This window comes from Mesorhizobium sp. M0047, from assembly GCF_040323315.1.
Lineage (GTDB): Bacteria > Pseudomonadota > Alphaproteobacteria > Rhizobiales > Rhizobiaceae > Mesorhizobium.
The window spans coordinates 57,672-114,360 of the sequence record NZ_JAMYUW010000014.1 but is presented as its reverse complement, the minus strand read 5'-3'; the positions used below and the strand labels follow the sequence as shown (position 1 = coordinate 114,360).

Genomic DNA, 56,689 nt, shown 5'->3' with positions numbered 1-56,689 from the left:
TTTTCTTTTCTCCCTGCCCTCCATAACTTGGCGGTGCGAACCGGCTGTCATGGCTTCGTGGCCGCACCGTTTCGAGTTGACATGGCCATGGCAAATCCCGGGCCGGCGATCTTCGCTTCTGCGCTGCGGTTGAGTGATCGGCGCCGTCAGGCGGATGCCGCGTCCTGCAGCATCGCGTTCCAGTCTTCGGCGAGCGGCTTCAGCCGCTCGAAGTCACAGGCCACGTCGCCGGCAAGCTCACGCAGCCTCGACACGAATGCCTCGCCCTGCGGGTTGGCGTCGGTGGCCGCTACAAGCCGCCTGTTCGGGCTCCCCGCCAACATGCGAAGCGCTGTGTCCGTCGCCGGGGACCAGCCGCCGCCGGTGCTGGCATACAGCGTATCGCGCCGGATCCGTTCGATCGCGGCCAGGCTCATGGCGTCAATCGCCGCTTCGCTAACGCAGATCCGGGTGGCCTTTACCGTTCCCAACCGGAACAACACCTTGCCGCCTCCGGCCGCAAAGCCACGCCATTGCGGTCCGCGCTCCTCCCAGCCGGTGACGAGACCGGCCGCGTCGCTGTGGGCGGCCCACATGCTGCCGCGCGGGCCTTCCCTCAGAACGTTCTGAGCGATCGCAGTCGCAATGACCTGTTCGGGAATGTGCCGGTCATCGCGCAGATAGCGCCAGGTCGCCGACCCGCGCCACGGCTTGCGTCGGGCCGCCCATCGCTTCGGAACTGACTGGTCGGGTTCGGTCTCCCGAGACTGTCGTTTCCATTCCGGCTCGCTCGGCACGAACCCCGCAAGCGAGGCTACCTGCAAGAGGGCTTCCAGGAAATCGCCGCCATCCAGATGCTGTACCAGCGAATAAACATCGCCCTTTCGATCCGACAACGGGTCGAACCATCCCTTGCCATCATGGATGACGATGATGATACCGTTTCCACGACGGTATTTAACCGCTTTGCGAGTGCTTTCCTTGAAGTCGACCGTGAAGCCGCCGGTCTCCAGCACCGCGGCACAGCCGACCCGGCCGCGCAGCGCTTCTATATCCGTCTTTTCCATTTTTCTCTCCCGAGAGCCCTTCCGGCCGGTTTTTCTTCAAGTCAACTTCTTCCACACAATTCGCGGAACACTCCGCAACCGCCGCGAAGAGCAAAGGGCGCAAGGGCGCGGCTTTCGCCGCGGCGCAGCCTCCCTTGCGGCCTGCCGCTCGCAAGCGGGACGCCGTGGCATAGAGGCCAGTTCAATGAACCGGCCGGCCGCCTGTGTATGGACAGTATTCGCAGATCGCCTCGACCTCGTCGCCGTCGAGGTCTTCGGCAGGGAGAACGCCGTACTCGTTGTCATTGACCTTGAACAGGATGACCGGCGTCATCAGGGTGCGAGCGAGGTTCCAGGCGTGGCTCTGAGCGAGGCTGAGTTCGTGCGACATTTGTTTGGCTCCTTGGTCGCGGAGACCATTCCCCGCTCGACAGGCGCCCGTCGGGTCCAGCCGGGACCGCGATCATCGCGATGGCGAAGCCGTGAGCGACGGCACGCTTTGCGTAGTCCGACCCCGCAGCGGGTTGATCGGCAGGTCCGGCTGGAACAAGGGAATTAGCCGAAAGAGCGGGAAATGGGCTCTGCACAGAGCCAAGTCACTCGCCACGAAACCTCGCGGATTCATGACGGCAGTACTTGCGGCTGACTTACGCCGGCTTCATCAAGCCGTCTCCTGTACCGACGGCGCCGCCACGATAGTGGCGTCCGCACAAAGAATTCCATCCGGGCACACCATCCTAAGGGAATACGAGAGGCAACATCGAGCCTGATCTGGCTGACCGCCGATGTCGTTGTCGCCGAGGCTCGGGAGGTGAAGGCGCTGCAGAAGTCGCCTTTCCACGTGCCTGTATCCCGATCAAGTCACGCCCCGCTCGGTAACTGTGCTTTGAGACGCGCGCCGGAGAGTTCGAGGAGCGCGTTGCCAATTCTGACCCGGTCACGTGACCGCCACCGGCGGGCCGCCCAACTTGTGCACGACGGCGGGAGGGGCAGCCCTATAGCGAAAGAAAATCGCGTCAAATGGCGTCTGCCAGCGGATTACCCTTTGGTTGCGCCGAATTACGCCGCTGCGCGCTCGGCGTTGGCCAAGACCATGGGGCTCGGCCGCAAACGTAAAGAGCCGAAACGCCGACGCCGGCGAAGCGGACCAGCAAGGAGGTCACAGCTTGATCTCAGAAATCGAGGTTCGATCTGGGGCGCGCAGCTGCCATCGGCATAATCTCATCTGCCCGGAGTATGAAAGGTGGGGGCAAAACCCTGCCTTCCCTTCAAAAAAGCTATTCACAAGGAATTCGCAACGCCTTGCAGCAATGTGCTTCCGGCTTTGCGGTTTGGCCTGCCAGGACGGAGCAGAAAGTCAGCCGGCAGAGATTGCCAGCAGAGGACTTGCCGGTGGGCGGTCCTGCCCGATCTTAAAATTGATCTTCTGGCCGTCAGCGAGGGTTCGAGAGGCGCCGCGCGTTCGACAGCGGAAATGTGGACGAAAACATCCTGACCGCCATTGTCGGGCTGGATATCCAAACCCCTTGGTGCTGTTGAACCGCTTCACCGTTCCAGTCGGCAAATTCGCTAGGGTCCAATTCAACGGACCCGTCCTCGTTGCTTGCCGTCCGGGTCCACCGTCGCCGTCAGCGTCATTGGAAAAGTCCTGATACGCCCGGGAGCCGACAGGCCTGTGCCATCCGACGTCACGATCACGGTGCCGAGATGTTTTGTCAGTTTCGTCACGTGGGCTCTCCTGTGGTCGCGCACGAAGGATGAAACCACGTCGTCCAATTGTCGTTCGTTGCCGCGGCTGGTTATATGGTTGCCGCCGACAGTCAGAAGGGAGCTTCCATGAATCCGATCAGACAGATTCTCGACGTCCTGCTCCCCATCCGCCCAATTTCCGGCAAGAGCCCGGTCCGCTACAGGACAACCGCCCAAGCTCTTTCGTCGGCAATCCGGATCGCACGCCGCCGCAAAGCTGTCGATCTTGCTGCATCATTCGCCACTGGATCTATAATCGAGAATATCGAAAACAGTTCTTTGCCGTGGGACTTCCTGAAGGTTAGATCCCATGATGCTGCCCCGGAACCGACGCCTGCCCTGGCCAAGAAAACTCTTGGAAATTCCGATGTTCGCCGAGTGGCATCGTCTGCTATCAAGATGAAAGCAGACCGCATTGCCTCAGGAAAAATTGTTGCCGGGTGGCGTCCGTTACCTCACCTCATCACCGTTGGCGTACGAGAAAAAACCAGACCATCGCCGGCAAAGTACGGGTCGTGCCGTTCATGTATTTAGCTGCTGACCAAACGGCTTCGCAGCAATGCAAAGAATGTCGTCTATCCGGACAGGTTTCCCGATTAAATAGCCTTGAGCTTCGTCACAACCGACGCGGCGAAGATAGTCGAGCTGTTCGGGGGTTTCGACGCCTTCGGCCGTTACCTCAATTCGAAGCTCGTGCGCCAATTCAATCAGTGATCTCACAATCGCGGCGCAGTCCGCATCGGTGAGCATATCCTGGACAAAAGATCGATCGATCTTGAGCCGCGAAAGAGGCAATTTACGAAGATACGTCAGCGATGAAAAGCCAGTGCCGAAGTCGTCAAGGGCAACTGTGACGGATAGAAAACTCAACGATTGCAACGATGAAATAGCGTCTTCAAAATCGGAAATCAGCACCGATTCCGTGATCTCGACCTCCAGTCTTCGCGGCTCCAAACCGGCTTCAGCCAAGGTCGCTACAATTCCATCCAGCAAGGCCTTGTCCTTAAGCTGCACTGCCGACAAATTGACGGAAACCCGCAAGTCGCGCGGCCATTGAGCCGCGGCCAAGCAAGCCGTCTTGGCGGCCCAATGTCCGATGCTGTGAATCAATCCGGTTTCTTCAGCGATAGGAATGAACTCCGATGGAGGGATCGCGCCGAGGGTCGGATGCTGCCACCGCAGCAGCGCTTCAAAACCTCGGATGCGATCACTCCCGAGGTCGAGAAAGGGTTGAAATGCGAGCCAGAGCTGGTCGTTGGCGAGCGCGGATGCCAGATCGCGTTCAAGGGCATGGCGCCTTGCAGCAGCCTCATTATCATTTGCGCTGAAAAACTGGATGGAGCTCGCCCCGCGCGTCTTGGCCCTGTGTAGCGCGGTATCGACGCACCGCAGGAGCTGGTTGGCATCCAAACCGTCAGTGGGCGCCAGAGCGATGCCGATAGAAGCCCTGCAATATATTTCGCGCCCTCCGATCAAGAACGGCGCGCGCATGACATCTATGATCTGTTTGGCCAAGAACCTGATTTGATCTGGCCTGATATCGCGTGCAGCGATTATTGCAAATTCGCCGCCCTCCAACCTGGCAATGTCATCGGTCTCCCGCGTTAATTTCCGAATTCTCGCAGCCACTTCGACCAAAAGGGCATCCGCCATTGCTCGACCAAAGTAAGCATTCACCTCGTCAAAATTGTTAATGTCGAATAAAAGCAAGGCAAAGTGTTGGTCAAACTGCTTTGCGTCCGCCAACGCGCTCTCCAGCCGCTCGTTGAAGCTGAACCGGTTTGGCAAACTGGTTAGAACATCCCTGCCGAATGGCATTTTCGCTTTCCGCTTGCAGAATGAAGCGTTGGGTAAATTCAGACGCGTGAGCAAGCACTGCCCGAAACAGCGTGGTGGCGTAGCTTAATATCAGGATTGCGACGGGCAGATTGACGGCGCCTTCCATCCACACAATCGCAACCGCCGAACCGACGAAGATCGGCAGCGTATACGCGATGGCCGCAATGGGAATCGTGTAAAACGAGGCGGCACCGCCTGCGATCATCCCCGCGCTCAGGCAGGTGATGACGACCTGGGCTGCACTTGTTGCCCCGCCGAAGAACAGAATGGGAAGTGCGCCCCACCAAGTGCCGAACAGCAGGGCGTTCCGCACTAGGTTTCGCGTTGTCCGGCGAGACACTGATCTAGGTTTGACTGACTGAAACGATGATCTCGCTCTTAGGCCTACGAAACCAGCGGCGCCGATGAGGACACTAGCCCAAAGGATGGCTCGTTTGGTCGGGCGAGCCCCAAACCGCCATAACGAGAGTGGCCGCATTGAGTATGTTGGCAACCATGCCAAGAGGCGTGTTGCGGAGCACGATACTGACCTGCTCCGCTCTAATGCGGCCGGCAAGTGGTTCAATCGTCGAGGGCCCGCCAAAAGCCCGCAGGTCGCCGGCCAGAACGTCCCCGAGCCTTGCGGGAGACAGACGCTGCATCCCTCTTTCACCCCCCCTCTAGAGTAGTCGCTGCGTGTTGATCCCCTACCGAACAATTCGGCGAAAGTAAATTTCAACCGCAAATTTTGACAACCAAGTTCGAAAGCCCCGAACGCCCGCCGAACCTTTCGCGCCGGCCCGTAATGCCAGCCCTTCCTTCGCCCGGATCCGGTCGGAAAAGGATCGGCACTCGCGAAATTTTGAATTGACGGACGCTATCGGCGTTAGAAGCTGGCACCCAGAAAGGAAGGCTCGGGCTTCAGGAAATCCCGAGGCTGGGAGAACAAAGCGCGCAGCTTGTCATTGGGGGTCACCACGGCAACCTTGGCGCCCGCGTCGTAGAAGGCCGCCGCTTCACCCCGGACGCGACAGAATTCCGCTGTGCTTTCTTGCGCATCAAGGCCGGAACAGATAGCGGCCTGCTTGTCTTGAGATTGGGCAACTGCCAGTTCTGTTCTGGCCCTAGTCAGAAATGTATAAATTCTCCGAACGTCATGATACGCGAAAATCATGTCATGGTCGGAACTGAGAGTGTAATTGCATGTCGAGCAGGTTCGCCCGGCCCGTGGTGGTGCAAGTTGGCCGGCATGACCGTGAGCGCGTCATATTCGATGTGAACGACGCAGCCTCGATCCTGCTGCGGAGTTTCCCTCATCAGACGAAGAAGCGAAATATGGCTATGGATGCATGTCTTCAGGTTCTGCGTGGAGAAGCCCGGACGCCGGTAGCGAGACGGGCTTTCGTTGCAGCGGCGTTAGAAGCGAAAATTCTACGCAGCGACTGAGGTCCAAATTGATCGTAGCCCTCGATGGCTTCCAAAGTGACTGGGGGAGGCAGAGCTTCAGCCATCGCAGGGGTGACCAGGATTTGTGCAGCTGGCAGCAAGCAACGAGTCCTGCCGCCCTGGGGAACACCCGCCGTTCATCTGCTTCGACTCGACAACGGTCAGGAGGAGAGTCGGCTTCTCGATGAGACCGAGGATCTCGCGCCTTGGCCGGTGCATGAACTGGCCAAATCGGATACGGCTGTGGTACCCGGCGGTGGGGCTTGGAAATTGTTTACGATTATCCCCTCCTCATCGAGCGGAGAGCAGCGGCCGCTCGATCAGGCCCTGAAGCGCCGTCTGTCGACCCAGCACGGGCTGACGCCGGATGAATATCGCGCCAAATGGGGTCTGCCGGCGGATTATCCCATGGTCGCGCCGAACTACGCCGCCACGCGCTCGGCGTTGGCAAGACGATGGGGCTCGGCCGCAAACCAAAAGAGCCGGAAGTGCCTGGCCGACGAAGCGGAGCCGCAAGAAGGTCTCAGCCTGATCGCCGATCGAGCTTCGCCGTCGACGTAAGTCTGTGCGTTTCGGACTCAAGACAGAGAGCAAGGCCAGATATTGGGGCCAACGCATGTCCAAAAGCCTGGGTTGCTAAGCCAACTCGCACCCCTTGGCAGCCATCTGTTGCCAAAGGGTAAGGTCAGCCATGTGCTATCGCTCGTATCGAACGGTCGGCCGGCCATCCCGGCCTGCCGCGTCCGTCCGGCTCTTAAGGGAGTCAGCTGAAATCAACCAGCTTTGCTGAGATTGCCCGCGGAGGACTTGCCAGTCCGGCGGTCCTGTTCAATCTCGTAGTTGATTTTCTGCCCATCAGCTAGGGTCGAGAGGCCCGCTCGTTCGACAGCGGAAATGTGGACGAAAACGTCCTGACCTCCGTTGTCGGGCTGGATGAATCCAAATCCCTTGGTGCTGTTGAACCACTTCACGGTGCCGGTCGCCATATCTACGTATTCCTTCGTAACAATTGCAGTGGGGCCCGGCCGTTCTGCCAGGCCGGTTCCTTGGAACTTAGACGCAGCAAAGAAAAAATTGCAAGACCCGGCATTTTCGGATGACGTCACGACCGATTTTTCAGCTTAAGATAAATATCGCACCCTGCGCAATTGCTGCGCCAGCCGTGCGCCGGGTGCGTCGGCCAATGAGCGGCTGTGAACCGAACCTACGATCAATCCGGCTTCCTGCGTGGCGGAGCTGGATTTAAAGCAGGGAGTGGCTGCCGATCGATGGTCATGGTTACCGATGAACTCGAGTTAAGCGATCTATCTCGCCGACAGGGTGCTGGGAGAAGGGCGGGCGCGGCGCGGCTCATCACCGTTGACTTGCCGCGGTCGCGTGCGCAGCGAAAGACTTGTGCGCTATCGCGGGGGGAGGGATTGCGCGAGTTCGGCCTGCATGAGCAAGCTGTCAACTCGCGAGCAATTGTCGGCTGGCAGGGGCCGGAAGCTCAAAGGCCATCAAAACGGCACTAATCTTCAGTCGGTGTTTACCATTCGCTACTATCTTTCGCGTAGCGGCAAGGTTCTGAGTACCGCGCACAGAAAGGCCTGCTCCAGACAATGGGGCGGGCTTTCTTGTGTCACTTGGGAGGTGGACTCCAATAATGCCGTCTACCGGAAAACAGTCCCCAAGGCTGTGCAACGCGGTTCTAATGTGGCTCGGGCTGTTCGCGCGGATGGGCAGGGCGGAAGGCAGGCCATCTCGGGCAATATTCTGCCCGCGTCAGGCTGGGCCTAAGTGTCCGTTCCAAAAAGAGTTGAGTGATTTCAGCAGGTTGTGATTCTGTCGGATTTGCGAGATTCGATGGAGATCACGATGGCCTGGACTGAAATCACCCGTGCGCATTATGAGCGGCGTTGCGCCCGCTACGCAAGCGATCTGACCGATGCAGAGTGGGTGCTGATTGCGCCAATGATGCCGTCGGCGAGCCGCATCGGCCGGCCGCGCAAGACAGACCTGCGCGAGGTCGTGAACGCACTTCTTTACCTCGCCTCGTCGGGCGGCGCGTGGCGATTGCTGCCGAAAGACTTCCCACCCTTTTCAACGGTGCAGAAGTACTTCTATCGCTGGCGTGAGGCGGGCTTGTTGCGGACCATCAGCAACAGCCTCGTCATGGCGGCGCGCGAGGCTGAGGGTCGGGAAGCGAGCCCGACGGCGGGCGTGATCGACAGCCAATCGGTCAAGACCACGGAAAGCGGCGGAATTCGTCGCTTCGACGCGGGAAAGAAGATCAACGGGCGCAAGCGTCACATCGTTGTCGACACCATCGGCCTGATGGTCGGTCTCGTCGTCCACGCCGCTGATATCCAGGACCGGGACGGCGCACCGGCTGCCCTCAAGACCATTCTCGAACGCTGGCCGTGGCTGCGACACGTCTTCGCCGACGGCGGATATGCCGGACCGAAGCTTAAGGGCGCGATGCAAAAGATCGGCACGTTCACCCTGGAGATCGTCAAGCGGACGGATAAAGCCAAAGGCTTTGAGGTCCTGCCGCGCCGCTGGGTCGTGGAGCGCACATTCGCATGGCTGGGGCGATGCCGCAGGCTGGCCAAGGACTGGGAGAAATCCCTCGCTTCCGCAGAAGCCTGGATATACGTCGCTCACATTCGCCTGCTCACCCGCAGGCTCGCAAAAAGTTGATATCAAAACACTCTTTTTGATTCAGGCTCTAAGCTGGGTTATGGCGTCACGGCCCGCAATTTGCCCGATTCATAGTCGAACGAAACACGATTTCGTCCACGCTGTTTCGCTTCAAAAAGGCATCGTCCGGCGGTGCGAAGGACGTCTTGAGCATCTGCATCGGGAGAGATTTCCGCGCCGCCGATGCTGACAGTCACTTTCACGCCGTCCTGTTGGCCTTTCGCCATCGGGCCCGCCTCGATAAGACGGCGCATGTTTTCCGCGATGGTAGCTGCCTGCTCTTTACGCGCGCTGCGTAACAACACCCCAAACTCTTCTCCGCCAAGACGACCGATCGAGTCTCCCGGGCGTGTCAGATAAACGAGCGCCTTTGCAATTCGAACCAAAGCCTCGTCACCTTTGGAATGGCCGTGTTGGTCGTTTATCATGGAAAAGTGATCCGGATCGATCAGGAGCAGTGTGTCGCATTCACCTTCGTCACGCTTTCTGTCCATCCTTGCGATAAATTCACCGCGACTGAGAAGGCCCGTCATCGGGTCGTGACTGGTCACGAAGGTCAGCCTATCATGTGCGTCCCTCAGGGCTGTGTATGATTTCTCCAACTTGTCACATGTTTCCTGGATCGTTTCCGCCTGGGTGAAAATAAAGGCGCTGACGGGCAGTCCGATGAGAATCGGGATGAAGGTGCATTCCACCCAACTCAGCCAGTCGATCGGCATCTGCAGGCCAAGTCTTGCCGTGAACGACAGCCCGAAAGTCGCGACGACTGCAATAATCGTCACGACTGTAGATTTGCCCAGAATACGTTTGCTGCGCGGCGTCATATTGTTGCTATAGACAGTCCGGCTGAATGAGATGTTACCAGCTTGATTAGGATTGTTCTGGACACACCGGCAAGGAGCCGAACCGGCAGGGTCCTCAAGGCCAGGTCGAGCAAATGCGCCCGCGTCCTGTCGACACTTCGCCTCGGTCGGTTCTTGGGCCCATTGTGCCGGCTGCGAGGGAAATGACATTTTGACCCGCGGTGAATTTCAGATTTCGGCTGGAAAAACGCGCCGCCTGCTGTAAACAGCGCGGGCCTGCTCACGGATAGGGGAAATCATGACGCTTGTTTCGCCCACGGAAGGTTCGACCGCAGATAGGGGAGCTGCCAGAAGCCGCCGCCTGTGGAGCCAAGCCGAAGCCCGGGCCCTCTACGAGTCTCCCCTCAACGAACTGCTGTTTCGCGCACATTGCGTCCATCGTGCGAACTTTGATCCCAACCGCGTTCAGCTCAGCCGGCTGCTGAGCATCAAGACCGGCGGCTGCCCCGAGGATTGTGGTTATTGCAGCCAGTCCGCGCACCACAATTCCGGACTGAAGGCCTCCAAGCTGATGGCGGTCGAACGCGTCATCGAGGAAGCCCGCAAGGCGCGCGATGCGGGTGCGACGCGCTATTGCATGGGCGCGGCGTGGCGCAGCCCCAAGGCGCGCGACATGGAGGTCGTGGTCGCCATGGTCGAAGGCGTCAAGGCGCTCGGCATGGAAACCTGCATGACATTAGGCATGCTCGATGTTGAGCAGGCGCAGCAGCTAAAGACAGCGGGCCTCGACTACTACAATCACAACATCGATACGTCCGAACGCTATTACGGCGAAGTCATCACGACGCGCTCGTTCGCCGACCGGCTCGAGACCTTGGCCAATGTTCGCGACAGCGGCATCAAAGTCTGCTGCGGCGGCATTGTCGGGATGGGCGAGGAACCGGTCGATCGCGTGGACATGCTGGTGACGCTCGCCAATCTCCCCGAGCCGCCCGACAGCGTCCCGATCAACATGCTGATCCCTATTGAAGGCACACCGCTTGGTCATGAGCGGCCAATAGAGCCGATCGAATTCGTCCGCACCATTGCGCTTGCCCGTATCCTGATGCCGCAATCTTATGTGCGCCTGTCGGCCGGCCGCACCGCAATGAGCGAGGAGATGCAGGCGCTATGCTTCTTTGCCGGCGCCAATTCCGTCTTTGTCGGCGATACGCTGCTGACGGCGGACAATCCGAGTGAGGACAAGGACACTGCGCTGTTTCGCAAGCTCGGTATTGAACCGATGGAGCTTTCCGCCCGGTGAGCGCAGGGGGCTTGCTCGACCGTTACGAGACGACGCTAAGTGGGCTCGCGCGCAAGAACCGTTTGCGCGCGCTATCACCGCGTGCCGGCCTCGATTTCGCCTCCAATGATTATCTGGGCCTGGCAGCCTCGCCGCGCCTGGCCAAAGCCGTCGCAGCAGCACTCGCAGCCGGCACGCCGATCGGCGCCACGGGGTCTCGCCTGTTGCGCGGCAATACACCGGAGCACGAGACGCTCGAAGCCGAGGCGGCGCGTTTCTTCGGTGCCGAGCGTGCGCTTTTCTTCGGCGGGGGCTATATCGCGAACTTCGCCGTCCTGACGACCCTTCCGCAAAAGGGCGACCTCGTCGTGCTTGACGCACTCATCCATGCCAGCGCCCATGAGGGCGCGCGGGCCGGGCGGGCGGCGATGGCGGAGGCCCCCCATAATGACGTCGGCGGCTTCGAAGACGCCATCTTGGCCTGGCGGCGTTCTGGTGGCATGGGCCGCCCCTGGATCGCGATCGAGAGCCTCTATTCCATGGACGGCGACCGCGCGCCCCTTGCCGATCTGGCGGCACTTGCCGACCGACACGACGCATTCCTGCTGATTGACGAGGCCCATGCCACAGGCGTGTATGGTTCCGACGGACGCGGCCTTGCGCACGATCTCGAAGGCCGCGACAACGTTGTCGTGTTGCACACTTGCGGCAAGGCGCTTGGCGCCTCCGGTGCGCTGGTGACCGGACCCAAGGTAATCGGCGACTATCTCATCAACCGTTGCCGACCCTTCATCTATGCGACCGCCCCCTCTCCGCTTATGGCGGTCGCTGCAACCGAGGCGCTCGCCATCCTGCGTGACGAGCCCGAGCGCCGCGAGCGGCTGACAGCCCTCGTCGCCTTCGCCGGCCGGGAGATCGAAGCCCGCTGCGGGGTCGCGCGGAGCGGCTCGCAGATCCTGCCGGTGATCGTCGACGACAACGCCCGCGCCATGACGCTCGCCAGCGCGCTGCAGGCGCGCGGCTTCGATGTGCGCGGTATCCGCCCGCCAACGGTGCCTGAGGGCACTGCCCGGCTCAGGATTTCACTGACGCTCAATGTCGAGCAGGCCGACGTCGCTGCGATGATCAAGGCATTGTCAGAGGAATGGGAGCGAATGGCGGAATGAGCCAAACCTTCGTCATCGCCGGTACGGACACCGGCATCGGCAAAACAGTTCTCGCGGCCGGTCTGGCCAGGCTGCTCAATGGCGCCTACTGGAAACCGGTGCAGTCGGGGCTAGACGGCGAAACCGATACCCAGACGGTAGTAAGACTCGCGGAGCTTCCCCCAGAGCGGATCGTCCCGGAAGCCTGGCGGCTGGTCCGACCGCTCTCGCCGCATCGTGCCGCCGAACTCGATGGCGTTTTGATCGATCCCGACCGCCTCGTTCTGCCCATAACGGCGCGCCCGCTGATCGTCGAGGCAGCCGGCGGTCTCATGGTGCCGCTCAACCGCAACGTCCTGTTCATCGATGTGTTCGCCCGCTGGCGCGCGCCGGTCGTGCTTTGTGCGCGCACCGCGCTCGGCACGATCAACCACACGCTTCTATCGATCGAGGCGCTGCGCCGCCGCGAGATTCCGCTTTTGGGCGTCGCATTCATCGGCGACCCTATGCCCGACACGGAATGCACCATCGCTGCGATCGGCAAGGTGCGTGTGCTTGGCCGCTTGCCTTTCCTCGATTTGCTGGGGCCCGACACTCTCCTGTCGGCCATGGCAGCGCATTTCGACATGGTGCCTTTTCAGCAGGCCAGCGCATGAGCCGCTCGGCCGTCTGGCATCCCTTTACCCAGCACGCCGTCGAACCGGCCCTGCCGAAGGTCGTACGGACCGAGGGGGCCTACCTGCAGAGGGATGACGGAAGGCGCATTCTCGACGCGATATCCTCATGGTGGGTGGTGACCCACGGCCATCGCCATCCGGCGATCGTCGAGGCAATCCGCTCAACTGCCGAAACGCTCGATCAGATCATATTCGCCGGTCTCACCCACGCGCCGGCCGAGGAACTGGCGAGCGCGCTCATCGGCCTGGCGCCGAAGGGTCTGGACTGGGTCTTCTATTCCGACAGCGGCTCAACCAGTGTCGAAGTGGCGCTCAAAATGGCGCTTGGCTATTTCCGCAACATCGGCGCGCCGCGCTCGCGTATCGTTGTGATGGAATCGAGTTATCACGGCGACACGATCGGGACGATGAGCGTCGGCGCCCGCGGCGTCTTCAACGCAGCCTATGAACCCCTGCTCTTTGACGTCGATACCATCCCCTTCCCTGCCAACGGGCGCGAGCAGGAAACGCTCGATGCCTTCGAGGCGTTCAGCCGTGATCGCAAGGCGGCGGCGCTGATCGTCGAACCGCTGGTCCTCGGGGCCGGCGGCATGCGGATGTATTCGCCAAGCATCCTGGCCGAATTGAAACGTATCGCCGAGGCCTCAGGGACGTTGTTCATCGCCGATGAGGTGATGACCGGCTGGGGGCGGACAGGCACCCTGTTTGCCTGCGAGCAGGCTGGCATTGCGCCTGACATATTGTGCACGTCGAAAGGGCTGACCGGCGGCGCGATCCCGCTTGCCGCCACGCTCGCCACTAACGCCATCTTTCTGGCCTTCTATTCGCCGGACCGCAGTCGCACCTTCTTTCATTCGAGCTCCTATACCGCCAATCCGATCGCCTGCGCGGCGGCGCTGGCCAACATCGCTATCTGGCGCGATGAGCCGGTCATCGAGCGCGTCACAACACTGACGCAACTGCAAGCCGAAGGGGCTCGCCGCTTTGCCGAAGATTCTCGCTTCGCCGATGTCCGGGTGACTGGCACGATTGCCGCCTTCGAACTGGCGGTGGCCAACTCCGGCTACCTGGCTGAAATCGGCCCGAAGCTGCGCGCTTTCTTCCTTGAGCGCGATCTCCTGGTACGCCCGCTCGGCAATGTGATTTATCTTCTGCCGCCCTATTGCGTAAGCGCCAGCGAGCTTGGTCGCCTGCATGATGCGATCGACCAGGCCGCCGACCTTGTTGGGCAAGCCCGATGATCCGAGGCGCGAAGATCACCGGTTTCGGCCACCACGCGCCGGCGCGGACCGTGCCGAATGCCGAGATCGAGGCCTCGCTTGGCCTGGAGGCCGGCTGGATCGAGAGGCGGACCGGCATCCGGTCACGCCGCTGGGCCGAGCCTTCCGACACCTTGTCGGGCCTGGCCGGGCAGGCGGGGGATATGGCGCTGGACGTGGCTGGCATCGACCGGGCTGCGGTTGGCCTGCTGCTGCTGGCAACATCGACGCCCGATCATCTGCTGCCGCCGAGCGCGCCGCTGGTTGCGCACCGTCTCGGCCTTGCTCATGCCGGAGCCGTCGACCTTGCCGGCGCCTGCGCCGGTTTCGTCTATGCGCTCACCTTCGCCGACGCCTTCGTGCGCACCCACGGCAAGCCGGCGCTGGTCATCGCCGCCAACATTCTGAGCCGCCGCATCAACCCGGCCGAACGCGCCAGCGCGGTGCTGTTCGCCGATGCCGCGGGCGCCCTCGTCCTGGTCCCCTCGTCCGACCCGCATCACGGTGTCCTCGGCGCCTCGCTGGAGTCCGACGGATCGGGTTATGGCCTGATTCAGATCCCGGCGGGCGGCAGCAGCCGGCCCTTTGCCGGAGATTTCGACATAGCCGAGACCCGCATGACAATCGCTGATGGACGCTCCGTGTTCGCCAAGGCGGTCGAGATGATGGTGAGGTGTTCGGCCGAGGCGCTGGAAATATCGAACGTTTCAGCTCAGGCCGTGGATCGGTTTGTTCCACACCAGGCCAACGCCCGCATTCTCGATGCCGTGGCCGACAAACTCGATATTGGCCCTGAGAAGGTGGTGAGAAGCATTGCAGAGTTCGGCAATTCCTCTGCCGCGACAATTGCGCTGTCGCTCTCCCTCTCCCATCAGGCCAACCCGCTTGCGCCGGGCGAAAGGCTTCTGCTCGCCGCGGCCGGCGCCGGGCTTACCGGCGGCGCACTCGTGATCGGCGTCTAGGGGCAATGACCAGTGCGCTTGCAAGGAGTGACGGCGAACGGCTCTCTGGGCGTTGATGTTTGCCTGGTAGGAAGAGAGCGGTCAGCTGTCATCCTGCACCATAAGGAATAGCGATTGTCGGTCGGAAGATACTCCTCGGCGCCTGGAACAGTCTGGCGCGGGCTCCCGGCATCTATCAATCGCCTCGCAAAATGTTTGCTTCGCGCGCGGCCGTCACAAACGCGCCTCGGGCGGCGGTGGAATGAGCTTCACCCCGCAGTACCTTCAGGCAAACGTCCATAGCTGCCCTGCGCTTAATCGTCTGAGTTCCAAAGTCTCGCATCAAGATGGAGGCTGCGTCAGTGACATCGACCACAATACGCTCTTTGCCATGGCGGCTAATTTGGATGATGACCGGCCTCGCAAATTTCACCAGGCCAGTCATGCGGCGCTTCCTTTTTCGACCATTGACGAGCCTGTGATCATAACCGCGAGAAGAAGCCCGTGGCTTGATCTCGCCTGCGGGCCGCCCCCGTCGGTCTCTCAATCGAAAGCTTGGCATGAGGCGGAGCACCGCCCATGTTCAATTCAAGCAGTTGCCGGTCCAACGCCTGGTCGGCAGTCGTGAGCCGGTGGTTTAGGCGCAAATAGTCCATCCACGTCGGCGTGCGGAAAGTCTCGGTCCAAAGCGATGGATCTTGAAGATCGCGCTGCAGATGCCAATGCCGGGCGCCGGCACGGCTTTGTACCCGTCGTCGTTCCTGCATCCAGCCCAAGAACGCCTCGACATTTGTCTCCGCTATTGCGTACTCGATCTTGACGACAATTGGCCCGCTTCTCGGTTTCAATTCGAGTGCGAGCTTCGGGGTTTCGAAGCCAAAGGGATCATGATCGGCGTCTTGCCATTGCCGGATCGGCAGCAGAAGGCCGGAAGCAGCGACCACCACCAAGGCAGCCGCGGATATTTCCAACGCTGTGGCCAGCGAATAATTCTCCGCTACCGTGCCCCACAGCCAGCTGCCGGCTGTCATGCCGCCTGACGACAAGGCATAGTAGATCGAGAGCGTGCGGCCAACGACCCACCTGGGGCTTGACAACTGAACGCTGACGTCAAGCCCTGTCCAGGTGACTACCCAACCTGCGCCCCCGAGTGCCAACGCGATGGCCGCGACGGTCACTGAAGAAGTGAAGGCGAGAGAGAGGCAACACGCCGCACAGGCAATCGATGCAAGAGTGGTCAGCCGTTCCTGGGACAGCGATCGTCTCAACATATTGTTACAGATGCCGACGCCTAAGGCGCCTGTTCCAAAGCCCGCCATCAGGACGCCATAAGCGATCGGCCCACCGCCTAGCTGGTCGCGAGCAACAAGAGGCAGCAGCGCGAGTATGGAAATGCTGGTCAGGCCGAAGAGCGTGCCACGCGCAATCGCCGCTTTGATCTCTGTGGAAAGGGCCGTGAAGCGCGCACCGTCATGGATGGCCGTGGTCAACGGCTCGCGCGGGAGCGGTGAGGCGCGAACATCCCACTTCCTGCGTCCGATGGTCCACAGCAGCGCCAAGTAGGTCAGAGTCGCCACAACAAAGGCGGTCAGAGGCCCAAATGTAGCGACGACGATGCCGCCAAATGCTGGGCCGACGCTTCTAACTGCGTTGTATCCAACTGAGATGAGCGTCACCGCCGCTGGGACCTCGCGCTTTCGCAAAATGTCACCGACCGAAGCATGCCATGCGGGATCGGTAAAAGCGGCGCCGACGCCGGCCAGGCAGCTGAATGCAAGAACCGTCCACGGGTCGAGAATTCCAAGACCTGCAAGAATGGCCAGCATCGCTGAGGACAAAGCTATTACCGACCAGCCGGCAAACATCAGGCTGCGGCGGCTGAAATTGTCCGCAAGGGCGCCAGCGAAGATCGACAGGATGAATATCGGAAACGTCGTCGACGCCTGCACCAAGGCGACCATCACGTCCGAGTTCGAGATCGTCGCCATCAGCCAACTGACGGCAACGGTTTGCATCAGCCATCCAAGGCTTGAGACCTGCGTGACTAGCCAGATCGACCGGAAGGTTGGGTTCTCGAGCGGCGCAAACGTCGGCGACGAAGTCGAAGTCGCATCTTCGCGCGCCACCCTGCTCATGAGGCTGAGCCTCCCTCAATCTGTCTTGTGTTAGTAACGCCTCGGCCCGGAAGGCCATTGGAGGACTGGCACCATAAGCGCATTCAAGTCATGCAGCGCAAGGCTATTTCTTGGGCATTCGGTGTGTGGCCGATGAGATCTTTTCATTTGGCAGAATGCTGTTCCAGACTCATGGAAATTGTTCCTCGACGGTCGTTTCGAACCAGCCGCACATTTGCCGGGAAGGTGGGGCGCGGCCGAGCCTGCTTAAGAACGCGCTAGACAATCTGCCGCCTCGTATGCCGAACACGCGCTTGCGATTAGCGTCAAGAAATCGCGGTGCTTCAAACCCTGCTTCAGGCGATTTTCGCGGGATGCCTGCAATCAAGTGTGAGTCTGGCTTGGGCGCACCCCGGCCGCGTTCGTTGCACCGTCGTCGGTGCAGGTGCAGCGGTGCCAGCAGCGACCGTTCCAACCGAAGATCGCTGAACTGGGTGCTCCAGTCCGGCTAATGTCGAATGACGATGATGCCGGCGAGTGCGATGAGACCTATGCCGAGCATGGAAGCGCCGTCCAGACGTTCCGAGAACAGCAGGACGCCCCACAACACCGCAAATGCCAGATAGGAAAAGTCGCAGGTTGAGATTATGGCCGACGGTGCCCACTGGTACGCGACAGCAGTGCCGACGCTGCCGATCAACATTGTGATACTTAGCAGCACCATCAGCCCCCATTGGCTCCAGCCCATCGGTACCCACTCGCCTATCATCAGACTCTGCCCGCCATCGCTGCCCGCAATTATTGCCGCCAGGCTTGCCCCACCTGCCACAATGATCGCGATCAGATTGAATGTGAGCGCCAGAACGAACGGGTTTTCAGCACGGGTCCTGGTCCGCGTCAGCACCATCGCCAGGGCATAGAGAATGGCAGCAGCCAGGGGCATGAGGGTGTGGATACTGATGTCGCCGGCCTGCGGCTTCAGCATGAGCAGTACCCCTACAAACCCGAGCGCAACTCCGAGCCAACCTTGCAGGCCGACAGGCTCGCGGACCCAGAGGGCCGAAAATAGGGCAATGAACAGCGGGATCGTATAGTAGACTGCGGCCGCTATCGAGAAATCGAGGCGCGAAAGCGAAGCGTAGTAGATCAGCAGACTGGACAGAAGCAGGCTGCTTCGAACCGTGGCCCAGCCAGGTCGAGCTGGGCTCAGCGATACCCGAGGCAACCTCCATTTCATCATAAAGATCAACAAGGGGACGGTGACGCAGGACCGCGAGAAGATGAATTGCGACAGTGGCATGTCCGAGATCGTGATCTTGATGATCGCATCTGCGATCGAAAGCGTCAGATCAGTCAAGATCATCGCCGCCACGGCCATGCCTACTCTGTCGGTCCCGATGGTCGTCTGACGGATCGACATGTCCACATTCCGTTTTCGCTACCACTTCCACGCTACCCAGCCGAGAGCGTTCCAACAATTCCGATCGTACGGACATACTGTCCGTGTCATTGTACAATCGCCAAGAACACCAACAGGGATGCGTCGCTTGGATAGCGTGGACGACATGATACTTCTGGCCGAAGTCGCTGAAACGGGCAGCTTTACGCGCGCCGGGGAGCGGATTGGGATGCCTAAGTCTACGGTCAGCCAGCGTATCGCCCAGCTGGAGGCACGTTTGGGACTGCGGCTCCTCAATCGTTCCACCCGGCACGTAAGCCTCACCGGCAGCGGTCAAGTCTATCTCGAATACTGCCGTCGCGTTCGTGCAGAGGTTTCGGCCGCGAATATGGCGATGACCAATCTGAGGGAACAGCCTGTCGGGAAGCTGAAGATCACCTGCCCGGAGGTGACCGCCACGTATTTCATGCCGAGCTTTCTACACGGATTTACTACCCAGTTTCCCGGCATCGCCATCGAGTTGATCGCCACAAACCGGCATCTCAACATCGTCCGCGAGCGGGTTGATTTCGCCTTTCGCGTTGGCACAACCACAGGTCAGGACATAATCATTCGGCGTATCTCCTCCATAAAACGGGTGCTTGTGGCCGCGCCAGCATTTCTGGCAAGTGGCGTTCCTCTTCGGGAACCGACCGATCTGCTCCGGCGGCGCTGTCTGGTGCATGATGCGCAACCCGAATGGGTATTCTCGTCGGACGACACACCGCTCGTTCTACGGCCACCGCCTGCCGCGACCTCGGATTCAATGGGATTCCTATTGCAATCCTGCATCGCCGGAAACGGGGTTGCACTCCTGCCCGCTTATGTGTGCCAGCCGTCCGTGGCCGTCGGCCGGCTCGTAGAATTATTCCCGGGCTGGGAAATCCCACCCTATGAAATGATGCTCATTTTCCCGCACCTGAAGAACCACTCCAAGGCGCAAGTGGCATTTCGCGATTATGTGAATGCCTTTGACTTTTCACGGCTCGCCGCTGGGACACCCTGATCGACTTGGCCGCGATCCCAAAAAACTCACGGGCAATTCGGATCAGGGAAGCCCCCCGCGGCGGTCACTGATTGCCGCATGTAGTCGGCTTTCTGGATTACACCAACCAATCAACGGTGCGGCCTGTTTTGCAGCGAGACGCTCTGGTGGTGGGTGCCTACTTCAAGGGCGCAGCTAGTCAGACCCCGCGTGGTGCGTAAGATCGTTCCGCCGGTGGCTGCTAGGGTATTCTGTTCGTGACCAGCTTGCAGGCGCTCCTATTGTGCCTCGAGCAAAAAAGGATGCTTACGCGGCGGCCGCGGCCTCCACGAAACCTTCGACCCTGCCTCGTGGCGACCACACCTCGACATTGTCGATCAGCCGCGTCTGGCCAAGCCAGGCGGCGACGAGCAGTCGCGCCGGTCGGTTGGGGATGGCGATGACAGCCAGGTCCTCGCCCGTGCGCAGCTCAAGATACTCGACCCGCGAAAAGCCTGCAGCAAGGATGGCCTGGCGTGCTTCATCGAGCACACGATCGATGCAGCGGTCGCGGTCCAGCCGTCGCGCTGTCTCGAACAGGATACCGGCCAGGCGGGGTGCTGCTTTTCGTTCGGCGGCAGACAGCCGCGCGTTGCGCGACGACATCGCCAAGCCATCGTCTTCGCGCATCGTCGGGCATGCGATGATGTCGATCGGGATGTCGAGATCGCACACAAGCCGGCGCACCACATGCAGTTGCTGGAAATCCTTTTCGCCAAAGAATGCCATATCGGCACCGGTCTGGAGAAAAAGCTTGGTGACGACGGTCGCCACCCCGTCGAAATGACCGGGCCGGAATGCGCCGCAAAGGCCTTCGCTCAGCACGCTCACCGAAACCGTCGTGGCAAAGCCTTGCGGATACACATCCGCCGCATCCGGCGCGTAAAGGATGTGGGCGCCGAGCGGCGCCAGTTTGACGGCATCGTCATATTCGGTGCGCGGATAAGCAATGAGATCCGCAGGACTGTTGAACTGCTTCGGATTGACAAAGAGCGTGACGATCACCCGGTCGGCCTTTGCGAGCGCGGCTCGCACAAGGCTGAGATGACCCTCGTGGAGAGCGCCCATGGTCGGTACGACCGCCACCTTAAAACCATCCCGGCGCCACACGGCTACTATGCTGCGCAGTTCAGCAACTGTCCGAAGAATGGGAATGCCCACGTTGGATCTCCTCTTTTTCAGGTCTTCGGCTCGTCCCCGAACACGTGTTCTGCCGCTGGAAAGCGGCGCTCACGAACGTCCTGGGAGTAGGCCGAGACTGCCGCGGAAGCCGCCTCGCCCAGTTCGGCGTATCGCTTGACGAATTTTGGAAGAAAGGCGCCGAAGAGGCCCAGCATATCGTCAACGACGAGGATCTGGCCGTCGCAGGCCGGCGAGGCGCCAATGCCGATGGTCGGGATTGCAATCTCCTGCGTGATCCGCAGCGCGAGGGCTTCAGGTGTCTTCTCCAGCACCACCGCGAAGGCGCCTGCTTCGGCGACCGCGACCGCGTCACGCTGGATGCGGTCAGCATCGTCGCCCCGCCCCTGGACGCGGTAGCCGCCGAGTGCATTCACCGCCTGCGGCGTCAGCCCCACATGAGCCATCACCGGCACGCCGCGCGCAGCAAGGAAGCGTATCGTCGCGGCCATGCTTTCGCCGCCTTCGAGCTTGACCGCCGCGCAGCCGGTTTGCGCCATCACGCGGGCGGCATTGTCAAAGGCCTGCCCAGGACTTTCCTCATAGGAGCCGAACGGCATGTCGACGACCATCAGCGCCCGTTCGAGGCCCCGCCGCACCGCCTGGCCGTGCAGGATCATCATTTCGAGCGTGACGCCGAGCGTCGAAGGCAGGCCGTGAAGCACCATGCCGACGCTGTCACCGACAAGCACGACATCGCAGTGAGCATCGACCAGTTGTGCAATGGGCGTTGTATAGGCAGTCAGACAGACCAGCGGCGTCCTACCCTTGCGTGCCGCAATGTCCGGTGGGGTCAAGGCCCTGATTGCTCGCGCTGCACTCACCGACTTCCCTCACCTAACGTCAACCCGGAGCCATCTGCCACAAATTTGTGCAGATGCGAAGAAGAAATTGCAGTGCACAATGATTTGCTGACTATTTATTCCGCAAGCTGCGACGCCGCTTCGAATGAGCACGGGTCTGAAAGCGGGGCTCTTAATCTCGCGCCCAGTCCACTCCCTTGCGTCACTGCCGAGCGGCTTCGCGTTTGCGACACTCTTCGTGTAGACCGAAGGTCTAGGCCTTTACGGAGAGTGTGGTGTTGACAGGCTAAAGCGGCTGCTACACGCTGGTTAAATCGATTGAGATGCTTCTCACGGAACTCTGCCCAACCCAGGCAACCATGGACGACCGCCCAAAAGCAACACGCAACGGTAGGGCCGCCGCAAAGGCCAAGCAAGTCGAAGCGGAGCTGATTGCCGTTGTCGTGTCCGTCAATGACGGTGAACCAGCGGTCCTCACCATCGGGGAGGGGGATTGCCTGCCCTCGGGGCCGTTCGCGCTGGAGCATCGATCGCTGCAGTCAGGTCTAAGGGCGTGGGTCGAGAGGCAGACTGGTCACCCCCTCGGCTATATTGAGCAGCTCTATACGTTCGCTGATGGCGACCGCGCCGACGGGCGTCAGCAGCGCGTCATTTCCATCAGCTATCTCGCTTTGACCCGGAAAGAACATGCCACCGGCGCATCCGCCTGCGCCTGGCGGAGCTGGTACAATTATTTTCCCTGGGAGGACCACCGCCTCGGAGTGCCGAAACTGATTGCGGATGTTCTGAAGCCGCGTCTGCTTGCCTGGGCGGCCGATGCCGAGCAAAATGCGACGCGCAGTGAGCGGCGGCGGCGGGCTGCCATTGCTTTCGCGTTCGAGGACCGGCCCTGGAATGAAGAGTTGGCGCTCCAGCGCTATGAGCTGCTTTACGAGGCGGGTCTGGTGGCAGAGGCCACTCGCGACGAACGGTCGATCGCATCCGACTCAACAGCCGGGACAACGATGGTTGCCGACCATCGCCGCATCCTGGCGACCGGCCTTGCGCGCTTGCGCTCGAAGATCAAATACCGGCCAGTTGTCTTCGAGCTGATGTCTCCTGTGTTCACGCTGCTGCAGCTGCAACGGACCGTGGAAGCCCTGGCAGGCCGGCTGATCAACAAGCCCAACTTTCGCCGATTGATCGAGCAGCAAGAGCTGGTCGAAGAGACTGGCGAGACGTCCCTGGATACCGGCGGGCGCCCGGCCAAGCTCTATCAGTTCCGCCATGCCGTGCTGGACGAAACAGCCGTGGCGGGGACAAAATTGCCGCTGGCCCGGGGTTGACACGCTTATAGTCGACGTAGATATATTCCCCTTATAGTCGAATGGATTATAAACGGGAGGCGCCGGTGAGTGGCACGCTACCTTCGGCCGCGTCCCTGTATCAGCGTGTCCAGCGCATCATCCCCCCAGTGGAATGGGTAGCTTTCAGCGACGACATCGAGGCTATTCTCGAGCTCAAGCGCGAGCGCAACGCCGTCATCCTGGCCCACAACTATCAAACACCGGAGATCTTCCACTGCGTCGCCGATATCGTCGGCGACAGCCTGGCGCTGGCCCGCAAGGCAATGACGGTCGATGCGGACATCATCGTGCTGGCCGGCGTGCATTTCATGGCTGAGACGGCGAAGCTCCTCAATCCGGACAAGACGGTGCTCATTCCGGATCTCGGCGCAGGCTGCTCGCTGGCTGACTCGATCGCGGCGAACGATGTGCGGCTGATGCGGCAACGCTATCCTGGCGTGCCGGTCGTGACCTACGTCAACACGTCCGCTGCCGTGAAGGCCGAGTCGGACATCTGCTGCACCTCCGGCAACGCTTTGGCTGTGGTGGAGTCGCTTGGCGTTGAGCGGGTGATCATGCTGCCCGACGAATACCTGGCCAGGAATATCGCGGCACAGACTTCGGTCGAGATCATCGCCTGGAACGGCCATTGCGAAGTGCATGAGCGCTTCACGCCAGCCGACATTCGCGAGCTGCGCGATGCCTATCCTGGCGTTACCGTGCTTGCCCATCCCGAATGCCCGCCGGAAGTTGTCGCGGTTGCGGATTTCGCTGGCTCTACGGCGGCGATGTCAGACTATGTCGGACGGCATAAGCCTGCGCGCGTCGTGTTGATGACCGAATGCTCAATGAGCGACAACGTCGCGATCGAGCACCCCGACGTCGAGTTCGTGCGGCCCTGCAATCTCTGTCCGCACATGAAGCGTATCACGCTCGCAAACATTCGCACGGCGCTGGAAGAAACCCGCCACGTCGTCACCATCGATCCTCCAGTCGTGGATCGGGCCCGGCGCGCTGTCGAGCGGATGCTTGCCGTATGACGCCAGAGGTCGGCGACATCAGGGGAGCGCCTGTGATCATCGGCGCTGGCGTTGCCGGGCTGATGACCGCGCTTCATCTGGCGCCGCATCCCGTTTACCTTCTGTCCCCGACGCGGCTCGGGACCGAAGCCTCCAGCACACTCGCGCAAGGCGGGCTGGCGGCAAGCCTCGGCGCTGACGACAGTCCAGACCTGCATCTTGCAGACACGCTTGCTGCAGGTGATGGCCTCTGCGACGAGAGTGTGGTCAGACGTATTTTGAATGCGGCGGACCGAGCCATTGAGAATTTGATGGACCTGGGCGTCGCCTTCGACTGCACGTCCGACGGGACACTGCGGCTCGGGCTCGAGGCAGCGCATTCCCGTCGCCGGATCGTCCATGCCGGGGGTGACTCTACGGGCCGCGAGCTTGTACGCGCGCTCGTCATTGCTGTGAGGCGAACGCCTTCGATCACAATTCTGGAAGGCATGGAAGCCCGCCGGCTCATTGTGGAAAATGGTGCGGTCAGCGGCGTGCTGGCGGCAAAAAGCGCACAGGCGATTGCCTTGCCGACGCGCCGGGTGGTGCTTGCGACCGGCGGTATCGGCGCCCTGTTCAGAGACACGACCAATCCGGCCGGCTCGTTCGGGCACGGCCTGGCGCTCGCCGCATACGCCGGTGCGGAACTCGGCAATCTGGAATTCATCCAGTTCCACCCGACCGCGCTCGACGTTTCGAACCGGCCCATGCCGTTGGTGAGCGAAGCGGTCCGCGGCGAAGGCGCAGTCCTGATCAATGAGCGTGGGCACCGCTTTCTGTCCAATACGCCTGGCGGCGAACTCGCATCCCGCGATGTGGTGGCGCGTGCCGTGTGGCAGCAGCTTGGCACCGGACATCGTGTCTACCTTGACGCCCGGCAGTCCCTTGGCCCCAGATTCGCCAAGCGCTTCCCGGCTGTTGCCCGGCTTTGCCGCGATGCCGGGATCGACCCTGCCCTTGAGCCGATCCCGGTACGTCCGGCGGCACACTATCACATGGGCGGGGTGACCGTGGATGCTGCGGGCCGCAGCACGGTGCCGGGTTTGTGGGCTTGCGGTGAGGTTGCCTGCACCGGTCTGCACGGGGCGAACCGGCTTGCCAGCAACTCGCTGACCGAGGCCGTGACGACCTCGTTATGGGTCGCCCAAAGCGTAGCTGCCGCTCCTGCAGGCTGGCAGTGGCCAAGGCTTGTCGCGACGGCACCCCCGCGGCCCGACCCCTCCTCCGTTCGCCACGTGGTCTCGAATGGGCTCGGTGTTATACGGGACGGGCAAGCTCTATCCGACACCGTGGAAACGCTGCTGCCGATCGCGGTTCGCAACACTGCCGCTTCCGATCCCGCCTTGATCGCGCTGATGATCGCTATTGCAGCGCTTCGGCGCGAGGAAAGCCGCGGTTCGCACTACAGGTCGGACTTCCCCGCACGCAGCGCCCAGGCCCGGTCTTCGCGCTTGACCCTCGCCTCAGCAATGACGGTTGGGGCCGAACTTAGTCTGCGGCCCGCGGAAAGGAGTGCCTGATGACGTCACCTCCACCTCTTCCGGGTATCGTAATCGAACCGATCGTGCGTAGCGCTCTTCTTGAGGATCTCGGCAAAGCCGGCGATCTTACCAGCGACGCGATTGTGCCTTTTGACTGCAGGGCCACCTTTGCGTTCAGAGCACGGCAGTGTGGCGTTCTCGCTGGGCTTGATCTGGTAGCCTACGCTTTCATGCTTGTTGATCCGTCGATCGACATAAATTTTGGACGCCTGGACGGCAGCAGGGTCGCGGCGGGTGAGACCATTGCAACGGTGAGTGGACCGGCGCGTGGCATGCTTGCGGCCGAGCGTACAGCGCTCAATTTTCTCTGTCATCTCAGCGGCATTGCGACGGCAACGGCCGAGATCGTCGAGGCGGTGCGTGGACAGAAAGCAAGGATCGTGTGCACGCGAAAGACAACGCCCGGACTGCGCGCGCTGGAAAAATACGCCGTGCGCGCCGGCGGCGGCGCCAACCACCGCTTCGGGCTCGATGATGCGGTACTCATCAAGGACAATCACATCGCCATTGCCGGCGACATCCGCACGGCCATTGAGCGCGCGCGCGCCGCCGTTGGGCATATGGTCAAAGTTGAAGTCGAGGTCGACACACTGGACCAGCTCGAGATCGCGCTAGCCGCCGGGGTCGACGCCATCTTGCTGGACAATATGTCGGTCAAGCAACTCACCCGGGCGGTCGCAATGGTCGACGGCCGCGCGACCACCGAGGCCTCGGGGCGCATAACGCCGGCAACGGCACCAGCCATAGCGGCAACGGGGGTCGACCTCATTTCTGTTGGCTGGCTTACGCACAGCGCGCCGATCCTCGACATCGGCATGGATATGCCGGTCGAAGCGTGCGTCGGAAAGCATCTGAATTGATGAGAGCAGGTTCAATCAAGGTGGGGTCAATTGTGGCAGCAGGGTTCGTGCTATGAAAAAGAAGGGACCGGTTACCAACCGTGGCGAGGCACTTGCCTTCATCAGTGCCAATCTCAAAGAACTGCATCTGGTGGCAGCCTCTCACAAACTGCACTTGCTGGGATACCTTCTTGGGATGGCCTACATCGAATCGTACGATATGGTCCGCAAGGAACGCTCTTATCGTCAAAGCAAGATCGTAGATCAGGGATAGCCCTGCGGTGCGAACTGAGCCCTGTGGCAGCTTCAGCTCACACAATCCAACCTTGAGCGGTTTGGCCGTAACGATCAGTTGGAGTATTTGACCGCGCGGCAGGCTCACTTTGTCTGCGTGGTTTCGATGCCTGTATAGAGTGGAATCGAGTGGGTCTAGTGGCACTTCACCGAGGCCCTATGCGAAGCTGAGGCGCGCGAATAAACCCAAATACGTCGCGTTAACCGCATCGAGGAGATACGCGTTGCCCCTGTACGAGCCACTGCTTCGCCACCTGAAGTCGCGCGAGCTGTTCGGAGCCATTGAACGGGTGCCGGCTCTTGGCACCCCAGCAAGTGAGCGGACCTTCGAGGTATCAAACCCTTCGACCGGCGAGGTGCTGGCGGAATTGCCCGACATGGGTGTTGAGGAGACGCGCACGGCGATTGACAAAGCTTACGTGGCGCAGCCTGAATGGGCTGCACTGACAGCGCGCGAACGAAGCGACATTCTCTGGCGCTGGCATCAACTGATCGTCGACCACACCGACGATCTCGCTGCGATTCTCACTGCGGAGATGGGCAAGCCGCTAGCCGAAGCGAAGTCTGAGGTGGCGCATGCGGCCGCGTATCTGCAATGGTACGCCGAAGAGGCTAACCGCATCTACGGTGAGACGATCTCGGCGCCCTCTACAGACCGTCGCATGCTGGTTATCAAACAGCCGATCGGCGTTGTTGGTACGATCACGCCCTGGAACTTTCCGGCTTCAATGGTTGCGCGCAAGATTTCGCCGGCTCTCGCCGCCGGCTGCACTATTGTGCTCAAACCTGCTGAACAGACGCCCCTGGTGGCAGGTGCAATGTTTGCTCTGGCCCATCTTGCCGGCTTTCCCGAAGGCGTCGTCAACCTCATCTACGCCGCTGAGGGCGATATGGTCGGCCGCGAACTCTGCTCCAACCCCAAGGTCCGCAAGATCAGTTTCACGGGCTCCACCGAGGTCGGCCGATTGCTCATGCGCCAGTGCTCGGACCAGATAAAGAAAGTCGGTCTCGAGTTGGGTGGCAATGCGCCTTTCATCGTCTTTGATGATGCCGACATCGATGCTGCCGTCGACGGCGCGATCCAGGCCAAGTTTCGCAATGCCGGCCAGACCTGCGTTTCCGCCAACCGGCTTTACGTCCAGTCGGGCGTCCATGACGAATTCGTCGACAAATTCGTGGATCGTGTCCGTGAGCTTCAGGTCGGCGACGGCTTCGATCCAGGTGTCGCCATCGGTCCGCTGATCGACAGGCACGCACTGGCCAAGATCGAACTTCACATTGCCGATGCCTTGGCCAAAGGTGGCGCGATCCGATGTGGCGGCGGCCGGATCGGCAGCGATGGCAACTTTTTCCAGCCTATGGTCCTCAGCGGCGTCACAAGGGAAATGATCGTGGCGCAAGAAGAGACCTTTGGACCCTTGGCGCCGATCATTCGCTTTGAGGATGCTGATCAGGCCGTGCGTGAGGCCAACGATACGATATACGGCCTCGCCGCTTCGAACCTGAAGCGTGTCTGGCGTGTGGCCGAGGCGCTGGAATACGGCATGGTGGGGATCAACACAGGACGCATGTCCTCAGAAGCCGCGCCTTTCGGTGGCATCAAACAGTCCGGCATCGGGCGGGAAGGTTCCCGCCACGGCCTCGAAGACTATCTTGAAATGAAGTACCTCTGCATGGGCGGCATCTGAGGCGGCGGCCGCGACTGCCGCGATGAAGGACAGCGGGCGGCCGGACGCCACGAAATGGATCCGCAGTTTCAGATTCGCGGAACAATCCACACCCAGTCTGCCTCATAAAGGGCCCCGGTTTTCCGCCTATTTTTTGGTGGTCGAACGTCGTCAATTGCCTTCGTCACTGTGGCGGAACGCGGCGCGATAGCCGGTTAGCAACAAGCTTTGGGCGTCATTTCTCTCTGGCGGAATAGACCCCTTCCGACAAAAGCCTGACCTTTGCCAGTCTTCTACGAGCCAGCGTTCGCGCCAAAAGTTCAAAGCCGCGTCCGTAACATTCAACAATGAAAGCCAGCGTTATCAGGTCGAGCAGAAAGTCGTCTATCGCATGCGTGAGCGCATCAGACCTTTGTTCGAATCGAAGTAGCAAGGCGCGCGCCTCTTCGATCGCGGCCCGGCAATCGTCTGCGCCTATCAGTGAATCGATCCTGTCGAAGATCTGCAAGCGTCCTCACTCTCCCTAAGCCACACGCAGCGCATCGAAGCCGCTGATGAATGAGTCTTCAACAAAGAACAGGGTCGCGTTTCGCGAAAAGGCATCGCTCGGCAAAGTGCGCGTTGATGAAGCCTGGTGCGTTAAGCGACAAGTGAATCCGACCTTAACAAGACATCTTCGAAGGCGAGTGAGCCGGCCCACGCCCGCGTGCCGCGACCCTCAATGCCGAGGAAACTGTGCTGCACTCGTCGGAGGCAAACAGTTCCTCTCTATTCTATCCGCCGCCATGGTTCAGCCTAGATTACATGGGAAACGACAATAACGGAAAGCAAAGGTTCGCAAAATGAGTAGGGTGGCTGGATCAAACGAAGATTTGGCTGCACCAACGACCTTTGGGCCACTTCTGCAGCCCACCTTTCGTTCGATCTGGCTCGCGACGCAGGTTTCAAGCCTCGGCTGGTTGATGCAGACTGTCGCCATCAGCTGGCTGATGGCAACGATTTCGACTTCCGATCTGATGGTTGCGCTGGTGCAGGCTTCATCGAACCTGCCCGCTTTCATTTTGTCCGTGTTCGCCGGAGTTCTCGCCGACAATTTCAGCCGGCGCCGGGTCATGTTCGCCGGTCGCTGCCTTATGGTGATTGCCTCTGCGATGCTGACCGCGTCCGTGGCGCTGGGCTTTGTCAGTCCGTGGATGATCCTCGGCTTCAGCTTCTTGATCGCAAGCGGCGGTGCTCTCAATGATCCGGCCTGGCAAGCGTCGGTTGGCGATATCGTGGATCGGCGCGATGTTCCGGCTGCCGTAACCCTGCTTTCTGTTGGCTTCAACACCGTCCGGACTGTGGGTCCAGCGCTCGGCGGCATTGTGGTTGCCTCTTTTGGCCTGATGGCGGCATTTGCGGTGACCACGCTCACCTATTTCGTACCCTTGGCTACTATTTGGCGCTGCAAGTGGAAGGTTCGCTCGTCCCCTCTTCCACGCGAGCCGATGAGGACGGCCATTTATGACGGGCTGCGCTTCACGGCGATGTCATCGGAGATCAAGGCTGCGATCGCACGCGGAACCCTCTTTGGCCTGGCGAGCATCGCCATACTCGCGCTGCTGCCGGTGGTTGTCCGCGACCAGCTGGGAGGAGGCCCGCTTGCCTATGGCGCGCTCATGGCTGGCTTCGGGACCGGTGCCGTCTTGGCTGGCCTCTCCAACAGCCTGTTCAGACGGAGCTTGTCGCAGGAGCGGCTGATGAGGCTCTCCTGCGTCGCCTGCGCGGCGTGTTCTCTCTCCCTGGCACTGACATCTTCGATTGCCGTGGCGGCAATTGCACTCGCCTTGGGCGGCGCGGGCTGGGTGACCGCCTGGTCCGGGGTTGGTGTGAGCGTGCAGCTGGCGAGCCCGCGCTGGGTCGTGGGGCGCACCATCTCGATCTACTATGCTTTGATAGACGGCGGCATCGCGCTCGGCAGCTGGGTGTGGGGCACGGTGGCCGAAAACCATTCGTTGACCTGGGCGCTAGAGGGTTCCGCTGGAGCCCTGCTGCTCGTCGCTGCAGCTGGCGTTCTGTTTCCTCTTCGCGAGCGCCGCGACTCCGAGCCCGATCCTCTGGAGGAATTCGATGCCCCAGCTGTCGCTCTCAATCTGAAGCCGAGAAGCGGACCGATCGTGGTCAAGGTCGAATATCTGATAGCCGAGACAAATCTCGAGGCCTTCCTCGACCTCATGCGGCAGCGGCGTCATGTACACAGCCGCGTCGGTGCTCGGAACTGGACGCTCCAGCGCAACCTGCAGAAGCCTATGCATTGGACAGAAACGTTCCGCACGCCGACCTGGACGGACTACCTTCGCCTCAATCATCGTCTGACGGAAGTGGACAAGGAACTGGACGAGCGTGTCTTTCAGCTGCACGCGGCCGAGACCCCACCTCAAATGACACTTTCCATCGAGCGGCCGACAAGCTCGGCCCGCAAGCCCGAGCACTCAGCTTTTCGCCATCCCCGTCATTGAAGCCTGGCCGGCATCTCTGCCATCAATCGATTGGCTACGAGCGCGACCGGTCAGCCCCCGACCCTCAAGACCATCGACATCGAAGCGGCCGCGAGTTGCCTATAATACTGCACTCTTATTGTTTGTGACGCATGCGGGTGGTGAGCGGTTTTCAAAGGCCCCGTTTCCTGCTGACCAAGTTAGCTTGGACCACTGAATTGCCGATCAAACGCTCTCGGATACTGGTGCGAGTATGAAATCAAAGACGGGCTCAGGCTGGGCAGGCTTTGGCTCCCGCAGAACAACCGGGTAAGCTACGATCGCTTGGGCATGTTCAGCGAGCGCGGCAGGTGTTATTCCCAGCGCTTTCTCAAACAGGCCGCCCGGACTCACCACCTGACGAAAAAGCCCTGCAGCTCTTGTCGCATGGCGCGCCGCGGCGGCCCGCTTTCCCTCACGGATCTTCACGCCGGCCGCCGCCAACAGGATCAGTCCCTTGAAGAGCAGGCGGTGCTGAGCGCTTTGTTTCGCAGCCTGCCAGAGAGGCTCCCAGGCTTCATGGGCTTCCCAGTAGTAGCCGTGATTGAAAAGGTCGATTCCCCATCGAAACACATCTGAGCCGAGCGCTTCGCCAACGGCGACGGTCACCGGATCTGATCGGTAACTGTGGCCCAAGGGATTACGCACCGGATGCGGATATTTGCCGGGCAGATACGCATAGCTCGGGAAACTTTTTTCGGGCAGCAGGCGAGGGCGAAACATAGGCCCAGCAAACATGAAAGTGCGTTAAGGGGCAATTCATGCTGACCGCGTCGTGACAGGCAAGCAGTCTTAACGGGCTTGTAAAGGGTGGCGAGATTGGCCAAAACGCGCTTTGCCAAATTCATGACGTTGGGTAAGCGGCTGACGCAGGGAGAAGATATGATTTTGCGACTGAAGGAGCGGCTCGGCAAAAGGTTTGAGGAAGAAGTCCAATTCTTCAAAGGCTGGCAAAAGGACAAGAAGGGCGTGGGAGCCCTTATTCCCACTTCGGTTTATGCGGCACGCCGGATGGCAAGCGTGGTGAACCCACGGTCAGGATTGCCGATTCTGGAGCTTGGCGCGGGAACCGGTGTCATCACAAAGGCGATCCTGGCTAGGGGAATCAAGCCGCGCCAGCTGGTTTCAGTCGAATATTCCAGGATTTTCTACGACGGCTTGGTGCAACGCTTCCCGAATGTGGACTTCAGATTGGGCGACGCATTTGCGCTGGACGCAGCTCTGGGTGAGCGCAAAGGTGAACAGTTCGATTGTGTTATAAGTGCAGTCCCGCTGTTGAGCTTTCCAATGCAACAGCGTGTCGCGCTGGTTGAGGATCTGCTCGCCCGTATTCCTGCGGGCCGGCCCCTAATTCAGATCACGTATGGACCTCTGTCGCCGGTGATCAAGATGCCAGACCGTTACGTGGTTTCCCACTATGACTTCGTCGTTCGCAACATACCGCCGGCACAGCTCTGGACTTATCGTCGAGCAGTCTAGCCAGATCTGGACGGTTTCCTTCTCTGAGGGTTCCGCTGGGTGGTGGCCTTCCACCCAAACAGGATGTGGACAGAGCAGGGGCAGATGCCAGATTGCCAATATGACGAAGCGGTCCTGGTTTGATTTGACAGACGAGCGGTGGGTGCAGTTCGGACCGCTGATGCCGAAGACGTCGCGGTCGTCCGCGCGAGGTTAATTCCGGGAGGTTGTCAGCGCAAGCGCCAGCGCTGGGTGAAGCATCTGTTCGCCAATGGTGCCTATGGCTCAAGCTCACTGGCACCTGCACTTGATGGTCGAGATCATCCGTCGATTGGACGGTCAGAATGGCTCCAAATCCTGCCGCGCCGCAGGGTGGTCGAGCGAACCTTCGGGCGGCTACGGTATCGATGTCTCTCACGCAATGATCTTTGTGCAATCGCAGATGCTCCTCCCTGAATTTCAAAAACGTCAGAAAGGCGTCCTTCTTGGCTAAACCGGTGACGTGGCGCCGTAAGCACGGCTATTTCTCGGACGGCGGCGCTAAGTTCGCGGGTCGCACGGGCGGGCCAAATGCGCTTGACAAAATAGCGCCGGCCCGTTCAACCTGAGGCATTCACCAGGGGAGTCCCGGCAAGGGGCTGAGATACTGCTGGCTTTCGCGGCGCAGTGACCCGTTGAACCTGATCCAGTTCATACTGGCGTAGGGACGGTGCAAGCGCTTTGCGGGAGTTTACGCCCGAGGTCCTATTTCGGCAGGTCGACAGAAGCGTCTTTTCATCCTTCCGGCACAGAACTGGGTCTCCAATGCATGAGCAAAGGAGCCTCAAGATGAATGCCCTCACCCCCGCCGTGTCGACAGGGCCGCTGCCTGCCTCACGGAAAATCCACAAGTCCGGCGTCCTCCATCCGCAGATCAGGGTGCCGATGCGCGAAATCTCCGTCCATCCGACGGCGGGCGAACCGCCCGTCACCGTCTACGATCCGTCCGGCCCCTATACCGACCCGGCCATCGAAACCAGCATCGAAAAAGGCCTTGCCCGGCGTCGCCGCGAATGGATTGCGGCACGCGCTGATGTCGAAGCCTATGACGGCCGCCATGTTCGGCCGGAAGACAACGGATTTGCGATTGGCGAGCGTCTGACGCCGGAATTTCCCATCCGCAACCGGCCGCTCAGGGCCAAGGCAGGCAAGGCGGTGACCCAGCTTGCCTATGCGCGCGCCGGCATCATCACACCCGAAATGGAGTTCGTCGCCATCCGCGAGAACCTCGGCCGCGAGATCCTGCGCGGCAAGCTGCAACGCGACGGCGAAGCCTTTGGCGCGGTGATCCCCGACTTCGTGACGCCGGAATTCGTGCGCGACGAGGTGGCGCGCGGGCGGGCAATCATTCCCGCCAACATCAATCATCCCGAGAGCGAGCCGATGATCATCGGCCGCAATTTCCTGGTCAAGATCAACGCCAATATCGGCAATTCGGCCGTCACGTCGTCGATGGCCGAAGAGGTCGAAAAGATGGTGTGGGCGATCCGCTGGGGCGCCGATACGGTGATGGACCTGTCGACCGGCCGCAACATCCACAACATCCGCGACTGGATCGTGCGCAACGCGCCGGTGCCGATCGGCACGGTGCCGCTCTACCAGGCGCTCGAAAAGGTCGGCGGCATTGCCGAGGATCTGACCTGGGAGGTCTACCGCGACACGCTGATCGAACAGGCCGAGCAAGGCGTCGACTATTTCACCATCCACGCCGGCGTGCGGCTGCATTACATCCCGCTGACCGTCGACCGGGTGACGGGTATCGTCTCGCGCGGCGGCTCGATCATGGCCAAATGGTGCCTGCACCATCACCGGGAAAGCTTCCTCTACGAGCACTTCGCCGAGATCTGCGACATCGCCAGAGCCTACGACGTCTCCTTCTCGCTCGGCGACGGCCTTCGTCCAGGCTCGATCGCCGATGCCAACGACGCGGCGCAGTTCGCCGAGCTGGAAACGCTCGGCGAGCTGACGCAGATCGCCTGGGCGAAGGATTGCCAGGTGATGATCGAAGGGCCCGGCCACGTGCCGATGCACAAAATCAAGGCGAACATGGACAAGCAACTCGCCGTCTGCGGCGAGGCGCCGTTCTATACGCTTGGACCGCTGACGACCGACATCGCGCCGGGCTACGACCACATCACCTCAGGCATCGGCGCCGCGATGATCGGCTGGTTCGGCACCGCCATGCTCTGCTACGTCACGCCCAAGGAGCATCTCGGCCTTCCCGATCGCAGCGACGTCAAGATCGGCGTGATCACCTACAAGATAGCAGCCCACGCCGCCGACCTGGCGAAGGGCCATCCGGCAGCGAAAGTCAGGGATGATGCGCTTTCCCGCGCGCGCTTCGAGTTCCGCTGGGAGGACCAGTTCAATCTGTCGCTCGACCCGGAAACCGCGCGGTCCTTCCACGACCAGACCTTGCCCAAGGAAGCGCACAAGGTGGCGCATTTCTGCTCGATGTGCGGACCGAAATTCTGCTCCATGCGTATCTCTCACGACATCCGCGCCGAGGCACAGAAAGAGGGCATGGCGGCGATGGCGGCGAAGTACCGCGAGGGCGGCGATCTCTACCTGCCGGCGGACGAGACCGGCGCACCGCTCATACCTCAGCCACGTGAGCCATCATGAAGGTCTTGGTCAAAGGGGCCGGCGTTGCCGGCCTCACCGCCGCCTTCGAATTCGCCGCACGCGGCGCGGCGGTTACCGTTGCCGAGACAAGGCCTGCCCTTGGGGGCAATGCGTCGTGGTTCGCCGGTGGCATGTTGGCGCCGTGGTGCGAGCGTGAAAGCGCCGAGCAGCCGGTGCTGGATCTCGGACGCGACGCCGCCGACTGGTGGAACGCCGCAACGCCCGGCTTGGTAACACGACGGGGAACGCTGGTCTTGGCCGCGCCGCGCGATGCGGGCGAGCTCGACCGGTTCGCCAGCCGCACGACAGGCTATCGGCGCGTCGAGGAAGATGAAATTGCCTTGCTGGAGCCCGACTTAGCCGGCCGCTTCCGCCGCGGATTGCTCTTCCCCGCTGAGGGCCATCTTGATCCGCGCCAGGCGATGGCAGCACTTCATGACAAGCTCGCGGCCACGGGTGTTGAATTCCACTTCGGCGCCGACGCCCAGCATGTTTTTGGTTGCGATCGTCAGATCGACTGTACGGGAATGGCGGCGCAAAATGACTGGCTGCGCGGCGTTCGCGGCGAAATGCTCACCCTGCGTACCCCTGATATCTCACTGTCGCGCCCCGTCAGGCTGCTGCATCCGCGCTTTCCACTCTATGCAGTGCCGCGCACCGATCACCGTTTCATGATTGGTGCGACGATGATTGAAAGCCGGTCCGTCGGACCGGTTACGGCGCGTTCGATGATGGAACTGCTGGGCACCGCCTATGCCCTCCACCCGGCCTTTGGCGAGGCCGAGATCGTTGAAACCGGTGTCGGCGTCCGCCCAGCCTTTCCCAACAATTTGCCGCGCGTCGAAACCAAGGGTGAAATCATTGCGATCAACGGGCTCTATCGTCACGGTTTTCTCCTGGCTCCCGCCATGGCGCGCCAGGCTGCCGACCTGGTTTTCACTCAAGACAGAACCAAGGAGCTTGCTCATGAAACTGATGGTCAACGGCGAAGCGCATGAGGTTGCCGCCACCACGCTGGAGGCGCTGCTTGCCGCGCTTGACTATGAGGGCGATTGGCTGGCGACGGCCGTCAACAATGACCTCGTGCACAAAGCCAACCGGGCGGAATTCCAGTTGAACGACGGCGACCGGATTGAAATCCTCTCGCCCATGCAGGGCGGCTAGGCCATGATCGAGCTTTACGGAGCCGAGCTTCCGTCGCGCCTGCTCCTTGGCACGGCTCAATATCCTTCGCCGGCCATCCTTGCCTATGCAGTCAGGGCATCGGGCACGGCGGTGGTGACCGTCTCGTTGCGCCGTGAAATGGCAGGCGGCAGAGCTGGCGAAGAATTCTGGTCGTTGATCCGCTCGCTTGGTGTCAGAATCCTGCCCAACACTGCTGGCTGCCACTCCGTCAAGGAAGCGGTCACGACCGCACAAATGGCGCGCGAAGTCTTCGGTACGAACTGGGTAAAGCTCGAAGTGATCGGCAACCATGACACGCTGCAGCCGGATGTTTTCGGTCTGGTCGAAGCCGCCCGCATCCTGTGCGAGGACGGTTTTGCTGTATTCCCCTATACCACCGACGACCTTGTCGTTGCCGAGCGGCTGCTTGCGGCGGGCTGCAAGGTCTTGATGCCGTGGTGCGCGCCGATCGGTTCCGCTCTCGGACCGATCAACATCACGGCGCTGCGCTCGATGCGCGGACATTTCCATGATGTTCCGCTGATCGTGGATGCGGGGCTCGGACGGCCGTCGCACGCGGCAACCGTCATGGAGCTCGGCTTTGACGCCGTACTCCTGAACACCGCAGTTGCCAAGGCGGCCGATCCGGTCGGCATGGCGCGTGCGTTCGGCAAGGCGGTCGAGGCCGGTCGTGAAGCTTTCAGCTCGGGAATGCTCGAACCGCGCGACGTCGCCGTGCCGTCGACGCCGACAATTGGCAGGGCAGTTTTTTCATGAAGCTCGATCCGTTCTACCTGATCGTCGACAGCGCCGCCTGGATCGAACGGCTGGTGCCGCTTGGCGTCAAGCTGGTTCAGTTGCGCATCAAGGATAGGGACGAGGCCACGCTGCGGACGGAAATCCGCCGCGCGAATGGCGTCTGCGTGGTCCATGGTTGCCAACTGATCGTCAACGACTATTGGCGCACGGCAATCGAGGAAGGGTGCGACTTCGTCCATCTCGGCCAAGAGGATTTGGCTGCGGCCGACCTGCTGGCGATCAAGTACGCCGGATTGAAGCTCGGGCTTTCCACGCACGATCATCTAGAACTGGAAACGGCCATCGCTGCCGAGCCCGACTATATCGCGCTCGGCCCCATCTATCCCACCATCCTGAAGCAGATGAAATGGGCGCCGCAAGGGCTCGAGCGGATCAGCGAGTGGAAGCATCGGGTGGTACCCATTCCCCTAGTCGCCATAGGCGGCCTCAACCCCGACCGGCTCGACGGTGTCTTCGAGGCTGGTGCGGACAGCGCGGCGGTGGTCACCGACATCACGTTGAATGCCGATCCCGAAGCGCGCACGCGAGAATGGATCGAAAAGACAAAGCCATGGCGCTGAGGCGAGAACCGCATGTGCTCGTGGTCGGCGGATCAGACTCCAGCGGCGGGGCTGGAATTGCACGCGATATCGAAACGATCTCTTCCATTGGCGTCCGCACCTGCCTGGCTGTCACAGCGCTGACGGTGCAGACGCACGACGCCGTGATGGAAATCCAGCCTTCGCAGCCCGATCTTGTTGCCGACCAGATGTGCGCCGCGCTGCAGGCCAACAAGGTGGCGGCAATCAAGATCGGCATGCTCGCAGCGGCCGAGATCGTCGTTGCCGTCGCGGCTGTGCTCCGCGAAAATCCACAGGTGCCGGCGGTACTCGACCCGGTGCTGGCCTCGACGTCAGGCCGGGCGCTGCTGGACGCAAGGGCCATCGCCGCCATGAAACGCGACCTGATGCCCCTTTGCCGTCTCGTCACACCCAATCTCATCGAGCTGGCGCTTCTTGTTGGCTTAGAGCCAGCGGTGGATGAAGGCGGCGCAGTGTGGCAAGGCCAGGAATTGCTGGCAGCCGGGATGCAGGCCCTGCTGATCAAGGGCGGCCACGCGGCGAGACCGCGATCGACCGATATTCTGTTGCGCTTGGATCAAGGACCAATCCGCTTTGACATGCCGCGCCTTGCCGTATCGATGCGCGGGACGGGCTGCATGCTGGCCAGCGCGATTGCGGCGTATATGGCCAATGCGAGCCCACTCGAAGAAAGCGTGCGCAAAGGCAAGCTGTTTGTGTTCGGGAAGCTTCAAAAGGCAGCCGAATGACAGCGACGCTGCCTCAGTCACTCTAATGCGACCGCGCAGCGATCAAGTCCATCCAGCGGTATGCAGATAGCGCCCTGCCGGCGGGGAGAAGACCGGCAGGTGCCCCCGCGCATAGCTCGAGACCATTTGGCAGCAGGATATTGGCGGCAGGCGGTGGTTTTACAGCAGCGCGGCGCGATCGCCCATTCGTTTTGCCACGCCGTCATGTCATTGGGGAGGGCGTCCGAGTCAGACTGGATCCGGCGCATCCTTCTGCAAGGCCTCGAGAATGGCGATATCGATCCTATCGAGCGGCATTTTTCGTGAATCCTGCGAAAATTTGGCTGTTTTGCGCAACAATTATCGAAACACGCGCGCTGGCGCAAGCGATTCGCAAACACCTGCGCACCGATTCGTGGTTCACTCCAGCAATACAGGGAGCCAGCCCAAAAGGGCCGGATCAGGAGAAGAAAAATGCGCATCGGCTGCCCCAAGGAAATCAAGAACCACGAATATCGCGTCGGCCTCACACCCGGCTCTGTCCGCGAGTATGTCGCCCATGGCCACGAAGTGCTGGTCGAGACCGGCGCCGGGGCCGGCATCGGGGCCGATGACAACGCCTATCGCGCCGCCGGCGCCACGATTGCCAAGACGGCTGCCGACGTGTTTGCCAAGTCGGACATGATCGTCAAGGTCAAGGAGCCGCAGCCCACCGAATGGGCGCAGCTTCGCGAAGGCCAGATCCTGTACACCTATCTTCATCTTGCTCCGGATCCGGAGCAGACCAAGGGCCTGCTCGCTTCCGGCGTGACCGCAATCGCCTATGAGACCGTGACCGACGATCGTGGCGGCCTGCCACTGCTGGCGCCCATGTCTGAAGTCGCCGGACGCCTGTCGATCCAGGCCGGCGCCACGGCGCTGCAGAAGGCCAATGGTGGCCGTGGCGTGCTGCTGGGCGGCGTGCCCGGCGTGCTGCCCGGCAAGGTCACCGTGCTCGGCGGCGGCGTCGTCGGCCTGCACGCTGCCAGGATGGCGGCGGGGCTTGGCGCCGATGTCACCATCATCGACCGCTCGATCCCGCGCCTGCGCCAACTTGATGACCTCTTCGCCGGCCGCGTCCACACCCGTTACTCGACCGTCGAAGCGCTCGAAGAAGAATGCTTTTCAGCCGATATCGTCGTCGGGGCGGTGCTGATTCCGGGTGCCGCGGCGCCCAAATTGGTTTCGCGCGAAATGCTGTCAGGCATGAAGAAGGGCTCGGTGCTGGTCGACGTCGCCATCGATCAGGGTGGCTGCTTCGAGACCTCGCACGCCACCACCCATGCCGAGCCGACCTATGAGGTTGACGGCGTCATCCATTATTGCGTCGCCAACATGCCGGGCGCCGTGCCGGTCACCTCGGCCCATGCGCTCAACAACGCGACGCTGCACTATGGCCTCCAGCTTGCAGACAAGGGCCTGAAGGCACTGGTCGACGACCACCATTTGCGCAACGGCCTCAATGTCCACAAGGGCAAGATCACCAACCGGGCGGTCGCCGAGGCGCTCGGCTATGAACTGGTCGAGCCGAAGGCCGTGCTCGCCGCCTGACGCGGACAACGAATTCCTCCTGTCTTGCCCGCCGGGTTCGTTCCGGCGGGCTTTTCTTGGCGACGATTGGCCAAAGGCTCTTGCCGTCCTCCTCCCATGAGCAAGCGCTTTGGCGCCTCCGGGTGCTCGGTGCATTCGTTGCTTGAGCTATACCGCAACCCACAATCGATCATTTTGGAACCGCAGGCTGATGGAAAGTCATGAAAGTCTTCTGTCAACCTGGACGTCGTCTATTCATTTGGCTCATTGATTTGGGTTAGATTTATGCCTACGAGGGGGCCCGGTTCTCTTTTAGACATGCCGGCCCGGGAGAATACGGCGGGCCGCGGGAGGCAGCATGGGCGTCAAAGAGAAACTATTGACCGTGGACGAACGCGAGGACGGCGGGCGAACGGCTTACGAACGTTTCGACTACCAGACGGCTTGGGGCATCTCGAAGCTTCTCGATCTACATGATGCTGGGCTGAACTATGCCGTTGGCTTCGAATTCCACGACGATGTCGTCTCGCTTGACGACGCCGACGACCCGACGAAGGTGATCTTTTATCAGGTCAAAACCAAGCAGACAGGCAACTGGTCATTCGCACGCATCGCGAACAGGACTACGGTCAAGGGGGTCAAGCAGGCGTCGTTTGCCGGCAAGATGTACGACAATTTCCTCCGCTTCGGCGCCGTTGTCGAACGCCTCGTTTTCGTCAGCAACCAACCGCTCCCGGAAGTCATCCTGGTGCACGGGGAGAACGGCTTCTCGTTGGCCGAAAAGGAAAAACTCAAGAAGTTTGTCGCAAAGCTTTCCGAGGAGGCGGGGGGCTTCAAGGATCCCGAGCATACGAGCTTGTTTTTCTTCGCATTCTCGGAGCTCAATCTGGCCGGCTACGAAAATGCCATACTCGGTCGGATCGCATCGTTCCTCGCGAATGGGGTTGGATCGCACATCCCGCCTAAGCCGTTCGCCCTGATGTTGAACGACTATTGCAGGCGGCGTTCGAAGAAACTCGCCGACTTCTCAAGTTTTGACGAGCTAAAGGCCTCAAAGTTCGTGACGCGTGCGGAGGTGACGCAGTGGCTCACTCATATCTGCGACCAACACGAGCGCCGCCCGGATTGGGGATCCGTATCCAACCAGCTCAACCTTCCCTTCATCGAAAAAACAAAGATTCAGCGGGAGTGGAGCGCTTACGAGGTAGCAATGCGCGCCAGGCCAAACGCGGCGACGGTTGCCATGAACGAGCGACTGCGAAAGCTGATCGACGACACGATCGACGGCGCCGACGCAGGGATGGAAGACCTGGTTGCTTTCGTCGACGCGGTGTTCGCTCTCGCCAAACCCGTCGTCCGCGCATGGAAGGCGGACGCCAGCGATCACTTCGTCAAGGCGGCCATACTTTACGAGTTCAGCCCATGACCTCCAACGACGACCGACGCTACCGACTTCTGATAAGAAACCTGCGAAAAAAGAACGATGAAAAAACTGCGCTTCGAAAGTCTGGAGTTGCTGTCCCTGAAGGAACGGAAAGCTCTGACGGTACAGTTTCACCCGCTTCTGACGGTGATTCAGGGGGAGAATGACGTTGGAAAGTCGTCGGTCATCAAGAGCCTGTATTGGGCTTTCGGCGCGACCCCGCCGAAAATCCATCCCCAATGGGCCAGGGCCAACGTAAAGGCGCTCGTCATCTTCACGGTCGATGGCATCCGCTATCGTATCCTCCGCAATCAGGAAAATTTCGGGGTCTTCGACTCGAGCGGCAAAATGCTTCTGTCGACCAGCCAAGTCACCAAGGAACTGGCCCCCTTCATCGCCAAGCTAATCGACTTCAAACTGGTTTTTACCAACCGCGAACAGACTTCGGAATCCCCGCCTCCAGCCTACGCCTTCCTGCCCTTCTACATTGATCAGGATGCCGGGTGGCGAAAGCCGCTGGACTCCTTCGCCTATCTCACTCAGTACGTCGATTTCCGAAAGGATCTTTTAGAATACCACACAGGCATCCTGCCTAATGAGTATTATGAACTCAGTGCGGAGCGACGCGGCCTCGAGTTCGAGCAGAAGACGTTCGAGGCAGATCGCGGTGTCGTCCGCAAGGCGATCGCCCGTTTCGACCTGCAGGCGTCGTTCGATGGATTAGAGCTTTCGACCGAGGGCCATGAGCAGGCCATCGAGCAATTGCTACAACGCCTCCAACAGGTCAAGCAGGTCCGGCAGGAACGCGCCGGTAAACTGGCCGACATTCTCGACCAACGCATGATCCTGGACCAACAGACCGCAGTCGTACGTTCCGCCATCGGCGAACTCGAGAAAGACGCCAAGTTTGCCGGCGAGCTGGACGGGGTCGAAGTTTTCTGCCCGACCTGCGGCACCGTCCACCGCAACGATTTCGCCAACAGGTTCAGCATCGTTCAGGACCGCGAGTCCTGCTTCGAATTCCTCACGGAAGCCCAGCAAAGAATCCGTGTACTTGCTGCCCAGGCCGGCAAGGCAGAAGCTGATGTAAGTGATGCTGATCAGACTTTACAGGAGATCCAGACTACGCTCGACACCAAGCGCGGCGAAGTCAGCCTGCTTGAGGTCATCGAAAGTCGTGGTCGTCGCATCGCCGCCAACATGTTCGACAGCCAACTGGAGGAGTTGGACGTTAAGATCGCGACCCTTTTCGGCGAAATCGGCAAGATCGAGGAACGCCTAAAGGAGTTAAAGGACAAGAAACGGCGGGAAGACATCGTCGCCTTCTATGCAAGGCACATAATCCCCTATCTCGACCGCCTTGACGTCACCAATTACACAGCGGACGACTACACCAAGATACCGGCGAGGGTGGCCGAGACGGGGAGCGATCTGCCTCGCGCCATCCTCGCTTATTTCCTCGCGATACTAAAGACGATCCACCAGCATTCGACGGCCTTGTTCGCGCCCATCGTGATCGACAGTCCGAACCAGCAAGATCCGAAGAACGTCGCCGCAATGATCGACCTGATCGTCGAATCCCGACCGGACGATGCCCAGACCATACTAGGTACCGTTTCTCTGCACGGGCACGATATCAAGGAAGGATCAGTGATTGAGTTTACCAGAAAGCTCTCGGTTCTCAGCGAGGACGAATACGAGGGTGTTCTCAGTTCGATGCAGCCATTGATGGATCAGATGACGACCATGTAGCGACGAAACGTAGGCGCCCTGATACGCCTGCGTCGATAGTACCAACCGAAGCCAGACTGTCTGCGCCCTTGTTCTTTCGCGTTGCCGTGCTTCAATCATGCGCGAACGCTGCTGTGGAAAGATCGGTCTGGGGATTGGGCCTCTACCAACCGAAAGCCGATGGGCCTCCCATCGGCCTGATTCTAGAACGGAATGTCATCCGAAGGCTGATCGGAGTCGACTTCGTGGACACCTCGGTCGTTCCACGCCGTAAGATGAATTGAGGCCCCGTCATATTGGCGAACTGATGCCTCCGGGCGATCTTGTTCGCCAGTTCCGGGAATGGGCGGTCATGGCCCTCGGGGTGCATCAAGCCGATCTCGATGTAGGTAGCTCGTCAACTTGGCCAAGGTGTTTCGACTAATCTTAAAGTAGTTTCAGGTGTCGTCGTCGGAGACCTCCTGGACCAGGGCCGAACCGACCGCAATGCAGCTTTCCTGCACATCGATCCAGTACAGCCCCTCAAAATTGTCGGCGCTCCATTCGAGGTTCTGGTGCACGGTAGGCGAACGTTAGGCAGCGGCCGTCGCCTGGCTTGATCGCTCCAACGACACCTTGCCACGGCGGCAACGGGAAGTGGACAATTCTGGCATAGTCTCAGGAAACAAGGCTATCCGCTCTGGTCTCTTGAGGTCCCGCACTCCACAATGCCTTTTTATGCGACTTTTCGAGCACAAACCGGGAACATCCGACCGTTTCCCATTGATCGCCCAAGGTCAGTTTAGCGCTGAAAAAAGCCAAAGTGCGGGAGTTTAGTTCAGAAGCGGCCGCTCGGGACTGAAAGCAGATTGGCAGCTTGCGGTATGATGATGTTTAGACCCGGTCGTTCCGCTGAGGGCCATGAGTGACGTCAAAAACTTTGCATTGCTCGGCTGAAACGACGGCGTCCGCGTTTCCGGTTCTCACGAGTTCGTTCTCCATCGCGCAGCGCCTTCTTCGAACCTGGCTAGCATTTCTTCGCTCCAGCGCTTGCGCGTGCCCAAGCCATTCTCCGCCTTAACTGGCGCCCACTGTGCGCGACCAATCACTTTATTTTGCTGGCGATATAGTCGGCACGTGCCCTGATTGCCTTTTCCCGCGCATCCGCCAAGGACTTGCGAACTTCATTGAGGTATCGACGTCCTCGCGCTGTCCTGGCCGCCTCGTCAATCAGGGATATTGACAAGGCGACGTCGTCAGTCAGGCGTCCGAACGTCTCAGGGTCGAGATTGCGGTCAATGAACTGTGCCACCACAGTCTCCTGCAAGCGCAAGCAGTTGTCCCAGCTTGACCAGATTCCCCAACTTAGACGCGAACTCGCCAGGCGACCTAAGTCGCCGTGCAAACGGCCATGTTCAAACGCCCGGTATAGCGTCGTGTACGATAGACGGATCAGGTCGGCCTGAGAGTGGGATCGGAATCCGAGGGCGCGCGTCATAAGAAAGGCCGCGAAGAAGGTCTCGTCCTGCTCGGAAAGCGCGCCGGGCGCGCTACGCGCTGCGATGAGCCACGGGTCCTCGCCGTAGTCGTTTGGGACGTCGTCCACACCCCCGGCATTTGCAATTCCGACAACAATCAACCGCTGCGATATCCGCCCCGACGCCAGTACCGCAGCGGCTTTATCAGGATTGCTAACTAGCGCCCGCACCCATTCGTTGAAGGCCGGTCCGCCTGCCGAGTCATTGAGTGCAGATGCAAGATCTTCGGCATCCGCCTTCTCGACGAGCCACCGAGCCGGTCCGGAGCGACCTGCATCTAAAAGGGCGGCCGCCACCTTTCCGGCAACCTTCGCGTTCACCGAGGTCACGAGTCCTTCATCAACATCCGAAATACCCCAAAAGTCCGGCCTTTCTAGAAGTTCCGGCCTCACCTCCACCACGCGGGAAGCGAGCGTTGCAGCGCTTTCTAGTCCTTCTACAAGATCGGCCGCCGGGATGGATGCCAACGCCTCTCTGGCAGCATCGCCGACGATCCCGCCGGTGTCTACGGAATCGAAGAAACGCTTAGGAGACCGGCTCCATAGTGCGAAGCCTATCCGCCCGGGTGGGATCGGCTTCTCGTTCGGCCGCACGTCGTGCGCGAGCGCGTCTAGCACAAAATCGAAGACGGCTTCATCGAGCCTATCGACGTTTTCTACAGCTGTGCGTGCAATCAAAGACCGGACCGACCGCGCTTGCTTAGGTCCCAGCGCATCAAGGTCGGCAAGCGCCTGGATGCCGGCTCCTAGATCCGGCTGGCCGCCTGCGAACAACGACGAATGCAGTCGGCAAAGCGGGAGCATCGCTCGCCTTCCGCCGTCGACATCACCGCCACTCCGACGGAGGAATTCACGAATCTGCGTCGTGTCGCTTCCTTCAATGTCGTCGATCAAAGTCTTCAACGCCAGTTCGGTCAATGTCTCGGACGGCGTGACAGAGTCTGGAAATTTCATGCGATGTTGGCGATCCGAAGACCGCACCAGTTGAAGATCGAGCGTCACTCCCTTCCCGGACCTATCCATGCCTGAAAGCGTGCAGAAGCCAAACGAGCGACGCAGCCTCGGCCATTGCTGCATCCAAATCGCCACCACTAATCGCTCATCGTCGTCTGCGAGTACGGTGTCGGCAAGGACGATCTTGTCTGGTTTGGTGTAAAGTGCCTCTACTATTCCCGGCGTACGACGATCGCGAAAGGCGACGGCTCGAACTGGCGAATCTGGGATGGCGATCGGTTCGGCATACTCGCTTCGTGACGGTGGGCCATTCGGTCGGCGGAAAGCCAAAATCAGTCCTTCCGCGGATGAGAGAGTAGCGAGATCCGCATTGTCGATTATGAGGGAATGGGTCCATACACAGCCTGGCCGCGGCATTTCCGGCGCCGCCCAAGTCCGCGCTAACACATACTTCCCCTCGCCTTCGAGAGGATATCCCGTCAGATATCCCGGCTCCGGCCTAATGCCCGGACCCGACAAGTCGCTCATCACCACCATCGTCCTCGCATGCGGGCCCGAGATAGACAACGAACCTGAGATGAGACGGTGACCGTCACTGTAGCCGTGCAGGGTTTGATGGACCGTCGCCACCATCATTCAATCAGCCATTCCAACGGCAGAGTGATGTCCGATCGTACGATCTCGCCGTCCACGACCTTAATACGGTCGGAAGGTCGATCCAGGTCGCGCAGCGCCTCAGTCTCTTTGAGGAACTCGTCTTTCTCCTGGTCTTCATAGACGCCACCCTGTGCGCTGATGCCCCAGACACGCCAGGTCCATGGATCGCGGCCATTGCGCAGATACTGGTCCAGAAACGGTAGTTTGACGGCGAGTATTTCCGCTGGGCTCATCCCGTCACCCTCAACCTGATCCCAAGCGGTGATCAAGACGGCAAGCCGACGTTGGCCGACGTTCAGCTCCCGCGACATAAGAAACTGCAGGAGCTCGACCACCTTCACTTGTGTGGGGGCCAGCTCGGCCCTCCAGTCGACCACCTCGGCCTCCTCAACTTGGAGGCCAGCACCCTTCACAATAGCCATTTGGTCGACGATCCAAGCCGGGAATCTTATCGTGTCGCCGTTGACGACTAGAACGATTGCCGGTGTCGTCAGACTCTTAAACGTTTCCTCGTCGAATTCACGCTTCTCCCACATACGGCTGAAATCTTCGCCCGGGATGTCGGGAAACGACACGCTCACCGTCCGGTCGTAGACGTCCTTGAGCCGCATGCTCACAAGCTTCATTCCACTGGTCTGCGTACGCTGCGGTTTCTTGCCTTTACGCCAGTCCACCGCGAGAGTGTTTAAGTGCTCATAATTCCCCCGGCTCAGCCCTTGAAATTTAAGTGCGGTATCCGACCCGCCTTCGCGCACCACATGCCAAATCGCCGCAAGAAGTGTCGTTTTTCCCGATTCCGGAAGGCCAATGATCGAAATATCGAGATCGCCCTCAATCATAGGGTCCCGTCCCTCCTTTCGAACAAATCAATCATTCGCTGGCCGTGCGACGCGCTCGCACGGGAGATCGATGGCGGCGGCGATGCGGACCGCAGCCAGAAAAGCAGCAGTTCGTCCACGCCATAGCCTCGCTTCACCTGTTCCGTATCAGCCGGCGATGCTGCGACCACGAACCTAGCGACGGCATCAAGATAATCTCGGTGGCGTTGTGCTATCCCGTCGACTAACCCGTTGAACTCTCGATCGACGCGATCAGCATGCGGAGATGCCAATACCGCATCCTGTTTAGTCAACACGACTGCAAGGCGACTGCCTTGCCGCAAAGCACCTGCTTCTGCCAAAGCGTCAACGATTTGCGGCGTGATTGCCTTCACCTCGTGACGATGTTGCGACGACGCAAGATGTTCGCCGTTGACAAGCAGCGTGACAATATCAGCCCGACGCAACTCGAAAAACTCGTCGGCCCGGGCAAGTTCATCGGTCGCCGTCAGATAGTCTTCACCTGACCTGTCGCTGATGAAGAGCGAGACGATCTCCTGGCCAGCGGGACGGAGGTCAAGGTGGAAGAAGGTCGCCTCGGCTCCGACACTAGTGCGCTCCATGTGCGGCACATCTCGTCGTGAGGCTGCGCGCGCGTCGTGGCAAACCTTTTCGAAGCCGATTAGCGTCGATGATCCCGCGAAGCCCACGCCAGCGACCGGACCCTCCTGCAGAAGGTCGTATAGGCTGGCCAGAAGGCTAGTCTTGCCCGCGTCATTTGGAGCCACGATGCCTATAGCTCGCGATATCCGGCGTTTCTGGAGGGTCGAAGCCTCAGCGCGGCTCAAGGGCTCGCCTAACGCCAGCGTCATCACGCGAGCCGGTTCGGCGACTACTTTGGATTCGGTACTCTCTTCTAGATCCTCAACGGAGATTCGCGTCACATGGGGACATTCATCCAGCTGGTATCCCTCAACGCATTTCCCTTCGGTCGCGAGATGACAGTCGCCGTTCGTACAGTTCCGCGGTTGCGGGGCCATTGATTTATTCGCCAACGTGGAGGAATAGGAACTCGCGGTAAAATAGTTCGGCCAGCGTGGCGGCTGGAAGCGACACGTCAGCAGCGAGGCCCGTTAAACTCGTCCAGCCGGCTTGCCAGGTTTCCGTGGATCCCAACTCGGACCGCTGTTCCAAGGCGAAATGGATTGGGGTAGTGGCGGGCGAAATCCGCTTCGAGCTGGACGCGCCCTTAGCCCAGTCGGGGTTTGCCGCGTTGATCACGTCTCGCAGGGCCAACTTGCCGGTGCCGACACCGGCGCGGGATAGCATCGCCCGGATCGAGGTCGGTCCTGGTAACACGCCCGTCATACCGGCCAACTCTTGCGCTAGTGCCAAGGGCCGCACCAACGGGTCAAGGTCAGGAAAGGGCTGCTCCAAAAGCTGGCTATGCCCCCCGACCAGCCACCAGAGCATCTGAAGTTCCTCTTCGTCGAGCATGAGGCGACGGTGCAGGAGAACATTGACGCGGTTCTGTTCTTCGACGACTAGTTCGATCGCTGTTGTTGCTGCCCCGTGGAACTTGTCAAACTGCGCCTTCCACTGATTGCCATCCATAGTGGTGATGGCCTCAGGCGCGACCTCAAAGGCGATGACCGGATCGGTTAGCTTCAGCTTGTCACCACCGACTCGCTCATGCTTTCGCCGCGAGAAGGAGACGAGGGCGTTTTCTGCGAGTCCAACCAAATCCATCGGAAGATCTGGCTTGCGCATTCCGCCGAATGAGGTTGTTGTCACAGCCAAGGCGGCATCCGGGAGCCTCAGGAAGAGTCTCGTCAGCGCTGCTGCCGCAAGGATTTGGAGTTCGCGAGCAGACTGCTCCTGGTCGAGCGACGAGCCGCCGATGAGGGTGGTGACGACAGTCTTGTACGTGTCACCCAGCTCCTCGCTCTTCCGCCCCGCTGCTGGAACCGTCGTCTGGAATGCAAGCCGTGCAAGCACTTCGGCGTCCACGTATCCACCTTTCGCGGCAATGTTCGTCACGCCCTTCCAACGCGCCTCGCGCGTCGCGCCCTCCTCCATGAAGGCGTCGGCGTACCAGCGGGCGAAATCCGGGCTCATATCGGGCGCCTTAGCCATCCTCAATTCTCCAACTTGGCGACCGCGGCCGCGACCTTATCCAATAGCTTTCGTTGTCCTGCTCGGATCAGCGCACGTCCGTACCTTTCTGGCTCGGGCAATTTCATCTCGCCTTCTTCTAGCAGGCCAAGCTCGTTCACGATGTCACGTCGCTGGCCGCTCTTCAGGCTCCAGAACCGATACAGCAGGTCACGCTTATCCTCATCACCCAAGGCCGCCTCCGCATCCTGAGCAGCGATCTCGTCGCCTGCTTTGTCCGCTTGGCCGGCCGCGGATGCCGCGGGCGGCTTGATCACGTCCAAACGGGGAATCTCCGCCTCTTCCGGTAGCTGGATAATCGATTCAAATACTGTTTTGCCATGACCTGCGAAGATCGGGACGAACATTTCGGGGTTCTCCTGCAAGCGTCGCTGGTGTACTTCAACCTTGACCCGCCGATCGTGACCATTTCCCTCCACCTCAAGACGGATGAGATTGTAGCCAGGATCGTACGGCTTGTCGTGCCGCGAAGGGTTCACCGCGCCCGCGCCGAGGCGGACATAGTTCGCCTCCATCACGGCACGTTGTCTGTGCTTGTGGCCGAAGAGGTGCAGGATTGCACGAGAGGTCAAAGCATCGTCCACGGCGTCTCCGTCAAAGAGCCAGTCGACTGGATGATGGACGAGCACAAGGTTGATTGTATTCGGCACCGGGTTAAGGACCGTTTGGAGGGGACTCAGATAGAGGTCGCCGGCCTTGTCGTCTTCGCCCTCCTGACCAGACAGGAGCGTGGAAGTTAGCCCATAGAGGCGGAGATTGACACCGCCGCCCAGCGGAACATCCTGATGCCAGAATGGCTTATCCGGCCAGATCTGGCAATTGAAAGGTGCCGCAAACTCGTTATAGGCGGCATGGGGTTCAAAGAGGTTCTGGCCGCTGGGTCTGTCCCTAAGCTGTTGGGACAATTTCCACTCCCGTTTCCCGGCCGGAGCCGATGCGATCGCGTGCTGAACATTCTGAATAGCCACGGCCTTCTTGATCATGCCACGGTCGACGTCATGATTACCAGGCACAACGAAGACGCGCTCCTTCGGGCATCCGGAGATCTGCGAAAGCTGCTGGATCCAACCACGTGCCGTGTCGTATTCTTCGGATGCTCCCTTGAAGGCCACGTCACCGCCAATGAGAATTGCACCGACCTCGCCGAGTTTGCCTACCTGCTCCCCGAGATCACGCATCATGCGCGTTCGAATAGACGCGTCAGGATCCATCCAGGGATCAAGGCAGTCAGGCGCTTTGAAGTGAATGTCAGATATATGCAGCATTAACATCTACGACCGCCCCCCACATTTCCGCGCCTGCCGAAAGGCTCTTCATTTGCCCCTTGCGGCTCATATATACTCGGCCGTTGGTAACTAGTTAGCTTCGTAGATGACGAAGTGATAAAAATCTAGAAGGCGCGCCTCCTCCAATTGACGCCATGGGCCTGAAACACGTTCTTCGCCAAGTGCAGTCAATCGTCGCGGATAAACTCCAACCCAAAATCCTGGACAGGATGCAAAGCTTACACCACGAGGGTAGGATCTGCGCCGTGAAAGAAACCGCCTCTCATGAACGATCTGGTCAGCGATTTCATAATTTCGTCGCCACTGTCACCATCGTCGGCCAATTCCACAACTTCACCGCAATCGAGCTTGCGTTGGCGTTGTGGAAAACGGGCGAAAGGTCACGAATCCGTCCGCGATCTATACGTCGGACGTGCCCTACACTGGCGAGGGTATTCATTCCCTCATCATGGACATCCAATAGCATCGTACCCATGCGAATATTTCCTGTAGGCCAGCCACTACGTATATAGGATTCAGACAAATGCATTGCCGGGAGGGAATATGAAAGAGCGGTTTGAAGGCGGCAACAGTTCGGCGCTTATCGCTAGTCTGAAACGGCAGTTTGACAGTGGCGACACAGCGGTCGCTGAGGCAATCGCGACGGCTGGCGAGCTCGTAGAATACAAGGCCGCGGATACGCTCATTGCCGAAGGCGGTGAGGACAACGACGTGTTCTTTCTTGTCGCCGGCGGCGTCTCTGTAGTGGTCAAAGGTCAAGAGGTGCGAACTCTAAAGGCCGGTGCGCACGTCGGCGAGATGGCCGCGATAGAGCCTTCCCAGCGGCGGTCCGCCTCAGTGTTCGCTGAAGATACGGTCGTAGCGATAAAGATGTCAGGGACAGAATTCTCGGCTTTGGCTGACAAGTTTCCGGGTTTGATCTGGAAATCCGTAGCCCAAGAGCTGTCGCGGCGGCTATTCGATCGCAATCGACTCATGACCACCCCCAACGAGAAGCCGAGGATGTTTATAATGTCGTCTGTGGAGGGGCTCGACGTTGCGAATGAAATCCAGACTGGTCTCCAGCACGACGTACTTGCAACCGTGTGGCCGAACGGCGTCTTCTGGGCGGGCGGCTATCCGCTCGAATCTCTGGAACTAGCTGTGGCCGAAAGCGATTTCGGCGTAGCAGTCGCACTATTCGAGGACATCGTCGAAACCAGCCGAGGCGCTCGCAATTCTGCCATCCGAGACAACGTGCTCTTTGAACTCGGCATGTTCATGGGACGCCTTGGTCGGCGTCGCAGTATCCTAGTATATCCGCGCCAAACGGGGATAAACCTTCCGTCAGACCTCCATGGCCTGACGCCAGCTTCTTTCGCAACAGGCGATCCCAGCACGCTGGCGTCACGCCTTGGACCGGTTTGCACGCAAATCCGGAAAATCGTGCGGCAACTCGGCGTTAAGACACCAAATTCCTGAGCCAATCCAGACTGGTTTCTATGAGGCTCCTCTTCCTTGTGGCGGTGGCAACATCGCCGACAACGATCATCGACTCAGGAGGAAGTAATTGGGAAAATGCGGTCGCCGATAGGGAGAGCCTCTTGGAGTCGGTCCGACGCACAATCAACAGGACAGCGAAATTCACGCCTACTTTCGGGTCACTTACAATCGATCGCATCGTCCTGACATCGTCGGCACTTGGGAGAGGGTCGAAGCTCGGATGCGAGTGCCATTCGCCCAGATAATTGTACCGCTCAAAATCTCCGCCTGTTCGCTCGAAAAATTCTCGCAGAAATTCCTCGTGCAACACAGGATCGCGTTCGAAATGTGTGCGAGTGCCGTGGCTCGTCTGGATTGAAATATCTACAATCCGAAACGTTTCGTCCATCACGTGCTCACCGACGATAAGACCACCGATCTCCTGGCGTCTAGCTTTCGCCAGCGCGATATTGAGCCGTGACGCTATATCATCCGGCAGGAGGAGTTTGACCAAATGATCTCCCAAGTATTTGGATAATACGTGCCCGCTCGGCAGCTACGTCGGCTTTGTCGAGAATGTTTTGCTCCGCAATAACCTGAGACGCCAGTCCGACGTCAACAGGTTCGGTATGGAACGGCTCACTGTACAGCCATCCTTCGGCGAGCCCGATGAAATATACTGAGTGTGGAAAAATGGATGGCGAGCGAGGGATCAACAGGTCGATCGCGAATCGCGAGGCGTGAGCTGCGATAACAGACACATCTGCATCATCTGCGACCCAAGGAATGCCTACATGTCGATCCTCATATGACCTTTCAGGGCGCTCAATCACGAGTCCCTTCTCAGCGCACCAATTTTCGATCACTCGCCGCATCAGCGCTGGGACGGGTTCGATGCCTGGTCGATGACGAGCGATCAGGCCGCCGATACCCCCGCCGTGAATTTCTGCCCATATCATTGGCTTTGCACCACTTTCGGCGGCGGCGCACAGATAGTTGAACGCCTCTGCGCTGGATGTCGCGTCAGCAATGAGGTCGCATTGCGAGATAACTTCGATGAGCCCTTCGAGATTACCGCTCGACTCCTGTCCGCCAAGCCGCTGTCGACGAATGTCAGTTTGGGCCATCGGATTCACTAACTGGACGCGACGTGCAACGCCGTCTGCTTTGTGTGTCACGATATCCCGCCAATCGAGATCATGCCGCACCAAGTTGCCAGGCATGAGAACGTCATCATCGACTAGAAGAAAATTCCCAACGCCAGATCTGGCAAGGCTCGCTGCAACCTTGCTACCGAGTGATCCGCAGCCGATGACAGCCACCTTGCTTTCTAAGAGAGAGCGATGGTCGTCGGCCAGGCGATCCACGACTAGGTCGGGACCAACGATGGTCACCTTGGAAACTGAGTCTCCATACGTCCGAAAGGCGTGAAGCGCTTTGCCCTGCATAAGCAGGACAACCCTTCTATTATCGTCCAGGGGGAACCCTTGGGCAGCCAAGTCAGCGCGAAAGTCTTTATCTGTCGCAATAGTTGGAAGGCTCGTTGCCGGCGGCCATGGAATTAGAACCCCGTCGATGTTGAAGGATTCCGCTCGGAGGGGCTTTGGGATTGACGCGTCGCGCCAGACTTCGGCACCATCGCGAGCAAAATGGGAAGCGTAATATATGATGGCTTCGTCGTGTACGATGCAGTCGACCTTCCCTTCCAGAGGCGCGTCTTGAGTGGCGGCAAACTCCAGCAAAGACGTCGTCGCTGCAAGCCGGCTCACGGTCGAACGAAGATCCTGGCCGAGGGTTGTCTGATGCCGAGATGGGATTTCGGAGCTTGGTATTCGCTCCACCTCCATTTCGAGCAGACTAAAGGCACTTCGAACCATATCTGCGCCTGTAAAATCCGAGTTCCAGTTGTCGGCGCCAATTTCAAGACATAACTCACCGCCAGCTCCCCACTGGTGGCTGGACCATCTAGACGTATCGCCTCGTGGCATCACGAGCGGCGGTGAATGAGGAAAATGATTGGGATATCGAAGATAAATCGGAAATATGCGTTCGCCGATCAAGATGTCGGCGTCCCAAACCAAACGAAGATGTTCATCGATTCGCCAATCGAGCGGGCGTAGCCATTGGACTTCCCCAACGAGCGCTTCGATGGCGAGCCGCTCATGCCGCGATCGATCCGCGTTCTGAAAATACCAGATCAAGAAAAGCCGTCTTTCTTGGCTGGTCCGGTTGGGCGATTCTGAAAACTGTAGGGACTTGCGGGAGCCGACGCTGGTTTTAGTAAGCCGGCGGTTGCAAAGGCCGCCGCTGCTTTGGCGACCTTGTCGCCCTTGGACGACAACTCGCTAACGGCTGCATCGTAGTCCAAATTGGCCCGCTTCCGCCTCGAACCAAAAATACCGCGAACTGCCTCATTGCCTTTGTCATAAGCATTCTGCCCGATTGCCGTTTCATGTTCTCCGCAACGATGCTGCTCCCGTTCCGCCTGTATGACTCCCCGGCTTACAGAACACCGGACAAGCGCCCCTTTTACCCCGAGTCTTGTGACTGTCATCGGTCCGAATTCGAACCCAACAGCAAGCCCAAGGTCTGTCGCATCAGTGCCGTCATCTTGCAGTTTCTCGATTGCCAAGTCGAAACTGCTTCGCATCCCACCGGCGCAGAGCACCATGTTGCTGATCGTCGTCTCATTATCGGTAGTCTGAGCAGTGCCCTCGACTAGAAGGCCATGCACACAATCGCCGATGAAACGAACCTTCCGGCCTGAAAAATCGTTGTGAAGAACGGCATCGAGTTCGCTGCGAATGACATGAAGTGCGCGCACGACATGCTTTGCACCACTGTCGTCGCCAATATTTGCGCTGACGTAGTTGGTGAAGTTGTCGATGTCGGCATAAACTGTGGCGGCGTCTTGCCGGCGCGAATTCCTGACCGACAGCGTTTCAATATCGAGAGTGCTGTACGGCGGCGTGTGACCGCTGAAGCTGAATGAACCAATTGGGTTGTTGATCAAGTCAGTCTTCCACTCGGAGACTACCTTATCTGCAGTCACGCTAAGGTTGGCTGATTTTTGCGATGCGTCGATTTCCGACCCCGAAAGCGGATTGACGTCTGGATTGTCGGCTTCCTTCAATCCAATCACTTTGCGCGCGAGGTTCGTCAGATAGATCCCGGTGGCTTTCCCTCCCCCAGCCCGCTTGGCTGCATGGTTGGCCGGTTCACCCAAAAAAAGTGGTTCGCGGTGGCCGCGACGGCCATTGCTGACGGCAAGGGCCTTCCCACTGTCGATACCCACTCGAACTTTCGCCGCAGGGTGGTCGGCGTCCTCACCTGTGCGCTTCAGGACATCAATGATCAACTGACCAATTGCCACGGCGCGATGGACACGCCCGTCTTCAGTGTCGTACGGCTTGGTGACCACTGAATGTAGGCGCTGATTGTGAAAATCGACGAAAAGCGCGTCGACTTCCTGCAGAATTCGATGCACCGCGCGATAGTGGAGGTTAAGAAAGCGCAAGGTCCGTTTGTGGCAGGTTTCACCCTCCACGGTCGTTACGTTCAACATATCATCGAGATTGACGATATCGGCATACAAATGCACGCCATCCACGCGATAAGCTACGGTGCGCGGAAGGTTGTCGAGGTTTGTGTCGCGAACGTATTTTCGGATTTCAATGTCCTGGAGGCGGACTTCGCTCAGCCTAGTTTGAATGCGCTTCGCAGCACGATCACGATTCCAAGTCCGAGCCATGGTTTCCCTCAAAAAATTCTGCCAACTTAAGCAGTGTTAGTGTATGTTCATGATAAGTTCCATCTAAATTTGATGGAATTTACCTAGGAACAGCGTGCTTGTGGCTTGTGCCGTGCACTCGGAATATGGGCGTTCAACTCCCAATTTCCCAGAGGCGACCATGTGGTGTTGTGGCACTTGCGTCATTGCAATCAGTTTGTGACGACGAAGCACTGAAGGACATCGTTCAGCGGCAGTCTATCGGATTTTCCGGCGGTGAAATCCCGATATTCGATGGCGAGGATCCGACGATGCTGGCACCCTTCTGGGAGGCGATGCATTCGCTCCCCGATGACCGCGCGCAAGCCCGGCGAAGCCATGGATTCCAGTCATTTCCGCCGCCTTCTGGACATCGGCGGCGGATCGGGTGCGTACGACATCGAGCCTGTATGGGCGCTGCGTGCGACCTTGTTTGACTTGCCGCATGTGGCCACGATCGCCGCGGGAAAGTTGCGGGCCGGCTTGACTGACCGCATAGAGGCCACAGGCGGCAGCTTCCCAGGGATCACGACGTGCATCTCCTGTCGATAATCCTGCACGATTGGGACGAGGCGAAGAACGGCGCCCTGCTGATCCTTCGAGGCTTTGCCGTGCGGCGGCGCTGGCGTCATCACGGCGGCGAACTATGATTGCTGAAGCAGACCGCCTTCGGCGTCCTGCTCACTGCCTTCGGTAGCGTACGATTCGCACTGACCTTGTTCTGACCCCAACTGTTCAAGGCGCGTTAGGGCTTCGCCGATATCGTTCCATGCAAGGGACCCATCCTCGATGTTTACAGTACATAGATTCGCCGCCCCTCCAACTGCACCTAGATGTCTTCGCGGGCGCGCACGACCTGGACAGCCTGCACCGACAACGCCGCCGCAGACAGCAGCCACTGCTTGGTGTGAGATGCTGAAAAGGAAGCCGCGATGCACGGCTTCGATCCGAACAAGCTGGGCCGCATCGACGACATTGGCGCCCGCCGTGCCGAAACAATCCCTCCGCTAGTCGGCCTCGGCGGCCGGCAAGTTATAGCGGGTGATGACTGCCTCGCCCTCTTCGAGTTCGATCTCGATAACCTCATTGACGACGGCGGCGTCGGCGCCGAGCTCTTCCAGGAGTGCGTCGAATAGTTCTCGTTGCTTATCGGGCGCTACCTGGGGAACTATGATGAGCAGACCGGCATGCACTTCCTCCCGTGCATAGAGCTTCCTGAAATCGCGAGCATTATTGGTTACGAACGTGAAGTCCTCGGCAATGATGCGAGGCATGAGATCCCAATCGGTCTCCCCGCTCAGTCCGAGCCAGT

At 59.9% G+C, this 56,689-nt stretch carries 53 protein-coding genes, 4 pseudogenes and 1 riboswitch (1 of these 58 running past the window's edge); of the genes and pseudogenes, 31 read left to right on the top strand and 26 right to left on the bottom strand.

The window, feature by feature from the left end:
- Positions 1-146 precede the first annotated feature (146 nt).
- Both NKJ89_RS16130 and NKJ89_RS16125 read right to left on the bottom strand, forming a co-directional pair.
- On the bottom strand, positions 147-1,046 hold the full coding sequence (locus tag NKJ89_RS16130; RefSeq protein WP_352603800.1) for a DUF3991 and toprim domain-containing protein: 900 nt from the start codon (positions 1,044-1,046) through the stop codon (positions 147-149).
- Between the two features lie 181 nt (positions 1,047-1,227).
- Positions 1,228-1,416, bottom strand: coding sequence for a hypothetical protein (locus NKJ89_RS16125; protein WP_352603798.1), 189 nt, complete (start codon positions 1,414-1,416; stop codon positions 1,228-1,230).
- Positions 1,417-2,031: 615 nt separating this feature from the next.
- On the opposite strand from NKJ89_RS16125, the pseudogene NKJ89_RS16120 reads away from it, so the two are divergent.
- Positions 2,032-2,244 (top strand): annotated as a pseudogene (locus NKJ89_RS16120) (MucR family transcriptional regulator); the annotation flags it as partial.
- A gap of 148 nt (positions 2,245-2,392) precedes the next feature.
- Here NKJ89_RS16120 and NKJ89_RS16115 read toward each other — a convergent pair.
- Positions 2,393-2,589 (bottom strand): annotated as a pseudogene (locus tag NKJ89_RS16115) (cold-shock protein); the annotation flags it as partial.
- Positions 2,590-2,606: 17 nt separating this feature from the next.
- Positions 2,607-2,753, bottom strand: coding sequence for a hypothetical protein (locus NKJ89_RS16110; protein WP_352492056.1), 147 nt, complete (start codon positions 2,751-2,753; stop codon positions 2,607-2,609).
- Positions 2,754-2,861: 108 nt separating this feature from the next.
- Here NKJ89_RS16110 and NKJ89_RS16105 point away from each other — a divergent pair, with 108 nt between their 5' ends.
- A complete protein-coding gene (locus tag NKJ89_RS16105; RefSeq protein WP_352603796.1) occupies positions 2,862-3,308 on the top strand; it encodes a hypothetical protein in 447 nt (148 codons plus the stop codon).
- Here NKJ89_RS16105 and NKJ89_RS16100 read toward each other — a convergent pair.
- From NKJ89_RS16100 to NKJ89_RS16090, 3 genes are all read right to left on the bottom strand, one after another.
- Positions 3,297-4,520, bottom strand: a complete 1,224-nt coding sequence (locus NKJ89_RS16100; protein WP_352603794.1) for a putative bifunctional diguanylate cyclase/phosphodiesterase — start codon at positions 4,518-4,520, stop codon at positions 3,297-3,299. The genes NKJ89_RS16105 and NKJ89_RS16100 overlap by 12 nt on opposite strands.
- Entirely contained in the window at positions 4,498-4,926 is a 429-nt protein-coding gene (locus NKJ89_RS16095; RefSeq protein ID WP_352603792.1) for a hypothetical protein, read from the bottom strand. The genes NKJ89_RS16100 and NKJ89_RS16095 overlap by 23 nt, the downstream gene beginning before the upstream one ends.
- Positions 4,927-5,478: 552 nt before the next feature.
- Positions 5,479-5,766 carry a hypothetical protein gene (locus tag NKJ89_RS16090; RefSeq protein WP_352603790.1) on the bottom strand — a complete coding sequence of 96 codons (288 nt, stop codon included), beginning with the start codon at positions 5,764-5,766 and terminating at the stop codon, positions 5,479-5,481.
- A 29-nt stretch (positions 5,767-5,795) separates the two neighbouring features.
- Here NKJ89_RS16090 and NKJ89_RS16085 point away from each other — a divergent pair, with 29 nt between their 5' ends.
- Positions 5,796-6,038 (top strand): DUF982 domain-containing protein, encoded by a 243-nt coding sequence (locus NKJ89_RS16085; RefSeq protein WP_352603788.1) that lies wholly within the window; start codon positions 5,796-5,798, stop codon positions 6,036-6,038.
- Positions 6,039-6,359: 321 nt separating this feature from the next.
- A pseudogene (locus tag NKJ89_RS16080) lies at positions 6,360-6,570 on the top strand (MucR family transcriptional regulator); the annotation flags it as partial.
- Positions 6,571-6,811: 241 nt separating this feature from the next.
- On the opposite strand, the gene NKJ89_RS16075 reads toward NKJ89_RS16080, so the two are convergent.
- Positions 6,812-7,024, bottom strand: coding sequence for a cold-shock protein (locus tag NKJ89_RS16075; RefSeq protein WP_027038889.1), 213 nt, complete (start codon positions 7,022-7,024; stop codon positions 6,812-6,814).
- A gap of 871 nt (positions 7,025-7,895) precedes the next feature.
- On the opposite strand from NKJ89_RS16075, the gene NKJ89_RS16070 reads away from it, so the two are divergent.
- Complete coding sequence (locus tag NKJ89_RS16070) at positions 7,896-8,720, top strand: IS5 family transposase (protein ID WP_352603786.1); 825 nt, start codon at positions 7,896-7,898, stop codon at positions 8,718-8,720.
- Between the two features lie 38 nt (positions 8,721-8,758).
- On the opposite strand, the gene NKJ89_RS16065 is transcribed toward NKJ89_RS16070, so the two are convergent.
- Positions 8,759-9,544, bottom strand: a complete 786-nt coding sequence (locus NKJ89_RS16065; RefSeq protein ID WP_352603784.1) for a GGDEF domain-containing protein — start codon at positions 9,542-9,544, stop codon at positions 8,759-8,761.
- A gap of 277 nt (positions 9,545-9,821) precedes the next feature.
- On the opposite strand from NKJ89_RS16065, the gene bioB reads away from it, so the two are divergent.
- The 5 genes from bioB to bioZ are packed head-to-tail and all read left to right on the top strand — an operon-like array spanning position 9,822 to position 14,848.
- Complete coding sequence (gene bioB, locus NKJ89_RS16060; RefSeq protein ID WP_352603782.1) at positions 9,822-10,826, top strand: biotin synthase BioB; 1,005 nt, start codon at positions 9,822-9,824, stop codon at positions 10,824-10,826.
- Positions 10,823-11,971 carry an 8-amino-7-oxononanoate synthase gene (locus NKJ89_RS16055; RefSeq protein ID WP_352603780.1) on the top strand — a complete coding sequence of 383 codons (1,149 nt, stop codon included), beginning with the start codon at positions 10,823-10,825 and terminating at the stop codon, positions 11,969-11,971. The genes bioB and NKJ89_RS16055 overlap by 4 nt, the downstream gene beginning before the upstream one ends.
- Positions 11,968-12,606 carry a dethiobiotin synthase gene (gene bioD / locus NKJ89_RS16050; protein WP_352603778.1) on the top strand — a complete coding sequence of 213 codons (639 nt, stop codon included), beginning with the start codon at positions 11,968-11,970 and terminating at the stop codon, positions 12,604-12,606. Before NKJ89_RS16055 ends, bioD begins: the two co-directional genes overlap by 4 nt.
- On the top strand, positions 12,603-13,868 hold the full coding sequence (locus tag NKJ89_RS16045) for an adenosylmethionine--8-amino-7-oxononanoate transaminase (RefSeq protein WP_352603776.1): 1,266 nt from the start codon (positions 12,603-12,605) through the stop codon (positions 13,866-13,868). Before bioD ends, NKJ89_RS16045 begins: the two co-directional genes overlap by 4 nt.
- Positions 13,865-14,848: a 3-oxopimeloyl-[acyl-carrier-protein] synthase BioZ gene (bioZ, locus tag NKJ89_RS16040; protein WP_352603774.1), complete on the top strand. Its 984-nt coding sequence runs from the start codon at positions 13,865-13,867 to the stop codon at positions 14,846-14,848. Before NKJ89_RS16045 ends, bioZ begins: the two co-directional genes overlap by 4 nt.
- A 175-nt stretch (positions 14,849-15,023) precedes the next feature.
- Here bioZ and NKJ89_RS16035 read toward each other — a convergent pair whose 3' ends face one another.
- From NKJ89_RS16035 to NKJ89_RS16025, 3 genes are all read right to left on the bottom strand, one after another.
- Positions 15,024-15,272, bottom strand: a complete 249-nt coding sequence (locus tag NKJ89_RS16035) for a DUF982 domain-containing protein (protein ID WP_352603772.1) — start codon at positions 15,270-15,272, stop codon at positions 15,024-15,026.
- 37 nt (positions 15,273-15,309) lie between these two features.
- Complete coding sequence (locus tag NKJ89_RS16030) at positions 15,310-16,962, bottom strand: MFS transporter (RefSeq protein ID WP_352603770.1); 1,653 nt, start codon at positions 16,960-16,962, stop codon at positions 15,310-15,312.
- 487 nt (positions 16,963-17,449) lie between these two features.
- Entirely contained in the window at positions 17,450-18,361 is a 912-nt protein-coding gene (locus NKJ89_RS16025) for a DMT family transporter (protein WP_352603913.1), read from the bottom strand.
- 136 nt (positions 18,362-18,497) lie between these two features.
- Here NKJ89_RS16025 and NKJ89_RS16020 point away from each other — a divergent pair, with 136 nt between their 5' ends.
- Positions 18,498-19,385, top strand: a complete 888-nt coding sequence (locus NKJ89_RS16020) for a LysR family transcriptional regulator (RefSeq protein ID WP_352603911.1) — start codon at positions 18,498-18,500, stop codon at positions 19,383-19,385.
- 285 nt (positions 19,386-19,670) lie between these two features.
- On the opposite strand, the gene panC is transcribed toward NKJ89_RS16020, so the two are convergent.
- A complete protein-coding gene (gene panC, locus NKJ89_RS16015) occupies positions 19,671-20,564 on the bottom strand; it encodes a pantoate--beta-alanine ligase (protein ID WP_352603768.1) in 894 nt (297 codons plus the stop codon).
- Positions 20,565-20,581: 17 nt separating this feature from the next.
- A complete protein-coding gene (panB, locus tag NKJ89_RS16010; RefSeq protein ID WP_502904137.1) occupies positions 20,582-21,388 on the bottom strand; it encodes a 3-methyl-2-oxobutanoate hydroxymethyltransferase in 807 nt (268 codons plus the stop codon).
- Between the two features lie 356 nt (positions 21,389-21,744).
- On the opposite strand from panB, the gene NKJ89_RS16005 reads away from it, so the two are divergent.
- The 6 genes from NKJ89_RS16005 (at position 21,745) to NKJ89_RS15980 (ending at position 28,130) form a co-directional block, all read left to right on the top strand.
- On the top strand, positions 21,745-22,710 hold the full coding sequence (locus NKJ89_RS16005; protein WP_352603764.1) for an NUDIX hydrolase: 966 nt from the start codon (positions 21,745-21,747) through the stop codon (positions 22,708-22,710).
- Between the two features lie 65 nt (positions 22,711-22,775).
- On the top strand, positions 22,776-23,750 hold the full coding sequence (gene nadA / locus NKJ89_RS16000) for a quinolinate synthase NadA (protein ID WP_352603762.1): 975 nt from the start codon (positions 22,776-22,778) through the stop codon (positions 23,748-23,750).
- Positions 23,747-25,288: an L-aspartate oxidase gene (locus tag NKJ89_RS15995; protein ID WP_352603760.1), complete on the top strand. Its 1,542-nt coding sequence runs from the start codon at positions 23,747-23,749 to the stop codon at positions 25,286-25,288. The genes nadA and NKJ89_RS15995 overlap by 4 nt, the downstream gene beginning before the upstream one ends.
- A complete protein-coding gene (gene nadC, locus NKJ89_RS15990; RefSeq protein ID WP_352603758.1) occupies positions 25,288-26,169 on the top strand; it encodes a carboxylating nicotinate-nucleotide diphosphorylase in 882 nt (293 codons plus the stop codon). The genes NKJ89_RS15995 and nadC overlap by 1 nt, the downstream gene beginning before the upstream one ends.
- 52 nt (positions 26,170-26,221) lie before the next feature.
- Positions 26,222-26,422, top strand: a complete 201-nt coding sequence (locus tag NKJ89_RS15985) for a hypothetical protein (RefSeq protein ID WP_352603756.1) — start codon at positions 26,222-26,224, stop codon at positions 26,420-26,422.
- 244 nt (positions 26,423-26,666) lie between these two features.
- Positions 26,667-28,130: an NAD-dependent succinate-semialdehyde dehydrogenase gene (locus NKJ89_RS15980; protein WP_352603909.1), complete on the top strand. Its 1,464-nt coding sequence runs from the start codon at positions 26,667-26,669 to the stop codon at positions 28,128-28,130.
- Between the two features lie 214 nt (positions 28,131-28,344).
- Here NKJ89_RS15980 and NKJ89_RS15975 read toward each other — a convergent pair whose 3' ends face one another.
- Positions 28,345-28,617: a hypothetical protein gene (locus tag NKJ89_RS15975; protein WP_352603754.1), complete on the bottom strand. Its 273-nt coding sequence runs from the start codon at positions 28,615-28,617 to the stop codon at positions 28,345-28,347.
- 334 nt (positions 28,618-28,951) lie between these two features.
- On the opposite strand from NKJ89_RS15975, the gene NKJ89_RS15970 reads away from it, so the two are divergent.
- Complete coding sequence (locus NKJ89_RS15970) at positions 28,952-30,607, top strand: MFS transporter (protein ID WP_352603752.1); 1,656 nt, start codon at positions 28,952-28,954, stop codon at positions 30,605-30,607.
- A 204-nt stretch (positions 30,608-30,811) separates the two neighbouring features.
- On the opposite strand, the gene NKJ89_RS15965 is transcribed toward NKJ89_RS15970, so the two are convergent.
- Positions 30,812-31,348 carry a DUF309 domain-containing protein gene (locus NKJ89_RS15965; protein ID WP_352603750.1) on the bottom strand — a complete coding sequence of 179 codons (537 nt, stop codon included), beginning with the start codon at positions 31,346-31,348 and terminating at the stop codon, positions 30,812-30,814.
- Between the two features lie 159 nt (positions 31,349-31,507).
- On the opposite strand from NKJ89_RS15965, the gene pmtA reads away from it, so the two are divergent.
- The 11 genes and pseudogenes from pmtA (at position 31,508) to NKJ89_RS15910 (ending at position 42,762) form a co-directional block, all read left to right on the top strand.
- Positions 31,508-32,104: a phospholipid N-methyltransferase PmtA gene (gene pmtA, locus NKJ89_RS15960; RefSeq protein ID WP_352603907.1), complete on the top strand. Its 597-nt coding sequence runs from the start codon at positions 31,508-31,510 to the stop codon at positions 32,102-32,104.
- A 213-nt stretch (positions 32,105-32,317) separates the two neighbouring features.
- Positions 32,318-32,506, top strand: a pseudogene (locus tag NKJ89_RS15955) (IS5/IS1182 family transposase); the annotation flags it as partial.
- Between the two features lie 185 nt (positions 32,507-32,691).
- Positions 32,692-32,808, top strand: a riboswitch (TPP riboswitch).
- Positions 32,809-32,911: 103 nt separating this feature from the next.
- Positions 32,912-34,747, top strand: a complete 1,836-nt coding sequence (gene thiC / locus NKJ89_RS15950; protein WP_352603748.1) for a phosphomethylpyrimidine synthase ThiC — start codon at positions 32,912-32,914, stop codon at positions 34,745-34,747.
- Positions 34,744-35,745, top strand: a complete 1,002-nt coding sequence (thiO, locus tag NKJ89_RS15945) for a glycine oxidase ThiO (RefSeq protein WP_352603746.1) — start codon at positions 34,744-34,746, stop codon at positions 35,743-35,745. Before thiC ends, thiO begins: the two co-directional genes overlap by 4 nt.
- Positions 35,714-35,911 carry a sulfur carrier protein ThiS gene (thiS, locus tag NKJ89_RS15940; protein ID WP_031253541.1) on the top strand — a complete coding sequence of 66 codons (198 nt, stop codon included), beginning with the start codon at positions 35,714-35,716 and terminating at the stop codon, positions 35,909-35,911. Before thiO ends, thiS begins: the two co-directional genes overlap by 32 nt.
- 3 nt (positions 35,912-35,914) lie before the next feature.
- Positions 35,915-36,688: a thiazole synthase gene (locus tag NKJ89_RS15935; RefSeq protein WP_352603744.1), complete on the top strand. Its 774-nt coding sequence runs from the start codon at positions 35,915-35,917 to the stop codon at positions 36,686-36,688.
- Positions 36,685-37,290 carry a thiamine phosphate synthase gene (locus NKJ89_RS15930; RefSeq protein WP_352603742.1) on the top strand — a complete coding sequence of 202 codons (606 nt, stop codon included), beginning with the start codon at positions 36,685-36,687 and terminating at the stop codon, positions 37,288-37,290. Before NKJ89_RS15935 ends, NKJ89_RS15930 begins: the two co-directional genes overlap by 4 nt.
- A complete protein-coding gene (locus NKJ89_RS15925) occupies positions 37,281-38,039 on the top strand; it encodes a hydroxymethylpyrimidine/phosphomethylpyrimidine kinase (RefSeq protein WP_352603740.1) in 759 nt (252 codons plus the stop codon). Before NKJ89_RS15930 ends, NKJ89_RS15925 begins: the two co-directional genes overlap by 10 nt.
- A 453-nt stretch (positions 38,040-38,492) precedes the next feature.
- Positions 38,493-39,608, top strand: a complete 1,116-nt coding sequence (ald, locus tag NKJ89_RS15920) for an alanine dehydrogenase (protein ID WP_352603738.1) — start codon at positions 38,493-38,495, stop codon at positions 39,606-39,608.
- 337 nt (positions 39,609-39,945) lie between these two features.
- The gene (locus tag NKJ89_RS15915; protein WP_352603736.1) at positions 39,946-41,013 is read left to right on the top strand and encodes a dsDNA nuclease domain-containing protein; all 1,068 of its coding nucleotides are present in this window, start codon (positions 39,946-39,948) and stop codon (positions 41,011-41,013) included.
- Between the two features lie 57 nt (positions 41,014-41,070).
- Complete coding sequence (locus NKJ89_RS15910; RefSeq protein WP_352603734.1) at positions 41,071-42,762, top strand: hypothetical protein; 1,692 nt, start codon at positions 41,071-41,073, stop codon at positions 42,760-42,762.
- A 416-nt stretch (positions 42,763-43,178) separates the two neighbouring features.
- On the opposite strand, the gene NKJ89_RS15905 is transcribed toward NKJ89_RS15910, so the two are convergent.
- The 6 genes from NKJ89_RS15905 to NKJ89_RS15880 form a co-directional block, all read right to left on the bottom strand.
- On the bottom strand, positions 43,179-43,301 hold the full coding sequence (locus NKJ89_RS15905; RefSeq protein WP_352603732.1) for a hypothetical protein: 123 nt from the start codon (positions 43,299-43,301) through the stop codon (positions 43,179-43,181).
- A 524-nt stretch (positions 43,302-43,825) separates the two neighbouring features.
- Positions 43,826-45,847: a GAP1-N1 domain-containing protein gene (locus NKJ89_RS15900; RefSeq protein WP_352603730.1), complete on the bottom strand. Its 2,022-nt coding sequence runs from the start codon at positions 45,845-45,847 to the stop codon at positions 43,826-43,828.
- Positions 45,844-46,707, bottom strand: a complete 864-nt coding sequence (locus NKJ89_RS15895) for a TRAFAC clade GTPase domain-containing protein (protein ID WP_352603728.1) — start codon at positions 46,705-46,707, stop codon at positions 45,844-45,846. Before NKJ89_RS15895 ends, NKJ89_RS15900 begins: the two co-directional genes overlap by 4 nt.
- Positions 46,704-47,630 carry a TRAFAC clade GTPase domain-containing protein gene (locus NKJ89_RS15890; RefSeq protein WP_352603726.1) on the bottom strand — a complete coding sequence of 309 codons (927 nt, stop codon included), beginning with the start codon at positions 47,628-47,630 and terminating at the stop codon, positions 46,704-46,706. Before NKJ89_RS15890 ends, NKJ89_RS15895 begins: the two co-directional genes overlap by 4 nt.
- 100 nt (positions 47,631-47,730) lie before the next feature.
- On the bottom strand, positions 47,731-48,822 hold the full coding sequence (locus NKJ89_RS15885; RefSeq protein WP_352603724.1) for a GTPase-associated system all-helical protein GASH: 1,092 nt from the start codon (positions 48,820-48,822) through the stop codon (positions 47,731-47,733).
- Between the two features lie 2 nt (positions 48,823-48,824).
- Entirely contained in the window at positions 48,825-50,126 is a 1,302-nt protein-coding gene (locus NKJ89_RS15880; protein ID WP_352603905.1) for a metallophosphoesterase, read from the bottom strand.
- A 564-nt stretch (positions 50,127-50,690) separates the two neighbouring features.
- Here NKJ89_RS15880 and NKJ89_RS15875 point away from each other — a divergent pair.
- Positions 50,691-51,608 carry a TIR domain-containing protein gene (locus NKJ89_RS15875; protein WP_352603722.1) on the top strand — a complete coding sequence of 306 codons (918 nt, stop codon included), beginning with the start codon at positions 50,691-50,693 and terminating at the stop codon, positions 51,606-51,608.
- Here the strand turns inward: NKJ89_RS15875 and NKJ89_RS15870 are convergent.
- Genes NKJ89_RS15870 through NKJ89_RS15860 form a run of 3 tightly spaced genes read right to left on the bottom strand, consistent with a single transcriptional unit; the run spans position 51,589 to position 55,359 of the window.
- Positions 51,589-52,122, bottom strand: a complete 534-nt coding sequence (locus NKJ89_RS15870) for a M67 family metallopeptidase (RefSeq protein ID WP_352603720.1) — start codon at positions 52,120-52,122, stop codon at positions 51,589-51,591. The two genes, NKJ89_RS15875 and NKJ89_RS15870, sit on opposite strands and share 20 nt — an antisense overlap.
- Positions 52,097-53,809 (bottom strand): ThiF family adenylyltransferase, encoded by a 1,713-nt coding sequence (locus NKJ89_RS15865; RefSeq protein ID WP_352603718.1) that lies wholly within the window; start codon positions 53,807-53,809, stop codon positions 52,097-52,099. Before NKJ89_RS15865 ends, NKJ89_RS15870 begins: the two co-directional genes overlap by 26 nt.
- Positions 53,806-55,359 (bottom strand): adenylate/guanylate cyclase domain-containing protein, encoded by a 1,554-nt coding sequence (locus NKJ89_RS15860; RefSeq protein WP_352603716.1) that lies wholly within the window; start codon positions 55,357-55,359, stop codon positions 53,806-53,808. Before NKJ89_RS15860 ends, NKJ89_RS15865 begins: the two co-directional genes overlap by 4 nt.
- Before the next feature lie 330 nt (positions 55,360-55,689).
- Between NKJ89_RS15860 and NKJ89_RS15855 the strand changes: the two genes are divergently transcribed.
- Entirely contained in the window at positions 55,690-55,929 is a 240-nt protein-coding gene (locus tag NKJ89_RS15855; protein WP_352603714.1) for a methyltransferase, read from the top strand.
- Positions 55,930-56,384: 455 nt separating this feature from the next.
- Here the strand turns inward: NKJ89_RS15855 and NKJ89_RS15850 are convergent, their stop codons facing one another.
- Positions 56,385-56,689, bottom strand: partial view of a DUF5615 family PIN-like protein gene (locus NKJ89_RS15850; RefSeq protein ID WP_352603712.1) — the 3' portion only. The gene runs 82 nt beyond the window's last position; 305 of the gene's 387 nt are visible here — the last part of the coding sequence; its start codon lies beyond the right edge, outside the window; the stop codon is at positions 56,385-56,387.

Bases quoted from the DNA above. Each gene is read 5' to 3' on its own strand.
- NKJ89_RS15860 (WP_352603716.1), bottom strand. From the start codon at position 55,359: ATGGCTCGGACTTGGAATCGTGATCGTGCTGCGAAGCGCATTCAAACT.
- NKJ89_RS15885 (WP_352603724.1), bottom strand. From the start codon at position 48,822: ATGGCTAAGGCGCCCGATATGAGCCCGGATTTCGCCCGCTGGTACGCC.
- bioD (WP_352603778.1), top strand. From the start codon at position 11,968: ATGAGCCAAACCTTCGTCATCGCCGGTACGGACACCGGCATCGGCAAA.
- NKJ89_RS15930 (WP_352603742.1), top strand. From the start codon at position 36,685: ATGAAGCTCGATCCGTTCTACCTGATCGTCGACAGCGCCGCCTGGATC.
- NKJ89_RS16105 (WP_352603796.1), top strand. From the start codon at position 2,862: ATGAATCCGATCAGACAGATTCTCGACGTCCTGCTCCCCATCCGCCCA.
- NKJ89_RS16065 (WP_352603784.1), bottom strand. From the start codon at position 9,544: ATGACGCCGCGCAGCAAACGTATTCTGGGCAAATCTACAGTCGTGACG.
- bioB (WP_352603782.1), top strand. From the start codon at position 9,822: ATGACGCTTGTTTCGCCCACGGAAGGTTCGACCGCAGATAGGGGAGCT.
- NKJ89_RS16125 (WP_352603798.1), bottom strand. From the start codon at position 1,416: ATGTCGCACGAACTCAGCCTCGCTCAGAGCCACGCCTGGAACCTCGCT.
- NKJ89_RS15915 (WP_352603736.1), top strand. From the start codon at position 39,946: ATGGGCGTCAAAGAGAAACTATTGACCGTGGACGAACGCGAGGACGGC.
- NKJ89_RS16130 (WP_352603800.1), bottom strand. From the start codon at position 1,046: ATGGAAAAGACGGATATAGAAGCGCTGCGCGGCCGGGTCGGCTGTGCC.
- NKJ89_RS16035 (WP_352603772.1), bottom strand. From the start codon at position 15,272: ATGACTGGCCTGGTGAAATTTGCGAGGCCGGTCATCATCCAAATTAGC.
- NKJ89_RS15925 (WP_352603740.1), top strand. From the start codon at position 37,281: ATGGCGCTGAGGCGAGAACCGCATGTGCTCGTGGTCGGCGGATCAGAC.
- NKJ89_RS16085 (WP_352603788.1), top strand. From the start codon at position 5,796: ATGTCGAGCAGGTTCGCCCGGCCCGTGGTGGTGCAAGTTGGCCGGCAT.
- thiC (WP_352603748.1), top strand. From the start codon at position 32,912: ATGAATGCCCTCACCCCCGCCGTGTCGACAGGGCCGCTGCCTGCCTCA.
- NKJ89_RS15965 (WP_352603750.1), bottom strand. From the start codon at position 31,348: ATGTTTCGCCCTCGCCTGCTGCCCGAAAAAAGTTTCCCGAGCTATGCG.
- thiS (WP_031253541.1), top strand. From the start codon at position 35,714: ATGAAACTGATGGTCAACGGCGAAGCGCATGAGGTTGCCGCCACCACG.
- NKJ89_RS15995 (WP_352603760.1), top strand. From the start codon at position 23,747: ATGACGCCAGAGGTCGGCGACATCAGGGGAGCGCCTGTGATCATCGGC.
- thiO (WP_352603746.1), top strand. From the start codon at position 34,744: ATGAAGGTCTTGGTCAAAGGGGCCGGCGTTGCCGGCCTCACCGCCGCC.
- ald (WP_352603738.1), top strand. From the start codon at position 38,493: ATGCGCATCGGCTGCCCCAAGGAAATCAAGAACCACGAATATCGCGTC.
- NKJ89_RS15855 (WP_352603714.1), top strand. From the start codon at position 55,690: ATGACCGCGCGCAAGCCCGGCGAAGCCATGGATTCCAGTCATTTCCGC.
- NKJ89_RS15895 (WP_352603728.1), bottom strand. From the start codon at position 46,707: ATGATTGAGGGCGATCTCGATATTTCGATCATTGGCCTTCCGGAATCG.
- NKJ89_RS16090 (WP_352603790.1), bottom strand. From the start codon at position 5,766: ATGATTTTCGCGTATCATGACGTTCGGAGAATTTATACATTTCTGACT.
- nadC (WP_352603758.1), top strand. From the start codon at position 25,288: ATGACGTCACCTCCACCTCTTCCGGGTATCGTAATCGAACCGATCGTG.
- bioZ (WP_352603774.1), top strand. From the start codon at position 13,865: ATGATCCGAGGCGCGAAGATCACCGGTTTCGGCCACCACGCGCCGGCG.
- NKJ89_RS15985 (WP_352603756.1), top strand. From the start codon at position 26,222: ATGAAAAAGAAGGGACCGGTTACCAACCGTGGCGAGGCACTTGCCTTC.
- NKJ89_RS15880 (WP_352603905.1), bottom strand. From the start codon at position 50,126: ATGCTGCATATATCTGACATTCACTTCAAAGCGCCTGACTGCCTTGAT.
- NKJ89_RS15970 (WP_352603752.1), top strand. From the start codon at position 28,952: ATGAGTAGGGTGGCTGGATCAAACGAAGATTTGGCTGCACCAACGACC.
- NKJ89_RS15910 (WP_352603734.1), top strand. From the start codon at position 41,071: ATGAAAAAACTGCGCTTCGAAAGTCTGGAGTTGCTGTCCCTGAAGGAA.
- NKJ89_RS16025 (WP_352603913.1), bottom strand. From the start codon at position 18,361: ATGTCGATCCGTCAGACGACCATCGGGACCGACAGAGTAGGCATGGCC.
- NKJ89_RS15900 (WP_352603730.1), bottom strand. From the start codon at position 45,847: ATGATGGTGGCGACGGTCCATCAAACCCTGCACGGCTACAGTGACGGT.
- NKJ89_RS15935 (WP_352603744.1), top strand. From the start codon at position 35,915: ATGATCGAGCTTTACGGAGCCGAGCTTCCGTCGCGCCTGCTCCTTGGC.
- NKJ89_RS16045 (WP_352603776.1), top strand. From the start codon at position 12,603: ATGAGCCGCTCGGCCGTCTGGCATCCCTTTACCCAGCACGCCGTCGAA.
- NKJ89_RS16075 (WP_027038889.1), bottom strand. From the start codon at position 7,024: ATGGCGACCGGCACCGTGAAGTGGTTCAACAGCACCAAGGGATTTGGA.
- NKJ89_RS15875 (WP_352603722.1), top strand. From the start codon at position 50,691: ATGAAAGAGCGGTTTGAAGGCGGCAACAGTTCGGCGCTTATCGCTAGT.
- NKJ89_RS16030 (WP_352603770.1), bottom strand. From the start codon at position 16,962: ATGAGCAGGGTGGCGCGCGAAGATGCGACTTCGACTTCGTCGCCGACG.
- pmtA (WP_352603907.1), top strand. From the start codon at position 31,508: ATGATTTTGCGACTGAAGGAGCGGCTCGGCAAAAGGTTTGAGGAAGAA.
- NKJ89_RS16005 (WP_352603764.1), top strand. From the start codon at position 21,745: ATGGACGACCGCCCAAAAGCAACACGCAACGGTAGGGCCGCCGCAAAG.
- NKJ89_RS16070 (WP_352603786.1), top strand. From the start codon at position 7,896: ATGGCCTGGACTGAAATCACCCGTGCGCATTATGAGCGGCGTTGCGCC.